Origin of the sequence: Pararhizobium qamdonense, assembly GCF_029277445.1 — a bacterium.
GTDB lineage: Bacteria > Pseudomonadota > Alphaproteobacteria > Rhizobiales > Rhizobiaceae > Pararhizobium > Pararhizobium qamdonense.
The window spans coordinates 115,343-172,207 of sequence record NZ_CP119569.1 but is presented as its reverse complement, the minus strand read 5'-3'; the positions used below and the strand labels follow the sequence as shown (position 1 = coordinate 172,207).

56 protein-coding genes and 3 pseudogenes (2 of these 59 only partly in view) are annotated in these 56,865 nt (G+C 57.6%); 17 read left to right on the top strand and 42 right to left on the bottom strand.

The window, feature by feature from the left end; all coding sequences use genetic code 11:
* Together PYR65_RS29320 and PYR65_RS29315 are read right to left on the bottom strand one after the other, a co-directional pair.
* Positions 1–165, bottom strand: partial view of a pyridoxal phosphate-dependent aminotransferase gene (locus PYR65_RS29320; protein WP_276122406.1) — the start only. The gene continues 1,044 nt to the left of window position 1, outside the view; 165 of the gene's 1,209 nt are visible here — the first part of the coding sequence; the start codon lies at positions 163–165; its stop codon lies beyond the left edge, outside the window.
* Between the two features lie 21 nt (positions 166–186).
* Positions 187–1,716, bottom strand: coding sequence for an aldehyde dehydrogenase family protein (locus tag PYR65_RS29315; RefSeq protein WP_276122405.1), 1,530 nt, complete (start codon positions 1,714–1,716; stop codon positions 187–189).
* 698 nt (positions 1,717–2,414) lie between these two features.
* On the opposite strand from PYR65_RS29315, the gene PYR65_RS29310 reads away from it, so the two are divergent.
* Positions 2,415–3,341 carry a LysR family transcriptional regulator gene (locus tag PYR65_RS29310; RefSeq protein WP_276122404.1) on the top strand — a complete coding sequence of 309 codons (927 nt, stop codon included), beginning with the start codon at positions 2,415–2,417 and terminating at the stop codon, positions 3,339–3,341.
* Here PYR65_RS29310 and argE read toward each other — a convergent pair.
* From argE to PYR65_RS29235, 15 genes are all read right to left on the bottom strand, one after another.
* Positions 3,338–4,495 carry an acetylornithine deacetylase gene (argE, locus tag PYR65_RS29305; RefSeq protein WP_276122403.1) on the bottom strand — a complete coding sequence of 386 codons (1,158 nt, stop codon included), beginning with the start codon at positions 4,493–4,495 and terminating at the stop codon, positions 3,338–3,340. The two genes, PYR65_RS29310 and argE, sit on opposite strands and share 4 nt — an antisense overlap.
* Before the next feature lie 75 nt (positions 4,496–4,570).
* Complete coding sequence (locus PYR65_RS29300; protein WP_276122402.1) at positions 4,571–5,344, bottom strand: ABC transporter substrate-binding protein; 774 nt, start codon at positions 5,342–5,344, stop codon at positions 4,571–4,573.
* A 125-nt stretch (positions 5,345–5,469) separates the two neighbouring features.
* On the bottom strand, positions 5,470–6,210 hold the full coding sequence (locus PYR65_RS29295) for an ABC transporter permease (protein WP_081364408.1): 741 nt from the start codon (positions 6,208–6,210) through the stop codon (positions 5,470–5,472).
* Between the two features lie 4 nt (positions 6,211–6,214).
* Complete coding sequence (locus PYR65_RS29290) at positions 6,215–6,907, bottom strand: ABC transporter permease (RefSeq protein WP_276122401.1); 693 nt, start codon at positions 6,905–6,907, stop codon at positions 6,215–6,217.
* A gap of 2 nt (positions 6,908–6,909) precedes the next feature.
* Positions 6,910–7,701, bottom strand: coding sequence for an ABC transporter ATP-binding protein (locus PYR65_RS29285; protein WP_276122400.1), 792 nt, complete (start codon positions 7,699–7,701; stop codon positions 6,910–6,912).
* Positions 7,702–7,869: 168 nt separating this feature from the next.
* Positions 7,870–9,225: an FAD-binding oxidoreductase gene (locus tag PYR65_RS29280; protein WP_276122399.1), complete on the bottom strand. Its 1,356-nt coding sequence runs from the start codon at positions 9,223–9,225 to the stop codon at positions 7,870–7,872.
* A complete protein-coding gene (locus tag PYR65_RS29275) occupies positions 9,222–10,868 on the bottom strand; it encodes a 5-guanidino-2-oxopentanoate decarboxylase (protein ID WP_276122398.1) in 1,647 nt (548 codons plus the stop codon). Before PYR65_RS29275 ends, PYR65_RS29280 begins: the two co-directional genes overlap by 4 nt.
* Positions 10,868–12,067, bottom strand: coding sequence for a M20 family metallopeptidase (locus PYR65_RS29270; RefSeq protein ID WP_276122397.1), 1,200 nt, complete (start codon positions 12,065–12,067; stop codon positions 10,868–10,870). The genes PYR65_RS29275 and PYR65_RS29270 overlap by 1 nt, the downstream gene beginning before the upstream one ends.
* A gap of 146 nt (positions 12,068–12,213) precedes the next feature.
* A complete protein-coding gene (locus PYR65_RS29265) occupies positions 12,214–12,885 on the bottom strand; it encodes a GntR family transcriptional regulator (protein WP_276122396.1) in 672 nt (223 codons plus the stop codon).
* 150 nt (positions 12,886–13,035) lie between these two features.
* Positions 13,036–14,334: a class-III pyridoxal-phosphate-dependent aminotransferase gene (locus tag PYR65_RS29260; protein ID WP_071207794.1), complete on the bottom strand. Its 1,299-nt coding sequence runs from the start codon at positions 14,332–14,334 to the stop codon at positions 13,036–13,038.
* An 11-nt stretch (positions 14,335–14,345) separates the two neighbouring features.
* Positions 14,346–14,726, bottom strand: a complete 381-nt coding sequence (locus PYR65_RS29255; RefSeq protein WP_276122395.1) for a nuclear transport factor 2 family protein — start codon at positions 14,724–14,726, stop codon at positions 14,346–14,348.
* Positions 14,727–14,775: 49 nt separating this feature from the next.
* Entirely contained in the window at positions 14,776–15,729 is a 954-nt protein-coding gene (gene speB / locus PYR65_RS29250) for an agmatinase (RefSeq protein ID WP_276122394.1), read from the bottom strand.
* 60 nt (positions 15,730–15,789) lie between these two features.
* A complete protein-coding gene (locus PYR65_RS29245) occupies positions 15,790–16,545 on the bottom strand; it encodes an ABC transporter ATP-binding protein (protein WP_276122393.1) in 756 nt (251 codons plus the stop codon).
* A 9-nt stretch (positions 16,546–16,554) separates the two neighbouring features.
* Positions 16,555–17,400, bottom strand: a complete 846-nt coding sequence (locus PYR65_RS29240) for an ABC transporter permease (RefSeq protein WP_276122392.1) — start codon at positions 17,398–17,400, stop codon at positions 16,555–16,557.
* A 41-nt stretch (positions 17,401–17,441) separates the two neighbouring features.
* Entirely contained in the window at positions 17,442–18,416 is a 975-nt protein-coding gene (locus tag PYR65_RS29235) for an ABC transporter substrate-binding protein (protein ID WP_276122391.1), read from the bottom strand.
* Positions 18,417–18,739: 323 nt separating this feature from the next.
* Between PYR65_RS29235 and PYR65_RS29230 the strand changes: the two are divergent.
* Positions 18,740–19,632 (top strand): annotated as a pseudogene (locus PYR65_RS29230) (AraC family transcriptional regulator N-terminal domain-containing protein).
* A 46-nt stretch (positions 19,633–19,678) separates the two neighbouring features.
* Here PYR65_RS29230 and PYR65_RS29225 read toward each other — a convergent pair.
* The 3 genes from PYR65_RS29225 to PYR65_RS29215 form a co-directional block, all read right to left on the bottom strand.
* A complete protein-coding gene (locus tag PYR65_RS29225; RefSeq protein ID WP_276122390.1) occupies positions 19,679–20,302 on the bottom strand; it encodes a LysE family translocator in 624 nt (207 codons plus the stop codon).
* Between the two features lie 70 nt (positions 20,303–20,372).
* Positions 20,373–21,260, bottom strand: a complete 888-nt coding sequence (locus PYR65_RS29220) for a LysR family transcriptional regulator (protein ID WP_276122553.1) — start codon at positions 21,258–21,260, stop codon at positions 20,373–20,375.
* 117 nt (positions 21,261–21,377) lie between these two features.
* Entirely contained in the window at positions 21,378–22,232 is an 855-nt protein-coding gene (locus PYR65_RS29215) for an alpha/beta fold hydrolase (protein ID WP_276122389.1), read from the bottom strand.
* Positions 22,233–22,491: 259 nt separating this feature from the next.
* Here PYR65_RS29215 and PYR65_RS29210 point away from each other — a divergent pair.
* Positions 22,492–22,977, top strand: a pseudogene (locus tag PYR65_RS29210) (DDE-type integrase/transposase/recombinase); the annotation flags it as partial.
* 111 nt (positions 22,978–23,088) lie between these two features.
* Here PYR65_RS29210 and PYR65_RS29205 read toward each other — a convergent pair.
* From PYR65_RS29205 to PYR65_RS29185, 5 genes are all read right to left on the bottom strand, one after another.
* On the bottom strand, positions 23,089–24,102 hold the full coding sequence (locus PYR65_RS29205; protein WP_276122388.1) for a hypothetical protein: 1,014 nt from the start codon (positions 24,100–24,102) through the stop codon (positions 23,089–23,091).
* A 245-nt stretch (positions 24,103–24,347) separates the two neighbouring features.
* Entirely contained in the window at positions 24,348–25,103 is a 756-nt protein-coding gene (locus tag PYR65_RS29200; RefSeq protein ID WP_276122387.1) for an SDR family NAD(P)-dependent oxidoreductase, read from the bottom strand.
* A gap of 95 nt (positions 25,104–25,198) precedes the next feature.
* Positions 25,199–26,563 (bottom strand): 3-carboxy-cis,cis-muconate cycloisomerase, encoded by a 1,365-nt coding sequence (gene pcaB, locus PYR65_RS29195; RefSeq protein WP_276122386.1) that lies wholly within the window; start codon positions 26,561–26,563, stop codon positions 25,199–25,201.
* A 77-nt stretch (positions 26,564–26,640) separates the two neighbouring features.
* Complete coding sequence (locus tag PYR65_RS29190) at positions 26,641–28,068, bottom strand: NAD-dependent succinate-semialdehyde dehydrogenase (RefSeq protein WP_276122384.1); 1,428 nt, start codon at positions 28,066–28,068, stop codon at positions 26,641–26,643.
* Between the two features lie 45 nt (positions 28,069–28,113).
* A complete protein-coding gene (locus PYR65_RS29185; protein WP_276122383.1) occupies positions 28,114–28,671 on the bottom strand; it encodes a type 1 glutamine amidotransferase domain-containing protein in 558 nt (185 codons plus the stop codon).
* Between the two features lie 188 nt (positions 28,672–28,859).
* On the opposite strand from PYR65_RS29185, the gene PYR65_RS29180 reads away from it, so the two are divergent.
* Positions 28,860–29,753 carry an AraC family transcriptional regulator gene (locus tag PYR65_RS29180; protein ID WP_276122382.1) on the top strand — a complete coding sequence of 298 codons (894 nt, stop codon included), beginning with the start codon at positions 28,860–28,862 and terminating at the stop codon, positions 29,751–29,753.
* A gap of 51 nt (positions 29,754–29,804) precedes the next feature.
* On the opposite strand, the gene PYR65_RS30690 is transcribed toward PYR65_RS29180, so the two are convergent.
* Both PYR65_RS30690 and PYR65_RS29175 read right to left on the bottom strand, forming a co-directional pair.
* Positions 29,805–30,137, bottom strand: coding sequence for a LysE family transporter (locus PYR65_RS30690; protein ID WP_407951383.1), 333 nt, complete (start codon positions 30,135–30,137; stop codon positions 29,805–29,807).
* 174 nt (positions 30,138–30,311) lie between these two features.
* Positions 30,312–30,776, bottom strand: coding sequence for an Lrp/AsnC family transcriptional regulator (locus PYR65_RS29175; protein WP_276122381.1), 465 nt, complete (start codon positions 30,774–30,776; stop codon positions 30,312–30,314).
* 127 nt (positions 30,777–30,903) lie between these two features.
* On the opposite strand from PYR65_RS29175, the gene alr reads away from it, so the two are divergent.
* From alr to PYR65_RS29160, 3 genes are read left to right on the top strand one after another with little or no spacing between them, the layout of a single operon-like run.
* Complete coding sequence (alr, locus tag PYR65_RS29170) at positions 30,904–32,037, top strand: alanine racemase (RefSeq protein ID WP_276122552.1); 1,134 nt, start codon at positions 30,904–30,906, stop codon at positions 32,035–32,037.
* A 25-nt stretch (positions 32,038–32,062) separates the two neighbouring features.
* On the top strand, positions 32,063–33,313 hold the full coding sequence (locus tag PYR65_RS29165; protein ID WP_276122380.1) for a D-amino acid dehydrogenase: 1,251 nt from the start codon (positions 32,063–32,065) through the stop codon (positions 33,311–33,313).
* 33 nt (positions 33,314–33,346) lie between these two features.
* Positions 33,347–33,601, top strand: coding sequence for a hypothetical protein (locus tag PYR65_RS29160; protein ID WP_276122379.1), 255 nt, complete (start codon positions 33,347–33,349; stop codon positions 33,599–33,601).
* A gap of 52 nt (positions 33,602–33,653) precedes the next feature.
* Here PYR65_RS29160 and trbI read toward each other — a convergent pair whose 3' ends face one another.
* The 12 genes from trbI to traI are packed head-to-tail and all read right to left on the bottom strand — an operon-like array spanning position 33,654 to position 43,979.
* Positions 33,654–34,976 carry an IncP-type conjugal transfer protein TrbI gene (gene trbI, locus PYR65_RS29155; RefSeq protein WP_276122378.1) on the bottom strand — a complete coding sequence of 441 codons (1,323 nt, stop codon included), beginning with the start codon at positions 34,974–34,976 and terminating at the stop codon, positions 33,654–33,656.
* A gap of 12 nt (positions 34,977–34,988) precedes the next feature.
* Positions 34,989–35,465, bottom strand: a complete 477-nt coding sequence (gene trbH, locus PYR65_RS29150; RefSeq protein WP_276122377.1) for a conjugal transfer protein TrbH — start codon at positions 35,463–35,465, stop codon at positions 34,989–34,991.
* A complete protein-coding gene (gene trbG / locus PYR65_RS29145) occupies positions 35,465–36,316 on the bottom strand; it encodes a P-type conjugative transfer protein TrbG (RefSeq protein ID WP_276122551.1) in 852 nt (283 codons plus the stop codon). Before trbG ends, trbH begins: the two co-directional genes overlap by 1 nt.
* 17 nt (positions 36,317–36,333) lie before the next feature.
* Entirely contained in the window at positions 36,334–37,011 is a 678-nt protein-coding gene (locus tag PYR65_RS29140; protein ID WP_276122376.1) for a conjugal transfer protein TrbF, read from the bottom strand.
* Positions 37,012–37,028: 17 nt separating this feature from the next.
* The gene (trbL, locus tag PYR65_RS29135) at positions 37,029–38,219 is read right to left on the bottom strand and encodes a P-type conjugative transfer protein TrbL (protein ID WP_276122375.1); all 1,191 of its coding nucleotides are present in this window, start codon (positions 38,217–38,219) and stop codon (positions 37,029–37,031) included.
* The gene (gene trbK / locus PYR65_RS29130; protein WP_276122374.1) at positions 38,213–38,440 is read right to left on the bottom strand and encodes an entry exclusion protein TrbK; all 228 of its coding nucleotides are present in this window, start codon (positions 38,438–38,440) and stop codon (positions 38,213–38,215) included. The genes trbL and trbK overlap by 7 nt, the downstream gene beginning before the upstream one ends.
* Positions 38,437–39,207, bottom strand: a complete 771-nt coding sequence (gene trbJ, locus PYR65_RS29125) for a P-type conjugative transfer protein TrbJ (protein ID WP_276122550.1) — start codon at positions 39,205–39,207, stop codon at positions 38,437–38,439. The genes trbK and trbJ overlap by 4 nt, the downstream gene beginning before the upstream one ends.
* A 10-nt stretch (positions 39,208–39,217) precedes the next feature.
* Positions 39,218–41,686: a conjugal transfer protein TrbE gene (locus tag PYR65_RS29120; protein ID WP_276122373.1), complete on the bottom strand. Its 2,469-nt coding sequence runs from the start codon at positions 41,684–41,686 to the stop codon at positions 39,218–39,220.
* A gap of 3 nt (positions 41,687–41,689) precedes the next feature.
* On the bottom strand, positions 41,690–41,989 hold the full coding sequence (locus PYR65_RS29115; protein WP_276122372.1) for a conjugal transfer protein TrbD: 300 nt from the start codon (positions 41,987–41,989) through the stop codon (positions 41,690–41,692).
* Positions 41,982–42,386 (bottom strand): conjugal transfer pilin TrbC, encoded by a 405-nt coding sequence (trbC, locus tag PYR65_RS29110; protein ID WP_276122371.1) that lies wholly within the window; start codon positions 42,384–42,386, stop codon positions 41,982–41,984. Before trbC ends, PYR65_RS29115 begins: the two co-directional genes overlap by 8 nt.
* The gene (trbB, locus tag PYR65_RS29105; protein WP_276122370.1) at positions 42,376–43,347 is read right to left on the bottom strand and encodes a P-type conjugative transfer ATPase TrbB; all 972 of its coding nucleotides are present in this window, start codon (positions 43,345–43,347) and stop codon (positions 42,376–42,378) included. The genes trbC and trbB overlap by 11 nt, the downstream gene beginning before the upstream one ends.
* Positions 43,344–43,979 carry an acyl-homoserine-lactone synthase gene (traI, locus tag PYR65_RS29100; RefSeq protein ID WP_276122369.1) on the bottom strand — a complete coding sequence of 212 codons (636 nt, stop codon included), beginning with the start codon at positions 43,977–43,979 and terminating at the stop codon, positions 43,344–43,346. The genes trbB and traI overlap by 4 nt, the downstream gene beginning before the upstream one ends.
* Before the next feature lie 366 nt (positions 43,980–44,345).
* Between traI and repA the strand changes: the two genes are divergently transcribed.
* The 3 genes from repA (at position 44,346) to repC (ending at position 47,963) form a co-directional block, all read left to right on the top strand.
* Positions 44,346–45,533 (top strand): plasmid partitioning protein RepA, encoded by a 1,188-nt coding sequence (gene repA, locus PYR65_RS29095; RefSeq protein ID WP_276122368.1) that lies wholly within the window; start codon positions 44,346–44,348, stop codon positions 45,531–45,533.
* Positions 45,534–45,607: 74 nt separating this feature from the next.
* Complete coding sequence (gene repB / locus PYR65_RS29090; protein WP_276122367.1) at positions 45,608–46,594, top strand: plasmid partitioning protein RepB; 987 nt, start codon at positions 45,608–45,610, stop codon at positions 46,592–46,594.
* 154 nt (positions 46,595–46,748) lie between these two features.
* On the top strand, positions 46,749–47,963 hold the full coding sequence (gene repC / locus PYR65_RS29085; RefSeq protein WP_276122366.1) for a plasmid replication protein RepC: 1,215 nt from the start codon (positions 46,749–46,751) through the stop codon (positions 47,961–47,963).
* Between the two features lie 175 nt (positions 47,964–48,138).
* On the opposite strand, the pseudogene PYR65_RS29080 reads toward repC, so the two are convergent.
* Positions 48,139–49,095 (bottom strand): annotated as a pseudogene (locus PYR65_RS29080) (TIGR03885 family FMN-dependent LLM class oxidoreductase).
* Between the two features lie 56 nt (positions 49,096–49,151).
* Entirely contained in the window at positions 49,152–49,685 is a 534-nt protein-coding gene (locus PYR65_RS29075) for a DUF4142 domain-containing protein (protein ID WP_276122549.1), read from the bottom strand.
* Positions 49,686–49,797: 112 nt separating this feature from the next.
* Between PYR65_RS29075 and PYR65_RS29070 the strand changes: the two genes are divergently transcribed.
* The 4 genes from PYR65_RS29070 to PYR65_RS29055 all read left to right on the top strand — a co-directional run bounded on the left by PYR65_RS29070 (position 49,798) and on the right by PYR65_RS29055 (position 52,093).
* Positions 49,798–50,043: a hypothetical protein gene (locus PYR65_RS29070; RefSeq protein ID WP_276122539.1), complete on the top strand. Its 246-nt coding sequence runs from the start codon at positions 49,798–49,800 to the stop codon at positions 50,041–50,043.
* Between the two features lie 44 nt (positions 50,044–50,087).
* A complete protein-coding gene (nadE, locus tag PYR65_RS29065) occupies positions 50,088–50,909 on the top strand; it encodes an ammonia-dependent NAD(+) synthetase (protein ID WP_276122538.1) in 822 nt (273 codons plus the stop codon).
* Positions 50,910–50,985: 76 nt separating this feature from the next.
* Positions 50,986–51,564, top strand: coding sequence for a cysteine hydrolase family protein (locus PYR65_RS29060; protein WP_276122537.1), 579 nt, complete (start codon positions 50,986–50,988; stop codon positions 51,562–51,564).
* Positions 51,565–51,685: 121 nt separating this feature from the next.
* On the top strand, positions 51,686–52,093 hold the full coding sequence (locus PYR65_RS29055) for a VOC family protein (RefSeq protein ID WP_276122536.1): 408 nt from the start codon (positions 51,686–51,688) through the stop codon (positions 52,091–52,093).
* 166 nt (positions 52,094–52,259) lie between these two features.
* On the opposite strand, the gene PYR65_RS29050 is transcribed toward PYR65_RS29055, so the two are convergent.
* Positions 52,260–53,408, bottom strand: coding sequence for a site-specific integrase (locus PYR65_RS29050; protein ID WP_276122535.1), 1,149 nt, complete (start codon positions 53,406–53,408; stop codon positions 52,260–52,262).
* Positions 53,409–53,596: 188 nt separating this feature from the next.
* Between PYR65_RS29050 and PYR65_RS29045 the strand changes: the two genes are divergently transcribed.
* From PYR65_RS29045 to PYR65_RS29035, 3 genes are all read left to right on the top strand, one after another.
* The gene (locus tag PYR65_RS29045) at positions 53,597–54,730 is read left to right on the top strand and encodes an RHE_PE00001 family protein (protein WP_276122534.1); all 1,134 of its coding nucleotides are present in this window, start codon (positions 53,597–53,599) and stop codon (positions 54,728–54,730) included.
* A gap of 190 nt (positions 54,731–54,920) precedes the next feature.
* Complete coding sequence (locus PYR65_RS29040) at positions 54,921–55,226, top strand: SMC-Scp complex subunit ScpB (RefSeq protein ID WP_276122533.1); 306 nt, start codon at positions 54,921–54,923, stop codon at positions 55,224–55,226.
* 62 nt (positions 55,227–55,288) lie between these two features.
* A protein-coding gene (locus PYR65_RS29035; protein WP_276122532.1) for a hypothetical protein crosses the window boundary here: on the top strand, positions 55,289–56,865 show its 5' end (the start). It continues 4,570 nt past the right edge of the window; the window shows 1,577 of its 6,147 coding nt (coding positions 1–1,577); the start codon lies at positions 55,289–55,291; its stop codon lies beyond the right edge, outside the window.

Below are 56,865 nucleotides of genomic sequence, written 5' to 3'. Positions count from 1 at the left end.
AAAGGAGGTATCGCCCAGGCAAAGACTAACCACATCTTCTCCCCTCCCCGAGGCATCCGCAGCAGCATCAGCAATCGCCCAACCGGCGGATCCTTCACTTGCAATGGCGGCCGTATGGTCGGAAAATAGTGGCCGAGCATCACGTTGTTTCAAAAGAGATTCCATCAATTCACCTCCAGGAAATGCTCACTCAGTCGCCGAGGGGTTGGCAACTTGCACATAAATGCTTTTCGTCGACAGAAACCCATCGAGCTGCTCTGGCCCCATGTCCTTACCGAATCCAGACTCGCCCAGCCCGCCAAACGGCATCGCTGGATCTAGAAGACCGTGCGCGTTTATGTAAATATTTCCAGCCTTTAGGCGGCGAGACAATTGAATTGTTTCGTCGATATTCTGCGAATATATTGCCGCTGCCAGTCCGAAATCCCCGGTATTTGCTCGCTCGACCGCCTCATCGATAGTATCGAATTGTGAGACACCGAGGACAGGACCGAAGATTTCCTCGCGGAAAATGCGCATTTTATCTGAGCAATTGTCAAAGATTGTTGGCCGCAAAATACCATCGACACGTTGACTTGGGACGCTTACTTCGCCGGTCACAAGGGCAGCCCCTTCCGCTTGGGCCGAACTTATATGGTCGAGCACCTTGTTCCGGTGTGCCGACGAAACAAGGGGAGTAATTCTAGCGGTAGGGTCGAGGCCAGCGCCTATAGGTAAGCTTTCAGCGCCGGCCCTCAATTTGTGAATCAGTTCGGCGTGAACGCTTTTGTGAACATAGACCCGTGAGCCGGCGTCACATACCTGTCCCGAGTTGAGAAAGACGCCAGCCAAAATTGCATCGGCAGCTCTGTCCAAGTCTGCCTTGCTGGTGACGATGACCGGCGACTTCCCGCCGAGTTCCAGCGTGAGTCGTTTCATCGTGTCCAGCGACGTCTTGCCGACAGCTTTGCCTACGGGCGTCGAGCCTGTGAATGAGAGTTTGTCCACGCCCCTATGCGCTGCCAAGGCTTGACCAATAACATGTCCAAACCCGTTGACGATATTGATTACGCCGGCCGGAAAACCCACGAAACTCGCAAGTTGCGCGACGCGCATGGCGGAAAGCGGCGTCTGTTCAGAGGGTTTACAGACAATGGTGCATCCACATGCAAGTGCGGCTGCGAGCTTCCAGGAGAGGATCTGAAGAGGAAAGTTCCACGGCACAATCGCAGCCACCACTCCGACCGGTTCCTTGACAGTGTACATGAGTGTTTCACCCGCCAGCGCCACGGCGTTTGTAGTTCTACCGTCGAGCTTGCTCGTCCAGCCGGCAAAATATTCAAGGTTGGCAATGGCACCGGCAACATCGATTGACCGGGCCTCCGATATTGCCTTGCCAACATCGATGGCTTCAAGGTGGGAGAGAAAGTCTGCATCGGCCGACATCGCCTCGGCAAGCCGCAATATCAATCGCTGTCGTTCAAGTGGCGCCATTTTGCCCCATGGACCGGCAAGTGCGCTTCGGGCGGAGTTAACCGCCAGATCGACATCAGAGAGCGTCCCATTCACAACGCCGGTCAGTCTTTCTCCCGTGAACGGTTCGATAACGTCGATCTGGTCGCCGGTCGTATGCACCTCTACGCCACCGATGTAATGCCCAATTGGTCGATCCACGAAAGAAATGACCTCTTGCGGAACTGCGTACTGAGCGAAGTAGCCTGCGGTTCTATTTTCCATTAAAAATTTTCTTTCGATTGGCGGGCATCGATCGTTTTTGCGACATTGATCGGTTGCAGAGTTCGGCGAATAATGTCGCCTCCTCGAGGAGATCGTCGCCACCCCGCCCTCAAAATTCATGCTCGCGAGTAGCGAGCCGCTGCGTTCTAAAGTTGCCGAAGTCAAACAAGGTCGTCGGTCGGTTCGGATTAGCCAGTCGGGTCAATATAGGAAATACAGTTTAGCCAAACCAACGTTTGACGAACACACAACATCATGAAGCAAGTCAGCGAGTAGGGTACATGGATGGGTTGAGCTTTGCGCACACGGACGGACCATCGGCTTCCTTTTGCTGACGGATAATTGGCACAACAGAGATCTCAAGCAGTTTTGAAGCCGAGTGCAGTGCATCGGGTACCGAGTATCGCGCCGCGCCTATAATTAGCAGCCGGCGCTCTTAGCAGGATCAGAGTGAGTGTCCGAGGAAACGGAAATGGATAAAAGCAACACTACGGCACCAATCTGGTGGTTCGTGTTAATTGCCCTAATCCTCTGCTTATCGCTCACTTCCGTCCTGATCGTGCAGTTTAGGTTGCCCTCAAAGGGCCAAATGACCTACGCTAAGTACGGCTGTATCCCGAACGACCCATCGAAGCGTGAATGGGACCAGTATATGGGATTTTCGACCTGCCGATAGGTTCGTCGCGCTTGGAGCCACGATGCGATTTGATATTCCGCCGCTTGATAAGATCGACATTCGCCTGTTGAAGGTTTTCAAAGCGGTGACCGAATGCAATGGCTTCGCGGCGGCGGAAGAAACACTTAACCTCAGCCGATCGACAATATCTATTCACATTTCCGATCTGGAAACGCGGTTCGGGATAAAGCTGTGTACGCGCGGTCCAAGTGGGTTTTCCCTCACTTCGGAGGGTAAAGTCGTCTACGAGGCGACGCTCCGCCTTTTTGGCGAGTTGAACAACTTTCGGTCGACCGTAGCTGGCGCGAAAGGAAAGCTTATGGGGGAACTCTCGGTATGGCTCATGGATAACATGGCGACAGACCCGAGAAATCCCTTCGGTTCTGCACTTAAAAAGTTTCGCGCTCGGCCCAACGAGGTGGAACTGACCGTGAATGTCGTTCCGTCAAACGATGTGGAAAAAGCAGTTTACGATGGTCGATGCGACCTCGGCATCACGGGCAGCAAGACTGACCTTACCGACCTCGCCTATGAAGAACTTCACACGGAGAGCATCGCGCTCTATTGCGGCTCGGAACACACGCTTTTCGGGCGAGACTTGGAGAATACGACAGATGAGGACCTTACCGGCGTAGATTTTATCCGCCGGGGGTTTGTAACCCAGCAACAGGAGATGGTTGAAACGAACTGGAATTCGAGCGTGTCATCAATGCATACTGAAGCGACGTTGCAAATGATACTCACGGGCCTTCACGTCGGCTACCTACCCGAGCACTATGCGTGGCGGTGGGAAACTGAAGGGCTGCTTCGCAGGATCAACTCAGCACGGTTTCGGGTGGATTGGCCCGTGTATCTGGTGTCCAGGAAGCTGGACCGACAATCAGTCCTCATCGCAACAATGCGAACAGATTTGCTGGAAACTTCGAGATCAATGAGTGGTTGTAGCTAGTAAAGCGTTCGCAGAAGTTGCGCAAGAAAGCGCCCGCCCGCTTCAAACTGACTTTGGCTAATGAATTCGTCAGGCTGATGCGCCTGTGAAATGCTGCCCGGCCCGAAAACCACCGTTGGTAGTCCTGCCGCCTGGAAAAAACCGGCTTCGGTAGCGTACGACACTGCTTCCACGTTGCTTGATCCCATCAGATTCCCAACAAGGCGTTCAGCATCGCTTGACGCACAACGCACGAGGGGTGGAATCGAATCTATTTCGCTGATCGTGACCTTTGCTTCGGATGCCGTCCTCCTCAATCGAGGCAGAACGTCACCCTCAACAAGCTTATTGATACGCTCCAAAATGTAGGCGTGATCTCCTGCTAAAAGCGGGCGTGCTTCAATGTGGAGTTCGCAGTGCGACGCTATGACATTCGGTGCGGATCCACCCTTGATCAAACCGACCGACAGGGTCGCAAAGGGTACATCAAAAGATGCTGCGTCAGCATTAGGGGACCGCGAAAACTCTTCTGCCAATTGCTCTACGAGTTGCACTATCCGTGCGGCGGCATGGATTGCATTCGATCCCAAGTGGGGCAGGCTCGAGTGAGCCGCTTTTCCATGGAATTGGATGTTCCAGTCGATAGCGCCCTTGTGCGCCCCAACAATCCGCATCTCTGTCGGCTCCCCTACGATGACGCACGACGGCGCAGGAACATGAGCTTTCAAGAAGGCGACAATGGGCTTCACACCGTCGCAGGTAACCTCCTCATCGTAGGAGAAGGCGAGGTATAGAGGCCTCGAGAGGCGGGCAAGGTCCATCTCGTTGGCAGCCGACAGACACAAGGCGAGAAAGCCCTTCATGTCGACAGCCCCGCGGCCATAAAGACGGCCGTCGGCCAGACGTAGTCGGAAAGGGTCAGAGGTCCATGTCTGATTAGTCACCGGCACGACGTCCATGTGGCCTGACAGTACAACGCCACCGGGAACCGCCGGCCCGAAGGCGATCAGTAACGCCTCTTTTTGACCATCCGGCGAAAGGAAGCTATCAACCCGGCCACCGAAGCCCTTGCAGAGACCGGCGATATAATCAGCAATGTCCAGATTGGACCTGTGAGAAACGGATTCGTAGCTGATCAGTTTTTCGAGTATTTCGACTGCGGTGATGTTCTTCATAAAATCGTTTCATTTCTTAAATCGATAACGGCTCGCACTCAAGTCCGAGCCGTCGATCGACTCCCGGACCGCGGTTCAGTCGCCGTAGAGGTCAAATGGGAAGTATTTTGCGTTGATCTCTTTATAGGTGCCGTCAGCGCGGATATGCTTGATTGCGGTATTCAGCTTGTCCCGCAGTTCGTCGCTGTTTTTCCTGAGGGCGAGTCCAACGCCTTCCCCCAGGCAATCAGCATCCTTCTGGGGCGGCCCGACAACTTCATAGCTTGTCCCGTCTGGCCCCTTCAAAAGTTGCTCCTGCGCTCCAACGCGGTCAGAAAAGACGATGTCAACCCGTCCGGCAACGAGATCGTTGAACGCCTCCAGTTGGCTCGGGTAGACTTTAAGCTCGCTGTTGGCGTAGTGTTTCTCAAGATAGCACGACTGAATCGTTCCCCGTTGAACGCCAATGGTTTTGCCTTTCAGTCCATCGGGCGTAACGTCTAGACCAGAGCCCTTCTTCGAACTGAATTGCGACGGGGTCTGGTAGTACTTCTCTGTAAAGTCAACGCGCTTCTTCCGATCTTCAGTAATGGTCATCGAGGCAGCGATCACGTCGAACTTTTTCGCCAGCAGGCCAGGGACGAGCCCGTCCCAGTCCTGCTTCACGAACTCGCAAGTCACCTTCATGTCGGCACAGAGTGCTTTGGCGATGTCGACGTCAAACCCGCTCAACGAGCCGTCGGGTTCCAGCTGGTTAAAAGGCGGGTATGCTCCCTCGGTCGCGATACGAAGCGTATCTTCGGCAAACGAATGGTGCGCCGTGGCAAACGTTGTGGCAGAAAGCAGAATAACTGCGAGAAGTGTTTTCATTTTTCCCTCCGAAAGTTCGGTTGTCGTTGTCTTTGCACGTAGGTGCATAGAAACTTTACCGGCCATCGAAAGAGAGGCCATGCCGATTAATAAAACCAAGGTTTGACGGATGCGGCACTGGCGACTTACGCTGTCGCCACCATTGGCTGAAGATGGCGGTTGAGCCTGGCTTCGAGGACTACAAAAACTCTCACAATGCAAAAGGTGAGGACCACGTAGATTGCGGCGGCGGCAAGGAAACCTTCGTAGGCGAGGTAGAACATCCCATTCAACGTCCGACCGGCTCCAAGAACGTCCACAATCGTAATTGTAGAAGCAACAACGGTAGCTTGGAGTGCAAAGATCACCTCGTTTGAATATGTCGGCAGCATGATCCTGAATGCTCTTGGAACAACAATCCGCCTTAACCGCGTTATTGTCCGCATGCCACATGCTTTCGCAGCTTCTATCTCGCCAGAAGGTACGGACCGGATCCCCGCGCACACGATCTCGGTTACATAAGCGGCGGTATTGACCGTGAAGGCGACAAACGCACAACCCCAGGCCTCCTTGAAAATGGGCCACAAGAAGCTCTGCCGTACGACTTCGAACTCGCTCGCGCCATAATATAACAGATACGTCTGCACAAGCAGCGGCGTTCCCCGGAAGAGGTAGGTGTACGACAAGATGAGGGGACTGAGGAGCGGCACCCTGTAGGCCCGGGCGACCCCGAGCGGAAGAGCCAGGAGAGCACCAACTATTGTCGTCGACAGGAATAAGAGGAGGGTATTGAGCAATCCTTTGGCAAAGAGTTCCCAGTTTGCAAAAACAAGCATGAAGTCGATTGGCGATGTGTTGGTGCTGAAGTCGGTGATTGTCTGTAACATGGTCTCACCTGGACTTCGGTTGGGGGTTATAGCGATGCGTGAGGATGTGAAAAACAGCCCCGGAAATCATTGTGATAATGAGATATAGGATCATCGCCACTCCCATGAACACGAACATATGACGGGTAGTTCGTCCGGCTTGGAAACTATTGAAGACCATGTCCTGAAGACCGATCACCGAGACTAGAGCGGTGGTCTTCATGAGGATCTGCCAGTTGTTGCCGATGCCCGGCAGCGCATAGCCTAGAAGTTGCGGCCAGATGATGCGCGTGAACAGGCGCCACCGCGACAATCCGAACGCCAGTCCAGCCTCGATTTGCCCTTTTGGAATAGCAAGTGCGGCGCCACGGAAGGTTTCAATCATGTAGGCGCCAAAAATGATCGCGATCGTAATTGTGCCAGCCCCGAAGGCACTCACTTCGACGTAGTCCCAAAGGCCCGTCGTCGCGCCTAGTTGATTGAGCAGCATCTGGCCGCCGAAGTAGAACAGAAGCATCAGGACAAGATCTGGAACACCCCGGATGAGTGTCGTGTATGCCGTGACGATATTTCGTGAAAACCGGCTTCCCGTCAGGCTGAACAGCGCTCCCAACAATCCGATGGCAAGTGATCCTGAGAGGGACAGGACCGCAACTGCGATGGTCACGGCCGTGCCGCTCAGGATCAGCGGGAGGTATATCTTAACGAGGTCCAACATCGTCAGGCCCTCGAGCGCGCGAGGAACTTTTGAAGATGTTCCGATCTCGGGTTGAGGAGAACTTCTTCCGGCGGTCCGTGCTCCTCGAGCAGGCCGTCTCGAAGATACATGACCTCCGTGGAGACATCACGTGCGAATGCTATCTCGTGCGTAACGACAAGCATGGTCCGCCCTTCCTCGGCCAATGCGCGCATCACCTTTAGGACCTCACCCACCAGTTCCGGATCGAGAGCCGACGTAGGCTCATCGAACAATAGCACATCGGGATTCATTGCTAGCGCGCGAGCGATGGCCGCTCTCTGTTGCTGCCCCCCGGACAGATGCGCCGGATAATAAGAACGGCGGTCAAACAAGCCAACTTTGGCAAGTGTTTCGTCTGCACGCTGAACGGCTTCTTTCCGTGGCACGCCAAGCACCGAAATCGGCGCTTCAATGACGTTTTCCAGCACGGTCAGGTGGGGCCAAAGGTTGAAGCTCTGGAAAACCATGGCGAGCTTTGAGCGAAACCGCGCAAGTTGCTTGCTGTTCGCCGCCTGCATTCCGCCATGGGGATGTGACCGCAATTGGAGACGTTCACCCTTTACGTGGATAGAGCCAGACGAGGGGCGCTCGAGGAGATTGGTGCATCGGAGGAAAGTGCTCTTCCCGGAACCGGATGCTCCGATGATCGAAATAACATCGTGATCTCTTGCGGTGAGCGAGATCCCTTTCAAGACCTCAAGAGCGCCAAAGCTCTTGTGGATATTGTCTATTCTCAAGGCCTCGGCTGGAGCGCCAACGATTTGAATTGCCATTGTTCCCTCGTCTTGTTTCTTCTTCAATAGTTGGAACAATTGCGAGTGAAGAGCCCGATGCTTCAAACAAAGGTTTGAGAGTGTGCCACGCCCCACGTCCGGCGTATGCCAATCGTGCCCGGTCGCAGCTCGCAGCCCGCAGCCCGCAGCGGGCAAGCGCGCGGACGGTTATTTACGAGTGCGATACTGCACGTGCGGATTTAGGATGCCAACAGGATCGAGTACTGCGCGAATCGCATTCATAACACCGATCTCCTCAACAGAACGTGATCGCCATAAATGGTCGGCCTTTTCCCGTCCTATCCCGTGCTCTGCAGAGACCGAAGTTGGCCAATAGTCGGACAAAGTCTCGTACACACATGTTTCGATTATGTGATCAGCTTCAGGGACCATATTATCATGCCCGATCATGAAATGGACATTTCCATCTGCGAGATGTCCAAAATTATAGGGCACGGCATTCGGCAACGCCTCCCCGAGGCGCTTCTCTACCTTCTCCACGTAAGTGGCGTAATCCTGTGGCCTCATGCTGACATCGAAGGACAGCACGCGCGGGTGGCTCGTTTCAATAAATTCGGAGCCATCCCGAATAGACCAGAAGGCCTCCTGGCCGGATCGCGAGTCGGCCAGGGCGCTTTCCTGGATGAGGTCGACGTCGTCGAGTGAACGCACGAGAACGTCTTGTGCGGAGATATCAGCATCAACACCTTCGACTTGTGCAAGTATGTAGATTGGAAACGCGTCGGACAGGGGCGGCGGTGAACCTTTCAAGATTGCTTTGCTTACAGTCTTGAAATAGCGGTTCCACATTATTTCCATTGATAATAAAGACTGGCCGCACCGGTGCTCGAGTGTCGCCATAACTGCCAATGCATCGTCTAGACCGTTCAGAGCCAGGAGCACGCTCGCAGTGTCAGATGATGGCCGCGACAACCTCAGAACCGCTTTTGTGACAACACCAAGTGTTCCTTCCGATCCGACGAATAAATGCTTCAAATCGTAACCGGTATTGTTCTTAACGAGACCACCCATATCCGAAAGGATGCGCCCGTCGGAAAGAACAGCCTCAAGCCCCACAATATTAGCTCGCGTCATTCCGAAGCGGACGACCGAGTTGCCACCGGCATTCGTCGCAATGTTTCCGCCTATCGTGCAACTGCCCCTGGCGCCGAAATCGACCCCATATCGTAACCCGTGTTCAGAAACGAAACGATGAATCTCCTCCAGCTTGACGCCGGCATCGACGAACAACAGCTTTCGTATTGGATCAAGCGAGTGGATCTTGCTCAGTCGTTCGGTTGACAGGCCAATCACCGAACCAAACAAATCTGTCCCCCCCACAAGTCCGGTCATACCTCCAAGGGTCACGACGGGCACTGCCTGTGCGTTCATGGTTGCAAGGCAGCGAGACACCTCCTCGGTCGAACCCGGTCGAACCACAAGTCGCGGTCCGTCCGGGCTGGAAAACACATGATTCGGACCGACGATTCCTTCCAGAAGGTCTTTGATACCGTCTGTTGTCATGGACGGCCCAGCCCCGAAAACATGTCCGCTTCGCTGTCGATCTGGAGAACGGTGGGTTTATCGCGGCGGAACGCCGCGGCCAACTCGTCACCGAGTTGCTCAAGATCGTCGATCTGGACCGCGTGGCAACCAAAGCCACGGGCAATCATCAAAAAGTCCGGCGTGTAGAGATCGACGCCAACAGTAGGAATTCCCGACGCGATCATTGCGTCGCGAATTTCTCCGTACGCCCGATTATTCCAAACAATTATCGGTAGGGCGAGATTGTTTTCTACAGCGGTCGTCAATTCCTCGATCGAATAGAGGAAGCTCCCATCTCCAACGATAGCGAGGACTTCACGATCGGGCTTGCCAATCTTAGCACCGACGGCTGCGGGCATAGCGCTTCCCAGAGTGCCGTACCCATTGGGAAATAGCCACGTTCCGGGCGTGCTCGTGGGGTAGTAGTGATTTCCCGTATAGGCGAGTTGAGTGGAATCGGCGCAGATGATCGCATCCGGCTGCAGCGTCTTAGCGAGAACATCGAGGACGAGCTTGTGTTTGAGCGACTCGGCCGACCAGCCGGCATCATTGGCATTTTTGGAGTTGATTGCCGCCACCCTTGCCTCCACCGAACCATCATCTGGAGTTGTCCCGCCCTGGCATTTTTCGAGCAGTGCATCCAATGCCGTGCCTGCATCCGAAAAAATTGCAATTGTGGGACGATAATTCATGGTGAGTTGCCTGGGATCGATATCGATACGGATCAGCCTGCCATTTATTTTGTAACTCCGACCGGTATAGAGCAAATCGGTCTCGCCGAGCTCGGTACCGACTGCAAGCACGACGTCCGCTTCGGCTAGCGCATTAGCAGTTGCCTCGAAAGGCAAGCCGGAACCCAGAGATAATGGATCGCCTTCCTGCAATATTCCCTTGCCGGTATTGGTGGTTACGACCGGGATGCCGAGCCGGCGCGCCAAGAGGCGGACTTTCTCGGCCGCGAATCGTGCTCCGCCGCCAGCTATAATCAGAGGGCGCTTGGCGTCCAGCAGCATATTTGCTGCCTCCGCTATTGCCGCAGGTTGCGGCCCAGGACGATAGACAGTTGGTTTGGCTCCTGATGGTACCGGCGCAGCGGATGCCAATAAATCCCGTGGGATTTCGATTAGTGAAGGACGCGGCCGCCCGACTTCGATCAGGGACATCGCTCTGTGAAAAATCTCTTCGACGTTCGAAGCATCAAGGAGCGTATGCGAGAACGCGGAAATCTGCTCCTGCACTGCAGACTGCGACTTGGTTTCGTGCAATGCGCCGCGACCGACACCGATTTCCGCGATGAGGTTATTTGAGGCGATGACAAGCATCGGAATCGAATCCGAGTATGCTTCGGCGATGCCAGTCGATGCATTCAAAACGCCTGGGCCCGTGATGAGCATGCATGCAGCCGGACGGCCAGTTGCAAACGCATAGCCATAGGCCATGAAGGCAGCTCCCTGCTCGTGCCTTGGCGTGACGTGGCGGATGTTGCGGTCGGGCAGGGATTTGTAAAAGTCGACGGTATGTACGCCGGGAATTGAAAAGATGGTGTCAACTTCATAGGTCTCCATCAATCGCAAGATGGCGTCCGCTACAGTGGTTTTTTGCGTCTTTGTTTCCGTGCTCATCAGAGTTCACCGCCTTTCGTTATCGCCAGCACAGCACGAGCGATCTTGCGAGCCGCCTCTGTGATGTCCCGGGTCCCAATATGTTCTTCAGGCGTATGTGCCCAGTTTTCGTCACCCGGGCCGAGACCGATGGTTGGAATACCCGCTTCATTCATGAAGGTACCATTGACGCCAAAACGCCAGGCGGAGATCAGAGGCTTTGTACCATCGACATCCTCTGCAGCGACGATCGCTGCCCGGGCAACGGGACTATCCTCGGATGTATACATAAGCGGATAGTGATTGATCAGTTCGACGGTCCATTCGGTTCCTTCGCCATCGGGGTTGGTCGATCGAAGGATATTTGCGATTTCGGTCTTGCAACTATCTGGACTTTCCCCGCGGACATATCTGCGATCGACTCGCATCGTCACGAGATCGGGAACGACGGCCGTTCCATTGTCGGGCGAGGAGTGCATGCCCGTGATCGTGACCGTTGCAGGCCCCAGAAGGTTGTCTTGGTTGAGACCTTCAGCGTAGTGCTGGAGCTGATCGATGAAAGACGTGGAGAGGTAGATGGCATTGACGCCGTTCGACGGCTCGGAAGCATGGGAAGTCCGGCCGCTAAGCTTAACTTCAAATTCCAGTTTGCCACGGTGGCCGAGGTAAATTTGGCCCTTTGTCGACTCGACGGAAATTCCGAAGTCGGCTCGCAATCCGCCCTGAATGACGGATTTTACGCCATTTGGAGAATCCGTCTCCTCTTCGATGTCCGCGACGACGATCACATCCCCGCCGGGCCTCAGCCCTGCGCGCTTCAGCGCGCCAACGGCATGGACTGCCGCAATGACATTGCATTTCATATCGCAAGAGCCACGGCCGAATATCGCAGTACCCTCTTCGCCCCAGCGCGACGCATCAACGAGTTCGCCGGAAAAGGCGTTCTGCATCGCACCAACCGGCACGTGATCGATGTGACCGTTCACCATGACGGACGGTCCGCTGTCGTCGCCAAACACAATCCCGATCACATTGCCATTCTGGTCGATTTCGACCTTGTCGAATTGCTGGGCTCTCATCTGCTCAGCCACAAAACTGGCAACCATAGCTTCCTGGCCCGTCAGACTTTCAATCTGCACGACCTTCTGGCACGCTTGAATGAGGACGTCGTTGTCGATCGCCTGATCTATGGCCGCGCCGACGGTGTTTTTCTTTAACAACTTGCTATCTCCCATATTTGTCGACTGTCGACAATAAAATTACAACGTCCCACCCTATAGTTTTAGGACTTAACGCTTGTTCCGAAAGTCAATTGCGCCAAACTATGGTTTGAGCGCCGCTAATGTTGGCGACCCCAGACCCAGTTTCACGATTTGGAGAATGTCTCCAGCGACGTCATGATATGCCGCGTTAGTGCTTCGCTCGCCCGTGCCGGATCGCCTGTCTCTATCGCCTCGACAAGCGGTTCATGCTCTCGCGCGACGTCGACAAGATTTCCATAGGAGGCGTTGTCGATGGTCAACGCTAGCCGCATGTGATCGAAAAGCAGACCTGCAATTTTCTGAATGTAGGGGTTATCAGCCATCCTCCAGAGCGTCTCATGGAAGACCAGTTCCGCTTCGACGAGACCGGGAAGATCCTCTGCCTCAGCTCGATCGGACATGGCGGTTATGAGACGCCGCAACTCTGCGATATCTTCTTTCGAGTGCCTCTTCGCCACGGCTTGTATTGCCAGTGACTCGATTGAGTTCCGAACCGCATAAAGCTCACGGATTTTGTCTGAGCTCATTTGGATGACAGAGGGACCGAAGTGTGTCCTGTTCTCTAGAAGGCCTGCTTCCATGAGGCGGTTCACGGCTTCACGTACCGGGGCCCGGCTGATTCCGAGTGAGCGGGCAATCGTCGCCTCAACAAGCCGTTCACCCTGCGGCAGTTGGCCCGAAAGGATGCGAGCGCGCAGGTCGAAATACACCTGGTTCGCAACAGAATGCCGCTGGATTACCAACGGACCCGGCTCCTCTTTTTTTATCGTCCCCATATATCGCTGCTCCTCGGCGCCGGATGAGTTGTTTAGCATTCTCACCCGGCTTTATGTCAATCTGCACCAAAATTCGATCGATAAGCTTCTAATTGGTCAAAAGTTTCGATCAATTCGAGCGCAAAAAGATTGCTGTGCGCCTGCCTGTGATCAGGCAGACTTGCGAGCCGGCACCCGGCCTTGCCCAACTATGCCGGCGGCCTTGTCCAACGCTGAGACGACTTCATCGGCTTGTTCGTTGGTGAGAACCAGCGGAGGGAAGAGTTTCAGCCCAGGAGGATCGATCTCGGACACGCTGTGGCACAAGACACCCTCCGCGAAAATCTCGCGATAAAGAGCCCGCCCGGCATCACGGCTGGTGAGCCCGATCGAGATCGCCAAACCGAAAGACGAAACTTTGGTCAGGATGCCTGGATGGCGTTGGCAGACTTCACCGAGCTTCTGCGTAAGATAGGCGCTGACCGACTTAACGTTTTCAAGCAATTCCGCGCTGGATGCGACTTCGAGCACCTCCGCTGCCACGACGCAACTGATTTCATTGCCACCGAGGCTGGAAATATAAGCGAAGCGGTGTTGGTTCATGCACTGTTCGTAGATGTCTTCTCGCATAAGCACCGCGCTTGCCGGGTAGAGGCCTCCCGAGAGGCCTTTACCGGTAATCAGCATAGCTGGCTCGATGTCGTACTGCTCGGTTGCCCATAGCGTACCAGTACGCCCGAGACCTGCCCGTGTCTCGTCGATGATGAACAGGATCCCGCGCTCTTTGCACAAGCTCGAAGCCGCCTCGAGGAAGCCCTTGGGTGCTGGCGCAAACGTCTCATAGTCCATCGGCTCAATGATAAAGGCGGCGATGTCTTTCGTCAGAAGGCGATCCAACTCTTCCGTATCGCCAAAGTTCTCCAAGAAGCTGGCATGTGTGGGGAGATTGTAGTGATCGATAATGCCTTCTTCGGGCGAGCCAGTGACGATGGCAGCAAAGCCAGTGTGACCATGGTAACCGTGCCGGTAGGCTAGCATGCGTTGACGCTTGGTCACCCGGAAAGCAAACATGGTCGCCAGATCGACGGAGAGCGTCGAGCAAAGTGTGACGACGCTTCTGTTGAGAGATGGCTTAGGCGCCAATTCCGCCAGCCGATCCTGAAGTTTGAGGTATTCGGCATTGGGAACGGACCACAACCCAGTATCGCGCCCATCATCGAGCGCCTTCTGAAGTGCCTGCAGAACTCTCGGATGCCGATGGCCTAATGCATGGACTCCGCCGCCTGCTCCGCAATCGATCAGCCGGCGCTGGCCTTCGACATCCCACATATACACACCTTCCCGCCGGCCGATGACAAACTCTGCTCCCTTGGCAAGCTGCCGCTCGGCGTTGGAGCGCCACGAACGCTCGATGAATGCACCAAAGATCTCGGCGCTTGTGTTGAGGGATTCTTGCTTCACTTGGGTCATGCTTTTCCGCCCTATTTTTTGTTATCAATGAGTGTGTAGTGCCAGACCTTCGCAACGATCTCCCAACCGTCTGGCGTCTTCACGAGCGTCAGTTCGTCAGTGAACAGCTTGGGCAGGAAGATTTCGCGCACCCGAAGGTGTGCCGTGGTTGGCGTGGGCACCTCGAGTAGGATGATTTCATCCTGCCGCGGGTCGTTTCGCGAAGCCGGAGATGCGCGGCCGCGCACGATCGTAAGATAGTCCTCGACATTCATGATTACGGGCGCAGCGTCTGCGAAGCTGTAAAGCGTAGCAGCGGGATGGAAAATCGTCGCAAACAGATCGGCGTCGCCATTGTAAAGCGCGTCGAAATATTTGTTCGCGATGTCACGGATTGCATTTTCGTCGGACATGGAGCCCCCTTTGGATCCTGGTTTCTGAAGGACGGAGTGCCAACCAGTTCTACTTGCGGTCGGAATGAGCGACAGCCGCAAGGCAGGTGAGTTCGAACATGAGGTTGGCTGCGTTGATGCAGGTAATCCCGGTGGGATCAAGCGATGGCACCACCTCGCAGATATCACCTCCAATGAGGTTCATGCCGTTAAGGCCCCGCAGGATCATTTGTGCGTCGCGCATCGCGATGCCGCCAGGCTCGGGAACGCCCGTTCCTGGCGCGTCTTTCGGGTCGAGCCCATCGATGTCGATTGAAAAATAGGTCGGGCTGGTTCCGATAACCCTTTTAATTTCGTCGATGACTTTTGCGCGACCCAGGTCCTCAAACTCGTCCATCGTCACCATACGGATCCCGACCTTCGAGCCATACACAATGTCATCGTCGCCATAGCGCGTGCCACGCAGACCAATCTGGATAATCCGTTTTGGATCGAGCAAGCCTTCCTCGACTGCACGGCGAACGAAAGTCGCGTGGTTGTACTTGGTACCCATGAATTCGTCGAAGGTGTCAGAGTGAGAGTCGATCTGCACCAGGCCAACCGGCCCATCCTTTGCTATGGCGCGAAGGATGGGCAGTGGGATCGTGTGGTCGCCGCCAATGGAGATTGGAATGGCGCCGGCCGCGTGCACTTTTGTGTAGAACTCTTGGATGAGATCGACACTTTTTTCGACACTCAGCGGATGGGTCGGTGCATCGCCGACATCAGCGATGTTTGCAAGCCGGTAGGGCGCAACGCCTGTTGTCGGATTGACCTGCCGGATAAGTCTGGATGCTTCACGCACCCCAGCAGGACCTTGGCGCGCACCGGAACGATAAGTCGCGCCAAGATCCAGCGGCACACCCACGAGAGCGATGTCCACTGAGGAACTCAGGTCGGCGCGCGCTGCACGCATGAAGGTCGCGATCTCCGCGTATCTTGGAGTGACGGAAGAATCGACGGGCTGAAAATTTTGGTCAGTCATGTTTACCTCTTTATGAGCAGACGACGTTGTTGAAAGATGGAAACCCAGTAGGCGAAAGCCTTAATGCCGCAATAGATGGAGCATCCTCTTGCGATACTGCGTGAACTCGTCACTCGCCACGACATCTGCACTGCGCGGCCGCGGCAGTTCGATCTTGAAATCTTCGATGATGCGGCCAGGACGGGCGCTCATGACAAGGACACGATCGGCAAGAAAGATTGCTTCCTCGATGTCGTGAGTGACGAAAATAACTGTACTTTTTTTGCGAGCCCAAATTTCCAGCAGGAGTTCCTGCATACGGGAGCGGGTTTGGGCGTCGAGTGCGGCGAACGGCTCGTCCATAAGCAGGACATGGGGTTCCATCGCCAAGGCACGGGCAATCGCCACACGCTGGCGCATGCCGCCAGACAGAACTTTCGGATATTGCTGGGCATAGTCCGTCAGGCCAACGATCTCGATAAGTTCATCGGCGATCTTGCTGACTTTCGATGCGGACCAACCATTTAACCGCGGACCGAACTCCACGTTTCCACGCACTGTAAGCCACGGATAGAGGGAGTAGTTTTGAAAGACCATGCCCCGATCCGGGCCTGGATGAGCCACGGATTTTCCTTCGACGACGACCTGTCCTGTCGTGGCCTCGATAAGGCCACCGACGACATTCAGGAGCGTCGATTTCCCACAGCCTGACGGACCAAGTAGACAAATAAACTCACCTTGCTCGATTGTGAGATTGGTATTGGCCAAGGCAATCTGCGCTGCCTCACGGTGCCGGCCAAATTCTACGCTTACGTTGTCAACCAAAACTTGAGACATGACACACCTTCAATAAAGATAGGGGAAGAGCTTGCGGTGCGCGAAGCGAAATGCCAGGTCGGTCAGGATCCCGAGAAAACCCACAGCCACAATGCCCGCGATAACCTGGTCTGTGAGAAGGAACCGCTGGGCCTGCAAGATTGCGATGCCCATGCCGGAGTCGGCTCCGACCAGTTCGGCAACGATCACGTATGTCCAAGCGATGCCGGCTGTAATCCGCAGTGAATCCATGATGCTTGGTACGCATGCCGGCAACAAGACTTTAAAAAAGACCTGCCGCGAATTGGCTCCCAGCGAATACGCGCTGTTCATCAGGTCGCTCGAAACGCCTTCCGCAATCGTCACGATGAAAAGTGCAAGCGGAAAGAACGTTCCGATGAAGATGACCGCTATCTTCTGCGACTCATTGATTCCCAACCAGATGATCATCAACGGAACGAACGCTGTCGCTGGCAGGTAGCGGGCCGTACTCAAAAGGGGCTCGAGCAGCGACCGGAAGAAGGGAAAGTTGCCGATGAGGATGCCAACTGGGATTGCCACCGCCGCCGCGATCAGAAATCCACCGAAGACGCGATAGGCGCTCGACCAGACGTCGACCAGATAACCTTCGAAAGCAACCATCTCGAACAGGCGCTTTGCAACGGCGATCGGGCTTGGGAGGAAGAATGGCTGGATGAGGCCAGCCTCCGTAACGATCAGCCATATAGCAAAAAAGAGAAAAATGCCGAAAGCTGAGATTGTGGTGCGTTCGCGCGATGAGAGCGAAGCGCGCGGGCGCATGTAAGTCTGAATTCGGCGGAAAACCGGATTGCTGGGGCGTCTCTTAGAGATGCCCTTGATATTTTCTGATGCCATAATGGCTGCGGTTACAGATTGTCGCACTAGGCCCTCCCAGGTCAGTTTGCAAGTTCGGATGCCAGCCCCACGAGCTTCCCGACGTCCGGTGTTCCCCGCAATACGCCGATCCGGTGATAAAATTTACCCGCGTTTGTGACGAGCTTGCTCGCGGGGCTATCAGTTCCCGCAAAGAAGTCAGCATTGTCCTTTGCAGTGAAAAACCGTACGTCACTGAGGTTTCCCTCGAGCGTTTCTTTGGACATTTTCAGGTTCCGGGCAATGATCTCATTGGCGGCTTCGGGGTCTTCTTTCATGAAGTCGACGCCTTCGAAGTAGGCTTTCGCGAACGCCTTGAAATCGCCGGTGTGTTCCTTGGCGAAGTCGGTTCTGGTTGCGAGAGCGTCGACGATTAGGCCCGGCATTGACTTTGTATCGATAAGGACTTTTCCAGAATTGCTAGCCGCCGCCTTGCCAAGCCAAGGCTGCCACGTAACTGCCGCATCGATGCTACCCGCCACGAACGCGGCGCCGGCGTCGCCAGATTTCATATCGATCGCCTTGATGTCGTCGATTGTCAGCCCGGCTTTGTCGAGCGCCTGAGAAAGTAGAAATTGCGAGACGGATCCCTTTTGGACGCCAACTGTGCGACCTTTTAGGTCTGCGACTGTCGCAATGTCCTTCTGTGCGACAATTCCGTCGCCACCGGAGGACTCATCGAGCGTCAGCAGAAGTGACAGGTCGGCGCCGTTCCCTGCGAAAAGGCTGAAATTGTCGACTGTCGATGCGACTACGTCGATCTGTCCGCCCTGCATTGCAGCCAATGCATCTGATGACGCTTCGATAATTTTCAGATCGACGTCCAGGCCGGCTTTTTCGAAGAAGCCTTTTTCCTTCGCAATGTAGAGGGCGCCGTATCCGATCCACGTGGAATGCGCGATTGTGAGTTTTTGCGCGGCATTAGCATAGCTTCCGGCAGCGGGCGACAAGGTGATGGCGACAGCGCTCGCGATTGCGAGCCGCGTGATGGCGTTCATTTCTATTCCCCTTTGTTTTTAGGTCGACTGTCCTCTGTCGACAATCTTTTCGTCTCACATTCTAAAGTCTCGGTCAACACCATTTCTTGCCAGTTGATCGAGGTTTTGGCGTTACAGCCAACATGCCGACTAGTTTGTGAGTGCTCGGGTTCGATTACCTCTGACCGAAACCGGATACCCTGGTCCGGAAGCTTGGTCGTCGAAAGCAAGCAAATTTTGTTAATAGAGAGAGGATGAGACTATCAAGCAGCCGAAATCGACTGCCGTCCAAGCCGGCTCGCGCTTTACTACGCTCATCGACCCTAAGCATCGGATGACACACTATGAGCAGCACCCTGCTTGAATGCGTCCGCCGCTATGCTGATGCCAATGCCGACAGGTTCGGCGTCGCGCAGACACCGATTCCGGGCTTGTTTGCCATGCGCGCGACGGCTCCGAGCGAAATGCAGTATGCGATCTCGAAGCCGCTGGTGGCGCTTGTTCTACAGGGCAGCAAGCGCGTCACCATGGGCAGCACGACGTTCGATTTCGGCGCCGGCGACTCTCTTCTCATTGCGGCCGATGTTCCGAACGTCAGTCAGATCACCCGCGCGAATGCTGGTGTGCCCTATTATTCGCTGGTCCTCGACATCGATCCGGCGGTCACGCAATCGCTTGTTCTGGAAATTGGCGTTGCGCAGACGGAGACCGCTGTTCACATTCGCGTCGACCCGACCGAAGCGGAAGTGGCTGACGCAGCTCTTCGTCTCATGCGTCTCCTTGATCGCCCGAACTCGATCCCGATCCTCCAAGACCAGTTGGTGCGGGAGATGCACTATTGGCTGCTGAGCGGCCGACACGGAGAGGGCATCCGTGCGCTCGGTTTCGCCGACAGCCATGCCAACCGTATCGCAAAGGCCGTGGCTGTTTTCAGGGCCGAATACGCTGAGGCGCTCCCGGTGGAACGTCTGGCTGAAGCTGCCGGATGAGCATTTCATCATTCCACCAGCACTTTCGCGCGGTGACCTCGCTCCCGCCCCTGCAGTTTCAGAAACAACTTCGTCTCATCGAGGCCCGGCGAATGATGATCTCCGAGGGCGCAGCGATCAGCAATGCGGCCTATGCGGTCGGCTATGAGAGCATTCCCCAGTTCACACGCGAATACGGCCGGTTGTTCGGTTCGTCTCCGGCCAAGGATGTTCGAGAGAGCGCTGGCAAATCCCAGATCGCTGCTTAACTTGTTCCTACCCGGCGCAGGTGTTCTCCGGGGTAATCTCGCGGGATCACAGCTTTTCAGCTATTAGTCGAAGACCAAAGCCCGCGAGAATCGTACCCACGGCGCGTTCGATCCAGATTCCAAAACGCTCGAAAATCCGGCGGGCTGGAGAGGTTGAAAACAGGACTATGACAAGGCCGTACCACGTGATCTCAAACAGAAAGCCACCCGCGAGGACAAGAAGCTTGGTGGAGGCTGTGGCACTCGTCGGAATTACGACCGCGTACAGGCTGACAAAAAATGCAATACACTTTGGGTTCGCGAGATTAACGATAGCGCCGCTACGAAGACCGGACCAAAGGCTTCCAACGCTGCCCGAGGTGTTTTGGTAGGTGCTGGGGTTTGCGTTTAACCACGCTTTCAGCCCCAGATAGACCAGGTAGCAACCCCCGGCTATCTGGAGGCCCGCCGAGAGCCATCCGATCCGCGTCAAGAGCAAAGCGAGCCCCGTCATCGTGAGAATGGCGTAGAGTGTCGAAGCAAAAGCCAAACCCAATGTAGCGCCGATAGCACTTTGTTTCGCGCCGGATACAGCCATTCTTGACACTAGAGCGAAGTTCGGGCCGGGACTGACCACTCCCGCCACATAGAGGCCTAGAGCAGTGGCTATGATGGGCAGGTCAAAATCCATGTACTTGCTCCTTGCGTAATCCATTGCTTACGCTCTTGGATCGGCATCATACCCGTCGACAACGGCCGTTTCAGATGACACGTAATTTCCTACGACGGCTGATCTCATTCTTAATTTCACTGACAAGCGCCTCTGTGGCAGGGTCGCGAGATTTTCGAGAGACGCGGATGACGGACGCCACACTGGGCGGAGCGATAAACGCCGCGTCGATGACTTCCATGTCTGCGCTCACGTGCCGCCCACTCAGCAGAGCAACACCCAAGCCGGCATTAACTCCGGCGACAATACCAGCAGCACTTGCGCACTCAAGAACAGTTCTGAAAATGCTATCCTGCTCTTGCGCGATATCCATAGCCCAGCGGCGATAGAAGCAGTTTTCATCGAAGGACAGAAATGGGACCTTGTCACTCAGGTCCAGATCAAGGTCCGGAGATTTTACCCAATGGAGTCGGTCCTCAAAAAGGACAATGTCTGTCGGTCGAACATCGTGTTGGAAGACCTGCACAATTGCTATTTCAATAGCTCCGGCGGTGAACATCTGCAGCAGATCCAAGCTTTGGCGAACCTGGGCCCGCACCGTTATTCCCGGATATAGCCGCGTGAACCGAGTCAGAATCTGAGAGAGATCGCTACACGTTGTATCCTCTGTCATACCAAGGTTGATGCTTCCCCGAAGCGGCGACTTGGACAGACTGCGCAGTGCCTCATCGTGGATCCCCAATATGCGCTTTGCATAGACCAGCAGGTCTTTTCCGGCATCCGTAAAAAGGGGCGCGTTGGATCGACGGCACAACAGGGCGCAGTCAAGGCTGATTTCCAACCGCTTGACCTTGTGGCTCACTGCAGATTGCGACAGGCCGAGATAGTCGGCGGCCCTGGTAATTCCTCCGTGGTCCTCGATAGCACACAACGTTCGCAGTGACTCGATGTCCAATCGTTGAGAAACTTTGGGAGACATGACTAATCTCGATGGTATTTCTGCATCCATCTATTTTCCCTCAGAAGAATTGCACTCATCTCGTTGTACCCCGCAATTCAGCCTCCAAGGGCCGTTCACAACGGCATCGCAAATCCTTTAGAGTGAAGGGAGGCGAGCAAAAAAGCTTGTTAGAAGTTCGGCGACTTCCGCAGGTCGTTCTTCCGGAGCAAAATGTCCGCACTTTTCAATTATGTGCAAAGCGCTTCCGGGAATCGCACCTTGAAGCTTATGAGCCCAATCAACGACCTGCCAGGCATCCTCGGCGCCCCACACGATTTGAACGGGCACTCGACCAAGGACATCCAGGCGATCTGCTATTTCCATCGTGTGTTTCGGATCATAATGCGTCACTTGATGCTGAAACAGGCTTCCCTGTCCGATCGGGCCGCTTATGAAATCCAAATAGGTTTTGAGCGCATCCGGGTCAAAGTTGGCCGCATCGCTCAGCGTGGAAAGTAGCCATTCTCTGAAGTGCGATCGATGCTCGGCGTCCGGCTTTTTGATGAGGGTCTCTAGACCCTCCTCCATCTGCTGCCGTGTGCGCTTTGATGGGTAGCTGTCGTAGCTCACCGTGTCGATCATGGTGAGTGATAGAAGGCTGCCGACAGAGCCAACACCAAAGCGTTGCGCAATTCCGCCCCCGATGTCGTGCGCGACGAGGTGGAACTTGTCCAGTCCCCAATCGGAGAGAAGGTCTTCCAAGACGCTGACCTGCCCCGTCATGGACGTATCGATGGATGGGTCCCAGGGCCGCTCCGACAGTCCATAGCCCAGCAAATCGAAGACATAGGCCTTATAGCCCGTGCTGACCAGGTGCGGAACCACGTTTCGCCAAATGTAGGATGACGACGGCGTCCCATGCACAAGCACAACGGGCGGACCTTCGCCATGAACGCCGTAGGCGATACGATTCCCGCGGATAAGTGCGTGCTGATCGACGACGTGTCCCAAGTGGCCTGCTCCGGTGAGGTTGGACCACAATATGGCACTCGATTAAGAATACAGGAAATGAATACTCTCACAGGTTCAATCGATATTTGTCATGCCGTGTTTTAACAAGGATAGGAATGCAGTTGCGCACTGGTCAGCCACGCGACGTCACCCATACGCCCAGCAAGGTTACCGCCAGCCCGGCAAACATCGCGATGGTCAGAGGCTCCGAGAACAACATCCACGCCCATAGCATTGTCACGGGTGGGCTGAGGTAGGTGCACCGAGGCCGGACATGCTGTGGCTTTCCGATTTCACGTATGTCGCCACTTGGCAGGGCTTCGTTTACGTCGCTTTCGTGATCGATGCCTTCGCCCGCCGCATCGTCGGTTGGCGAGTGAGCCGGACCGCTCATGCGAGTTTCGTCCTTGATGCTCTGGACTAGGCGCTCCATGACCGGCGGCCCGTCCGCGGCGTGCTAAAATACTCAGAGCGGCTGGCGGAAGCCGGAATAGAACCGTCCGTTGGCAGCGTCGGCGATTCTTACGACAACGCTCTCGCGGAAACGATCAATGGTCTTTACAAGGCCGAGGTCATTCATCGCCGAGGGCCGTGGCGAAACCTCAAAGCCGTCGAATTCGCCACACTTGAATGGGTTGACTGGTTCAACCACCGAAGGCTGCTGGAGCCCATCGGGAACATCCCGCCAGCCGGAGCCGAAGTGCAATACTACGCCATGCTGGACGAACCAGCATTCGCCGCATAATGTAAACCAAACGGTCTCCGGCAAAGCCGGGGCGGTTCACTTTCAAAAGGATGAGATGGCTCAAAGACGAGTTCATGCATCTACCATCTGCGGGAAGGGTAGCGTGTCCCGTTAGCCTCTTATAGGATGAGCGAGCGTCCGTGTCTCCCGATCCCATCGCCAGCATATAGAGGCTTCCAGTCGTGTTCCGCCCCACCAGCGGTCGATGCCGTGTGCCTCAATGAAATCCAACTCTCCTGCGAGGATTCTGCTGCCGACATGCGTCAGCCGTAGGTGACTGCCGCGAAACGCATCCCACGCGTCGGCGTCTTCATGATAGTCTTCAGCGCGCAGGCGGCCTTGCAACCCTTCGATGAGCGGTGTTGCGCCATCTGCGAGCGAACCGAGCAGGGGTACTATTTGGGATAGGTCGATCAGCCGCCTTACCGGGTCTTGATAGAATGCACCCACAACCTCGCCTACTGTGGATCCACTGGCGCCGATGGTCGTCAGTGCAAGATGCTCGCATGCCCCAAGACCGCTCTCGGGCCGCGGCAGATCGTCCAGCAGCGCGTCCATCGCGGCTTGCAGGAACGGGAAGAGGTCGACATTCTGTCGGAGCAGGGTAAACCACGATTCGGGAGTCGGCGCGCAATAGGCTGTCCAAACTGACGCCGCCAACTCCAAATGCGACTCTTCCACCTGCCGCGGTGATGCCATCTCTGTGGGTGGCTTCAACGCATCGACCTGACCCCATGGAACAGGTCCGTGCATTAGAAAGATCTTTCGATGATCGACCCCAGCGGAGAGCGCCTGCGTTAACAGCAGCGTCATCAAGAGTTGGCTGTTGGGGTCGGGATCGACGTAGAATTCCACCCGTTCGGCATCCCCCCACCGAAGGAGGAGGTCGGCGATGCCTAAATCCACATCTGGATGGAGCAGGTGTCGGTCGCCTTGCGATTTTCCATTTTCATCGCGGCTGAGGCCATTAATGGGTCCAAACCTCACACCCAACCCGGTTATCGGCGCGCGGATCAGTCGCGCAAGCAAGGGAACAATCTCGGGCCGCGGAGCGTGTGTCCGGTAGCGTGCCTTGAGATATCCGGCGGCGGAATCATCACAGGTTAAGAACAATACCGATCGCAAGTCAGACCCTCATTCATTTCTCTGGAGTGGATGGTCCAGGTGGCGCTATTATCGCCAATATGCTATCGCCGCCAAGGACATCAGCGTGATATTAAGGCACCGATAATTCCTCGTCAGTGCGCCGGCGATCTAGTCGCTGGTTGCAGAATCTCAATACGATTTTGAACCGGGAAAAACCAGAGAACATCTCGATGAACGTGCGAAGAGGTCGCTGTGTCGTGAAACAGCGACCTCGCCCATCGGGATCAGATAACCTGGCCGCCGGAGACTTCGATACGCTGTGCGGTGATCCAGCGATTGTCAGGACCGAGCAGGCTGGCGACCATCGGTCCGATGTCATCTGGAACACCGACCCGACCCAGAGCCGTCATGCCGGCGAAATGCATATTAAGGTCCGGCATGTCGCGCACAGCACCGCCAAGAAAGTCGGTTTCGATAGCGCCCGGCGCGACCGTATTGGCAGTGATGCCGCGGGCCGCGAGCTCCTTCGCCATGTAGAGTGTCAGGATCTCGACTGCGCCCTTGGCAGCGGAATAAGCCGAGAAGCCGGGCGCAGAGACGCGTGTGAGGCCCGATGAGAAGTTAACAATGCGCCCGCCGTCGGCAAGCAGTGGCAGAAGCGTCTGCGTCAGGAAGAAAACACCCTTCACATGGGTGTTGAAGAGAGCGTCGAACTGCGTTTCGGTTGTCTCCGTGAAGCTCGCCATCTCGCCCTGGCCCGCATTGTTGACCAGGTGGTCGAAGGTATCGCGGTTCCAGGTTGCCGAAAGGGCCTGACTGACGGCATCGGCAAATGCTTTGAACGAAGACACGTCCGTCACGTCGAGCTGCAGGGCTACCGCCTTGCGGCCCAAAGCTTCGATCTCGGCCACGACGGCCTTTGCCTGTTCGGCACCATTTCGGTAGGTCAGAATGACATCGCCGCCGTGACGGGCAATGCTGATGGCGGTGTTGCGGCCGAGCCCGCGGCTGCCGCCGGTGACGATGGAAACTGTGTTCATATCCGATCTCCTGTGATCTGGTGGATGGGTTGGTGACAAGGTTGTTATGGCAGAGGTCGCGAACGTGCTGTTGCCGGATTCTCGGCAAGACTTGCCTAATTCTCCAAAGCGCTCCGGGACCGAGCCTGGAGGATCCGATCGACCATCCGCGCTGCAGAGCCCAGGTAATTGGCGGGATCGGTGAGCGACCGGAGACACTCGCGTCCAAGCGGAACCACCACGTCCTGTACCTCAACCAGCACATCAAAGAGCGACCTGTCCGTTTCCACCGCGTGGCGGCAGGCGGCGTAAACGAGATCATGGGCCGTCTGGCGGCCGGTGAAGGGCGCGAGCGCCATCATGACCGCTTCGGCGACGATGAGACCTCTGGTTATCCGAAGGTTTGCCAGCATCCTGTCCGGATGGACGACGAGCCCCGAGAGCATGAAGCTTGCTTGTGAAAGAGCACCAGAGGTCAGCGCAAAGCTCTCCGGGATCGCTGCCCATTCAACGTGCCATGCGCCCGTGGCGCGCTCAAAGTCATGCACCATCGCGTCGAGCATCAGCCCGGCATGCTGTCTGACCATCTTGGCAGCAGCAATGATCAACTCGCAGGAGATCGGATTTCGCTTCTGCGGCATGGTGCTGGAGGCGCCGCGATGACGCGCGTAGGGCTCCGCCACCTCACCCAGTTCCGTGGTCATCATAACAGAGACATCGAAGGCGATCTTGGCAAGGCTGCCGCAGACAAGCGCCAAGACTTGCACAACCTCCGCCATGCCGTCACGCGCCGAATGCCAGGTGATGGTTGGCGTTGCGAGACCCAGGATTTTCGCCAGCTCTGCCTGGACCGCAAGGCCTTCTTCGCCAAGCGAGGCCAGCGTTCCAGACGCACCGGAGAACTGAACGACGAGAACGCGCGAGCGTAACTGCGCCAGACGTTCGTGATGGCGCTCAAGCGCGCTTAACCAGACGGCTGCCTTATAGCCGAATGTGATCGGCAGTGCATGCTGCAAATGCGTGCGTCCGGCCATCGGCGTGTCCCGATGCTCCGCTGCAAGACTGCGTAACGCATCCATGGTATCCACCAGCCGCTTCTCGATCAGGACCAGCGCCGCGCGGATCTGGAGAACTGTTGCCGTGTCCATGATATCCTGGGTCGTCGCGCCCCAATGGAGATAGCGCCCCGCCTCGCCGCAGGCGTCGGCGAGTTGCTCGACGATTGGCAAAATCGGATAGCCGACGAGCTCCGTCTCGCGCGTAAGGCGGCGCTGGTCGAAATGGATCGTCCGAGCGGCAACGGCGATGGCCTCCGCCGCAGCTTCCGGGACTATCCCGAGACGAGCCTGCGCCTTTGCAAGGGCAACTTCGGTTTCGACGCAGCGACTGACGATGGCGTCGCTGTCGAACAGCGCACGCATGTCGGCATCGACGAAGCTGCCGCCGAACAGGAATGAGTCGGTGAGGGAAAGACTGCTCATGGCCGGTCTCCTTTCGGTGCCATATGGAAAAAGTAGGCGGCGGCGCGCAACCATCCCCTCGTTCCCGATGGGCCTCGCTAGATGAGGTTGACGTGCTTGGAGATTGTGTAGGGCTCAAGAATTTCGATGCCGCCTTCCGTGCCGATACCGCTCTCCTTCCAGCCTCCAAGCGGGGCCTCAGGCAGGTGTGTGAGACTGCTGTTGACCGAGACCGCGCCATATTGAAGCGCATCAACCAGACGGCGCTGGCGCTTGCCGTTATGGGTGAACACGTAGGCAGACAAGCCAAACTCCAAGCCGTTCGCAGCGTGGAGCATTGCCACCTCGTCCCTGAACGGCAGGATCGGGGCCACCGGGCCGAATGGCTCCTCATGAAGGATGGCTGCCTCGTCACAAATGTTCGTCAAAACCGTGGGTGCATAGAAATAGCCCCGATTTCCGACACGATCGCCGCCGGCAAGGATCCGCGCACCCCGGTCTCGCGCGTCGTCAACCAGGCGGGCGATTGCCGCAACGCGACGCTCGTTCGCCAATGGACCGACCTCGGTGGCGGGATCCATCCCATCTCCCAACCTGAGCTTCGCAGCGACCTCCGCAAAGCGGGTGCTAAATCTTTCGGAAATGCTCTCCTCCACAAAAAAGCGCGACGGGCAGAGGCAGATCTGGCCGGCATTGGTGAACTTGGCGCGGGCCAGCAGTTCCGCCGTTGCCTCCGGATCTACATCGCTGCAGACAACAACAGGCGCATGACCACCGAGCTCCATCGTCACGGGCTTCATATGCAGGCCTGCTGCTGCGGCTAGGCGTTTGCCGATCGGGATCGAGCCTGTGAAGGTGATCTTGGAGATCACGGGTGACTCGATCAGCTGTGTTGATACCTGATTGGCGTCGCCGAAGACAACGGCGAGTGCTGCGGGATGCACGCCCGCTTCCAGCAAAGCCTCGCCCAAGGCCAGCACGCAGCCCGGCGTTTCCTGAGAGGGTTTGCAGATGATGGCGCATCCGGCGGCGAGCGCGCCGGCAAACTTCTTCGCAGCAAGTGCTATCGGAAAATTCCAGGGCGTGAGCGCTGCGACAACCCCGATCGGATGCGGCTGCACCTCGATGCGCTGGCCCGCCTGTCGGCCCGGCACGATCCTACCAGCGATCCGACGGGCCTGTTCTCCACCCCATTCTATAAAGTCGGCGGCGCGATTAACCTCATCTCGTGCCTGAGCAAGGATCTTACCTTGTTCCAGCGTCAGCATGTCGGCGATGCGGTCGGCATCGCGCCGGATGATCCCGGCAGCATCTTTCAGGATACGCCCGCGCTCCCAAGCCGGCACTGCCTGCCAAGATTGCAGCCCTCGGCGGGCGGTTTCGATGGCCTCTTCGATATCGGCTGGCGACCCGTAGGCCACTTTGCCGATGCTTTCGCCCGTCGCCGGATTGATGACGTCAACTGCGAAACGCTTCGAGCCTTCGTGGCTCTTGCCGTTGATCAGAAGCTGAAATTTGCTGGTCATGGCGATCTCCTTGTAAACAGCGACCGAGATGGCGTGTCCTTGCGCTCAGTTCTGAAGCGCGGTGACGATCGCCTGGTTGAAGGCCGGGATATCGGACGGCATGCGGCTGGTAATGATGTTGCCATCCACCACGACCTCTTCGTCGACAACGGTGGCGCCCGCATTTTTCAGGTCGGTGCGGATCGAGTACCAGGCCGTGGTTCGGCGGCCGCGCAGGACGTCGGCTTCCACCAGCAGCCAGGGGCCATGGCAGATCGATGCGACAGGCTTGCCTGCGGCGACGAACTCCCTGACCAAGGCAATGGCCTTCGGATCGAGCCGCAGCTTGTCGGGATTGACCACACCGCCCGGCAGGACGAGGGCATCGAACTGATCCGCCTCGACATCGGCGATCAGCCGGTCAGGCGTGATCGTCTCCTCAGAGAGATCGGAATTGCCTGTTTCCGCATTGTAGATGCAGCCGCGGATCGGTTCATGCTGTGGCGATGCGAGCGTGACCTGGGCGCCAGCGTCAAGCAGTGCAAGACGTGGACTGTAGAGTTCGGCATCCTCGAAGCCATCGGTGGCGAGGATCAGGATACGGCAGTTTGCAAGATTGGTCATGACGGTCTCCCCGGTTGACCAGTGGAAGCCACATCGGCTCCATCTGACTGACCAATTTATCCATCGTCCTGCCGGCCGTGTGTTGCCGGAAACTCCTGTTGTCTTGCCTAATCATCCAAGCCCGCTTGCGTGGGAACCTGGTTCGCGCTTTACTATGCTCACGGTTCTTGAGCATTGGATAAGACACTATGAGCACCACCCTTCTTGAATGCGTCCGCCGCTATGCGGATGCCAATGTCGACAGGTTTGGCGTCGCACGCACACCGATACCTGGCCTGTTTGCGATGCGCTCGACGGCTCCGAGCGAAATGCACTATGCGATTTCGAAGCCGCTCGTGGCGCTGGTCCTGCAGGGAGCCAAGCGCGTGACCATGGGCAGCACGACCTTCGATTTCGGCGCCGGCGACTCCCTTCTCGTTGCGGCCGATGTTCCGAACGTCAGCCAGATCACCCGCGCCAATGCCGCGGTGCCCTATTATTCCCTGGTCCTCGACATCGATCCGGCGGTTACGCAATCGCTGGTTCTGGAGATCGGTGTTGCGCAGACCGAGACTGGCCTTCCCGTCCGCGTCGATCCGACCGAAGCGGAAGTGGCTGACGCGGCACTTCGGCTTATGCGCCTCCTTGATCGACCGAGTTCGATCGCGATCCTCCAAGACCAGTTGGTTCGGGAAATGCACTACTGGCTGTTGAGCGGCCATCACGGAGCGGGCATTCGTGCACTCGGCTTTGCCGACAGCCAAGCCAACCGTATCGCAAAGGTCGTAGCGGTCATCAGGGCCGAATACGCTGAGACGCTCCCGGTGGAACGTTTGGCTGAAGTCGCCGGTATGAGCGTCTCGTCATTCCACCAGCACTTCCGCGCGGTGACCTCTCTCGCGCCTTTGCAATTCCAGAAGCAGCTTCGCCTCATCGAGGCTCGACGGATGATGGTCTCCGAGGGCTCAGCCATCAGCAATGCGGCCTATTCGGTCGGCTATGAGAGCATCCCCCAGTTCACACGCGAATATGGTCGGTTGTTCGGTTCGCCCCCAGCCAGGGATGTTCGAGAGAGCGCTGGGAAAACCCAGATCGCTGCTTAACTTGTGCCCTACCGGAGGAGAAGGTGCATTCTCCGGGGTAATCTCGCCGGATCACAAGTTTTCAACTATTAGTCGGAGACCAAAGCCCGCGAAAATCGTACCCACGGCGTTCGATCCAGGTTCCAAAACGGTCGAATTTTGGCTGGCTGGAGACATTGAAAACAGGACAATGACAAGACCGTACCCCGTGATCTCCAACAGAAAACCACCCGCGAGGACAAGCAACTTGGTGGAAACGGTGGCACTCGTCGGAACAACAACCGCGTACAGGCTGACAAAAAACACGATGCTTTTTGGTTCGCAAGATTGACAACATATACCGAGTTCGCACTGCCGATACGCCGAATGGACGCCGGAGCGCTTCCGACGATGGGGCGCATCCATCGGGCCGCAGACCGAAGGACCTTTCATCACCATTCTCGCCAGCCGCCCGCTACGGAACAGGCCTTTACAACATGCCTGGGAATTCTGCGCCTTTATCGCGATATCGGCCGTGATCGCGCCGCCAAGCTTCCTTCCCGTCATTTCCACCGCGGCGATTTATTACCATCGCATACGCTACTTCTTCTGCTTTAAGCGCGCCGCCAGGACATCGCGGATAGAGAAACTCGAATGGATCCGCAGTACACCAGGCAGGGGGGACAGGACCTCTTTGTGTATGCGCTCGAAAGCTCCGGCATTCTCGACATCAACCCTTAGCATGTAATCCGACCCACCGGTCATCAGATAGCATTCCCTGATTTCGGGATGCTTACGAACCGCTGCCTCGAACTTGTCGAGGTACTCCTCCGTTTGCCGCTCGAGCGTAATGTTGATGATGACGGCAATGATCGATTCCGACTGCGTCGCGTCAATGAGCGCCATATAGCCACGAATAACGCCCGCATGCTCCATCAGTTTGATGCGTCTGAGACAAGCCGATGGAGACAGGCCGACTTCCGTAGCAAGCTTTGCGTTGCTGGTCCGGGCATCGACCCGAAGCAACCGGAGAATGTTGCGGTCAATGTTGTCCAAGGCCAGCATGAAATAAACCCCCAATCCGTCGTAGGATATACGGTAAAGCCGTGAACTTTGAAACAATCCACTACACAAACGCGGACAATTTCGCACGTTGTTGCATATCTTCGTGCCGATGAAAAGTGAGGCGAAGATGGGCAGTGTCACTATTTATTCGGAGCCAGAAGTAAGGCGACCGAACGCAGGTGCGAACGGCTATCTGACTGTCAATCTTTCAGCATTGTCACGCAATTACGCCAAGCTCTCGACGCTTGTGGCGCCAGCGCAGGCTGCTGCCGTTGTGAAAGCCGAGGCGTACGGTCTTGGCGCCAAAAACGTGTGCTCAGCACTCTACGCATCGGGTTGCCGGAACTTTTTTGTCGCGCAGTTTGAAGAGGCCGTGAAACTGCGGCCCTGCTTGTCTGCCGATGCCAAGGTGTTCGTACTCAACGGATTGCAGCCTGGCAATGAGGAAGCCTGTGCACGAAGCGACATCATCCCGGTTGTGAATTCGCTGGAGCAGTGGCGACGTTGGTCGATCACAGCAAAATGCCGGAAATTCAGTCTTAAGGCCGTACTACAATTCGATACAGGTATGTCGCGACTTGGCGTTCCACCCGAAGAGCGCAGCACTTTGGCAGTAGAGCTTGCGGGACAGGCGGGCGTCGATATCATTTTCATCATGAGCCACTTGGCTTCGGCCGACGAGCACGACAGCGATCAGAACAATGATCAGCTTGTAGAGATGAAACGAATTTCAAAAGAGTTTCCGCATCTTAAAATTTGTTTTTCAAACTCCGGCGGCATCTTCCTCGGGAAAGACTATCACGCTCAAGTGGCACGTACGGGGATTGCCCTTTACGGAGGCTTACCGATCATCGGCAAGCCAAACCCAATGGAGCCGGTAGTTGCGCTTGATGTTGCAGTCATTCAGACGCGTACGGTGCCCGTCGGGGCGAAGATCGGATACAACGGCACTCACATCGCAGCGAGGGAAACGCGCCTTGCCACGATCGCCGCAGGCTATGCCGACGGCTTGCCGCGGAGTCTGAGCGGTCGCGGCGCGGTGTACTACGAGGGACGGCGCCTGCCGATCGTAGGGCGGGTGTCCATGGACAGCATCACGATCGACATTACCGCACTATCGGAGGGAACCCTGTCTTTAGGCAGCGTCGTCGAGGTGCTGGGCCCGCATCAGGCGCTTGAGGACCTGGCCCGCGACGCCGGTACGATCTCCTATGAAATCCTTACCGGTCTCGGCAACCGCTACCATAGACAATATCGTTGAGAGCCGCAGGCTCATTGGGGACATTATGAAAGTTATCGTTCTGGGCGCCGGCATTGTCGGCGTCACCTCCGCATACCAGCTGGCAAAAGCCGGTCACACAGTCACCGTTGTCGACCGGCAGAATGGTCCGGCGCTTGAGACAAGCTTCGCCAATGCGGGCGAAGTTTCCTTTGGATACTGTTCACCTTGGGCAGCGCCAGGTATCCCGATGAAGGCTTTGAAATGGCTGTTCATGGAACACGCGCCGCTGATACTTCGGCCCAAGATCGATGGCGCTATGCTGTCATGGCTCGTAAAGATGCTCTCGAACTGCACTTCCGAACGCTATGCGGTCAACAAGAGCCGGATGCTGAGGTTGGCTGACTACAGTCGTATCTCCCTCGCTACCCTGCGCAAAGAGACTGCCATCGAGTACGACCAACGTATGCAGGGCACGCTCCAACTTTTCCGTACACAGGCACAGCTTGATGCTTCGGGCAAAGACGTCAAGGCGCTTGCAGCCGACGGCATTCCTTACGAGGTTCTCGATCGCGATGGCTGCGTTCGCACTGAGCCCGCGCTCGCGCATGTCCGCGACAAGATTGTTGGCGGCCTGCTAACGCCGAAAGATGAGACCGGCGACTGCTATAAGTTCACCAACGCGCTTGCTACAAAGGCAGAGCAGCTTGGCGTCCGGTTTTCATGGAGTACCGAGATTAAGGGCTTGGATGTCGAGGCCGGCCGTGTGCGAGGCGCTGTGACGGAATGGGGAAGCCTGCCAGCAGATGCCGTTGTCGTGGCACTTGGTAGCTACTCTCCGCTGCTTCTCAGACGCCACGGCATCAAGCTACCTGTCTATCCGGTCAAGGGCTACTCCCTGACGATCCCTATCACTGACCCCACGCGGGCGCCGGAATCGACGATCATGGACGAGACCTACAAGATCGCCATTACGCGTCTGGGCGACCGTATCCGCGTCGGGGGCATGGCGGAAATCTCCGGCTATACGAACGACCTGGGTCTCGCCCGCCGGAGCACCCTCGAGCATTCCGTCATGGATCTGTTTCCCGGTGGCGATGCAAAAGAGGCGACATTCTGGTCGGGTCTTCGTCCGATGACGCCGGATGGAACGCCTGTGATTGGTCCCACCAAGATCGCGGGTCTCTTCCTCAACACCGGACACGGCACGCTCGGATGGACGATGAGCTCTGGCTCGGCCCGCGTCATCGCTGATCTCGTATCAGGACGAATGCCCGAGATCGATGCAACGGATCTAGCGGTTAGCCGCTACGCCTAAACACCTGTCAGAAACGTCACGGAGGACGAGACCTTGATCGAACAAATCCTCACGAACGACGCTCCCTCATCTTTAATCGGGGGAAATGTTACGTTGAACTTACCTCAAGATTGCGACGCGTCTATGGTTCGACCAAGTGTGGCCTCGCCGCAGTTGCGCCGGCAGATACTCGCCAAGGCGCCACCGAGCAACTGGAAGGCCACCGATGCGCAGCCGCGCTGCGCCTTAGCCAACAACAGTTCGCTGCAGAATAATCTGACCTACCAAGCCTCTGGGATTAGCAGTTGAAAGAGCTGTCATTTGTTCCCATGGGCCAATCCAACACTGCGGCTTGCTGCTATCATGGTCGGGAGTTGCCTGGAAAGACGATATCTTGATCAACGAGCACGTTAAATTTGTACCCGGGTCGGATTTCCAGCGTCGGCTGAACATCCATGTTGCGCTGAATGGTTCGATCAGCAACCCGGCCGAACGTCTCGGCAAAATTCCGCCGCGCCGCATCCGAGGCCGTGTCCTGGGTCGCGAGTGTCGAGCTTTCTGGAACGGCCATGTCTATACCCGTCCCGATCACGGCAATCAGAACCGCCGAACCGAACGTCTTGAGGTAATGATTGTTCACCTTGTCGTTGAACCCGCCATACCCCTGCGCATCCGTCCCCGACATGCCGCCGATTTGCAAAGTCGAACCGTTCGGGAAAATGATGTCGGTCCACACGATGAGAACGCGTTTCTGACCAAAAGACACCTTGCTGTCATAGCGGCCGAACAGTTTCGTTCCTTGCGGAATGAGCAGACGATGCCCTGTCGCGCTGTCGTAGACGCTCTGGCTTACCTGGGCGGTGATCCGGCCCGGTAGATCGGAATTGATGCCCGTGATCAGCGTCGCCGGGATGACCGAGCCTCGCTTCAGCTCGAATGGCGATTGTTGAGGCACGACACGATTCGATAGGTAGCCAAGCTCTTTCAGGTCGGCGTTGAAGAAGTCCTCCTTGGCGCCTTGGGCATTAGGATCAACGTTTTGACCACCGAGCCCGGCGCGGAGCGCTGCTCCATAGAGATCGGGGGAGCTTCCGTTGTTTGTCGGAACTGTCGCGGCTCTTGCTGTCGTGTCTGTGGTCGCATCATGCGATTCAGCACGCCCGTCCAGTTTGCCGCGATCGATGGCAAGCGGCGCATCATAAGCGGCGTTGTTCGCCTGCAGGCGGGCCATGCGCTGGCGCTGCTGCTCCCGCAAAACCTGTTCCTGTTGCTCTCGCTGGAGACGAGCCCGCCAGACCGCTTCCGCTTCGAGCTCCTGGCCGCGCTGCTGCACCTCGCGTTGGCCTGGCTGTGGTGTGAAGGGATTGCTGGCTTTTTCTTCGACTTGTTTCGTCTCGACGGGCGTCGGCTGGAAGATGGTCTGCTGCTGTGGTTCGCCGATAATGCCATCGGTGACGCCGCGTTTGATCTGGTCGGCAAAGGTTGAGGCGGGGTTGCCCGAACTGGTCTCCGGGCCGGTGTCTTTGCCGAAGTACAGTCCGCGCGAGGAGAGCCCGTAAAAGATGACACCAAGGAACGCGAGCGCAAGGACGATGATGATGGCAATCGGAAGACGGTTGATCCGCCGTATAGTGGACGGGGCCTGGCTGTTTGGGGCGCCGCCGAGATTGAGAGATTGCACCATAGGATCCTCCCCTCAGCCGCGCCGCATCAGCGACAAGGCGCTCGCGGGCGTCGCGCCATTTGCCGTGACGGAATAAGCGCGGCCGAGCTCGATGCTATTTGTCGAAAGCCGGGCCAGCACCTGACCATCGACAGTCAAGATCACATAGGCGAGCGGGATGACCGTCGTGCTGCTATCTGTCTTCTGGTCGGTGACGACGGCATAACCCCATCCCTTGAGCGCCGCTTCCATTGCCTGTCCGAACGGCGAAGTATCAGTCTTGAGCGCAACGGTCGCTTTTCCCGGCCCGATCTGTTCGGCAAGGCGACTCACCATATCGCCGGCGATTGCACTGGCGGCGGGACCGGAGATTTCCGGCGGTGCGGTGCTGGAAACGAGCCCTTCTGTTCCGGTCGACTGGCATCCGGAAAGAAGGGCGGCTAGGGCGCAGGCTGCGGCAAAGTTGCGGAGGGGTTTTAAGGCGCGCGAATGGGAGAGAGGGATGTTCATTACCGCCCTCCCCGCTTGATGGTGATCTTTTCCTGTTTCCAACCGACCCCCGACACGAGCACCGCGCGATCGACATGGTAATCGACGACCATTATGTCGCCCTTCATCCGATAGTTGACGATCCGGTTCTGCCCGCCTGACGTGACGAACAAAACCGGCGCATCCTGGCCGGAGATCGAGCGTGGAAACTGGATGTAGGTTTTGAGCCCATCGGAGTAGACCCGCGTCGGTCGCCAACCGGCGCTGCCCGAGACCGAATAAGAAAAGTTCAACTGTTCGGCGGGGACGCCTGCGCCCGGGATGGTGCTCGCCTCGATCCGGGCGTTGATGTCGGCCAGCTTCGCCGAAACATCCTCCGGATATTCGAACCCGACACGCGCCATATACTGGGTCGGATGCGACTTGAGCTGAATGTGATAGGTCCGTCTGGACGTCGTCACCACCATTGAGGTCAAAAGACCAGGCTCCGATGGTTTGACGATCAGGTGGATCGCCTGCCCGCCAGCGGCACCCGAAGTCGCGGGCTCCACCTTCCAGCGCACCGTGTCGCCGACCAGTACGTCGCGCACCACCTCACCACCTTGCAATTCAAGGTCGCAAACCTGTAGCGGCGAGCAGACGACGGATGGCTGGACCTCGCCGTAGAGGAAGATCACCTTGCCGTCGGCACCCTTGGTCACCAAGCCGCGAGACCCTCGCCACTGGGTGGAGATACCCATGCCTTTTGCTTCGTTGGCTGTGACGCCATCGGCAGCATATGCATGCAGAGGAGCGACCACTGAAGACGCCAACAGTGCCGAGGCGAGCGCGCCCGTCAGCGAGGCCCGTGTTCTTGTTCGCGGGATGATCATGTTCGGGGCCATGCCTTTCAAAGCTGTGCTGTCCAGTCGAAGTCGCGGAGATAAAGACCGATGGGGTTCACGCGGATGACGCCCTCGTCCTGTGGCGGCGTCAGGGTCACGGTTGCAATGCCGCGGAAGCGGCGGACGGTGGTTTCCTTGCCGCGCCGGTCACGCTCGAATTCGGTCCAGTCCAACTGGTAGCTCTGGTTCGAGAGCGCGACGATGTTGTTCACCTCGATGGCCACCGTCGAGTTCTTCGCTTTCTCAAACGGTGAGTTGGAGCGAAACCAGGCATTGACCTTCTCGGTCGCCGGATCCGACGTCCTCAGCAGCCCATAGGTCCGGTCGATATACTGCTTCTGCACGACCGCATCCGGCGTCACACTTCGAAAATTCGAGACGAAGCTGCCAAGCGTGGCGCGCACCACCCGCGGATCGGCATATTCAATCTGCTGCGGAAAGCCGGCATTGACGGCCGTGCCGAGCTTATCGACTTCGACGATATAGGGAACGAGCTTGACCTGCGTGCTTTGGTAGAGCGCGTAGCCAAAGCCGATAACGGCCATGGTCATGCCGGCTATGCCGACGATGCGCCAGGCGGCGGCGGATCTGACATAGGAACCATAGCGCTCGTTCCATTCGTTGCGCGCGGCGATATAGGGATTTCCAGTATCGGGATTATCAAGCGGATTGTGTCCGGCCATGGCTGATCGGCCTCCAGTTATTTGGTCTCGTTGATCGGCGGCGGTGGAGCTGCCGACAGGCTCCGACCCGACTGCTGGTCGAGTTTGGCATTGGCAAGCCCGAGTAGAGATCCGGCGTAGGCCCCGGGCGACCCAACCGCCTTGTCTTTCGCGGCAGAGCCGACCGCGCCTGCCGCACCGCCGATGCCTGCCTCCATGCCACGCATGGCGGCACTACCGAGGGACGCTCCCCCTGCCCTCGCCGCGCCTGCTGCCTGAAAACCTCTGCTGGCTGCTGCCGTCGCCAAAAAGCCGGCACCCGCCGCAAAGGATGCGGCCTGTCCACCGTGGCGGATCGATTCCATACCGCCGGAAACGGAGGCACCCTGGACCACGCCTTGAAGGATTGGCGGCACATACATGGCGATGACGAAGACCACGACCGAGATGCCTGCGATCGCCAGTGTGGTGATGAACTGCTCGGAAGTGGCTGTCGGTGCCTCGGCCAGGCCCAGCAGGATGTCGGAGCCGATCTTGGCGATCATCACCAGTGCCATCAGCTTCATGCCGACCGAAAAGGCATAGACCAAGTATTTGATGGCGAAATCCTTGGTATAGGACGTACCGCCCAACCCGAGCATGATCATGCCGGCAAGCAGGCCGACATACATCTCCACCATGACCGAGACGAAGATCGCAGCAACGAGCGAGAAGCAGACGACGACCACGACCATGGCGAAAACTGCAGCGATCGCCAGCGCATTGTCTTCCCAAAGCCCGAACTTCGCCTGTTCCGACATCTTGGTCGCAATCTGAATGCCGGCGTCAAAGATATTGGCTGGAGAGGCCGACCCGCCGCCGGCGCCAATCTGGTAAAGGCTGTCGACAACCGCCTTGGCAAAGGCAGGCCCCTGGTCGAGGATGAAGGCGAAGAGCCCGATGAACATGATGCGCTTCACCAGTTCCGCAAACCAACTGTCGAGCGAGGCAGCACTGATCGCCAGCCACACGGCTGCAATGCCGATCTCGATGCCTGCCAGGATCCAGAACAGCGAACGCGCCGCATCCATGACCGTCGTCTCCCAGCCTTTGGCGGCTGCAACGACGGAATTCTCCAGGGTCGTCAGCACTTGACCTTGTTGTGCCAAGGCCGGCGCGCTCGCGATGAGGACGAGGCCGACCGCGACGAAGGCGAGTTCGATGCGCCGGGAGGGAGGAACGATCACCATCTCGGCTTCATTTCCTGGCCGCCGCGTATGTCGCGAGTGGTGTCGCCGCCAAAGAACTTTTCCCGGTGAACTCGTCGGTCTGCGTCGGATGCAGCTTGGGGCGACGCCTCGCCCGCTCCGGATTGGGGTGCCGAAGGCGGCCGGACGATCCACCTGCTGACGCCGATACCGGATGCGATGATCCCCACGACAGCAAGGATGATGACAAGACGCGGGCTCACCAGCGGGGCTCCATCGTCTGCCCGCCGCGGATGTCATGCTCGCTTCCGCTGAAGAACTGTTCACGGCGAGCCTGGGCGAGATCCTTTTGTGCCTGCTCCGACTGAAACCACGTGCCCATCATCGTCATCTGCTGGGAAACGAGACCACGCAGTTTTTGCATTTGCGCGACCTGCTGGGCAGCGATCTGGTGTCCGACCTGCAGCGCTTTCATCTGTCCGTCGGCCGTTTCCGACATCGAGCGCAGCGATGACATCGTACCTTCCTCGCTTGAGAACTGGTCGGCCGTCAGGTTTGCGGCCTTCAAGGATCCGGCGATCGTGTCACGGTTGGTGTCGGACCAGTTCTGATAGGTGGACGAAAAGCTTGCCCCGTCAGGCAGGTTGCTCTTCATTTCGGAAAAACTCTGAAACCGCTGCTTGAGCACGTCGTCGATATTGCCCATCGAGAAGGCGACCCCCTGCCCTTGCGCCACGACGCTCTGCAGGTTTTTCAGGTCGCTTTCGACCTGACCCCAGATGTGGTTTGGCAATTGCGCGGTGTTCTGCAGCATGTTGTTGTAGATGTTGATCTGGTTCTGGATCTGCTCGGCAAGCTGCGAGATCTGGGTGATCTGGTTGTTGACCTGTTCGGCCGACTTGCCGACCAGTGAGATCAGCTCGGTATTGTTGGCGAGCTGTGTCCATTCGGTTGCTTCGCCCGTCACGCCGCCGGCCAAGGCCGAAGCTGGCAATGCAATCGAAATGGCGCTCGCAACGACGACGACCATAGGTACGGTTTCAAGATGTCGGGAAAAATGTCTCGGCATGGGCGATCCCCCTTTGCTGGAGCCAATGGAGAGGCCATGCGGCCCCGTGTTCGGAATGCAGGCTGCGAATGCGCTTGAGGTCTTCCTTGCCGGTCGCCCCGACAAACGAGAGTGCGACAGGGCCGAGCGCCATGTTGAAGAGCCTTCGGCCCTCCGGCGAAGCGACGTAGTATTCTCGTTTCGGCGAGGCCGTCGCGACGATCTCGATCTGCCGTTCGTTAAAGCCGATGCGCTCATAGAATTCACGAGTTCCAGGCTCGCGCGCGGCGCCGTTCGGCAGGCAAATCTTGGTTGGGCAGGATTCCTTCAGGACGTCGATGATCCCGGATCGCTCGGCGTCCGAGATGGATTGGGTGGCGAGGACCACAGCGCAATTGGCCTTGCGCAACACCTTCAACCATTCGCGGATCTTGTCGCGAAACACTGGATGGCCGAGCATCAGCCAAGCCTCGTCGAGAATGATGAGGCTGGGCGCGCCCGTCAGGCGTTTCTCGATGCGGCGAAACAGGTAGGTGAGAACGGGGACAAGATTGCGCTCGCCCATATTCATCAGTTCCTCGATCTCGAAGCACTGGAACTCGCCGAGCGCCAGGCCGTCCTGCTCGGCGTCGAGCAGCTGTCCCATCGGACCGTCGACGGTATAGTGATGCAGCGCGTCCTTGATCACGCGCATCTGCACGCCCGAGACGAAGTCCGACAGCGAGCGGCCGCGAGATCCCGCCATCAGTGCCAACTGCCTGGAGATCGCGTTGCGATAATCCGGGGTGATGATCACCCCCTGCAGTGCCACCAGCATCTCGATCCACTCGGAGGCCCAGGCGCGGTCGCCGTCGGTCGACAGTTCTGCCAGCGGGCAGAAAGAGAGCGCCTTCACCTCACCATTTGCCGAAGGGCCGATATCGCCGCCGATCTGGTAGTGATCGCCGCCGAGGCCGAGCGTCAGCGGCAGCATCGAGCCCCCCTTGTCGAAGGCGAACACCTGGGCGTCTGCGTAACGCCGGAACTGCGCTGCAATCAGCGCCAACAGCGTCGACTTGCCAGAGCCGGTTGGCCCGAAGATCAGCGTGTGTCCGACATCGTCGACATGCAGGTTGAGCCGGAACGGCGTCGACCCGGATGCCACTTGCATCAGGGGCGGCGAGCCCGGCGGATAGAATGGGCAAGGCGCTACCGGACTGCCCGACCAGACGGAATTGAGCGGGATGAGGTCGGCAAGATTGCGGGTATTGATCAACGGCTCGCGGATATTGGCGTAGGAGACGCCTGGAAGACTGCCGAGAAAGGCGTCCGTCGCGTTCAACGTCTCGATGCGTGCGCCAAATCCTTCGGCCTGGATCAGCCGGCGGATGGCCTCGCACTTTTCCTGGAGGCGACCTGAGTCTTCTTCGAAGATGACGATGACCGGTGTGTAATAGCCATAGGCGACGAGCTGCGAGGAAGCTTCGGCAATGGCGTCTTCAGTCTCTGCCACCATCAGCATGGCGTCCTGATCAACTGAGCGCGACTGCGTCTGAAACAGCTGATCGAAGAACGGCCTCACCTTCTGCTGCCACTTCTTGCGTGTCCGCTCGAGCCTTGCCCGTGCTTCTTCGGCGTCGAGGAAGACGAAGCGGGACGACCAGCGATACGTGAGCGGCATCCGGTCGAGCGTGTTGAGAATGCCCGGCCAGCTTTCGGCCGGCAGACCGTCGATCGCCACCACGCCGAGAAACCGGCTTTCGACCATTGGAGTCAGGCCATGTTGCAGCTCGGCCGTCACCAGCCAGTCGAGATACATGGGGATATCAGGCAGGCGAACCGGATGGTTCTCGCCGGTGACGCAGAAACGGATGAACTGGAAGAGCTCGTCGTACCGTGCGATGCGGTATCCGCCACGTTCCGGCGTTTCCCGTGTCATCATCCGACGGATCGACACGACATTGGCGAGATACTGCTCGACCTCCCGGATCGAGGTCAGAAAGCTCTCAAGCGCCCTGTCGGCGTACGTGGCGGAGCGGCTGGCCGCTTCCGAATAGATATACCGCGTCAGGCCGGAGCGTCGCGGCTCCGGTGGCCGCCAGGTCAAAATCAGAGCGTGCCGGCTCTCGAAATGCCCCTTCTCCCTCTGAAAGTGCACTCGTCGCTCATCGTCGATGGCGCGTGTGACCGCATCGGGAAAGTGAGATTCAGTCTCGGTCGGGTAATCGCCGGTCGGAACCCTGATGGCCTCGACCTGGATCATCCATCCGGAGCCGAGCCGAGCCAGGATCGCATTGATCTGGCGCGACACCTCGTTGCGCTCGGCGTCGGTCGAGCTCTCGCTATCCGGCCCCGCGAAATACCAGCCGGCCATCAGCGAGCCGTCCTTCAGCAAGATGACGCCATTATCGACGAGGCCGGCATAAGGCACGAGATCGGCAAACGATGGTCCGGAATGGCGGAATGATTTGAGCGCTACCATCTCTTAGAACTTGCGCCACGGCGACGAGGTCGCGCGATAAGACGTCCTGTAAGAGATGTGGCGGAGATAAACCCGGCGCATCAGCGGGTCGGATTTGGCCATCATGCGCAGCGCCGCGACTGCGACCAGCCAGATCACGATGCCGAACAGTGCCGCGTACCAGGTCAGGACAACGAAGATCAGGATGATGGCGGCCAGCGCCGTCAGCAGCACGAGCTCCCGGTCGGCGCCCATCAACAAGTTGGGACGGGATAGCGCCCGATGCACGCGCGAGCGCGCCAGGGAAGAGCCGGCCTCAGCCATGGGCCCCCTCCCCCGCTGTGGCCGGCGTCGCCTTCGGTTTGGGAGTTCCTTGCTCGGCCTGTGCGTGGCCCTCGCCGATCGAGGCGCCGGTGGCACCGAAGAGAGCAACGATCTGGGTGGCTCCGAGGAGAACACCGCCCACCAGCGCGACATAGCAAAGCCGTCTCGCGAAATCATTCAGCTCGCCGCCGAAGATCAGCATGGCGCCTGCAATGGCGACAGCGGCCAGCGCGATAAACCCGGCGACAGGTCCGGTGATCGATTGCTGGATCTGTTGCAGCGGCGACTCCCAGGGTAGACCGCCGCCACCAGAGGAAGCCAATGCGGAATCGCTAAAGCCGACAGAAATGGCGACAAGTGTCGCGCCGGTGAGAAGAATGGAGATTTTACGCGACATGGCTATCCTCATCGATCTGGGCATAATGTTCGGTCTGGTAGCGGCCGTTGCGGTATCCTTCGACGTGGATCACCTCACGGACCCGCCTCCCTTTTCCCGTTCGCTCAATAGAGACGACGAGGTCGACGGCCTCGCCGATCACTTCCTGCATTGGCTGCTGACTGGCTTCCGCCGTCAGCTGCTCCAGCCGGCGCAAGGCTGACGTCGCCGTGTTGGAATGGATCGTGGTGACGCCGCCGGGGTGGCCGGTGTTCCACGCCTTGAGCAGCGTCAGGGCCGCGCCGTCGCGGACCTCGCCAACGATGATGCGGTCGGGGCGCAGGCGCATCGTGCTCTTGAGCAGGCGGGCCATGTCGATGGTATCGCTGGTGTGCAGCGATACGGCATTCTCGGCCGCGCATTGAATCTCGGCGGTGTCCTCGAGGATCACCATCCGATCGTCGGGGGAAGCAGTTACGATCTCGGCGATGATGGCGTTGGCCAGTGTGGTCTTTCCGGATCCCGTGCCACCTGAGATCACGATGTTCATTCGGGAATCAATAGCGCTTCGAATCGCCGATGCCTGGGCTTCGGTCATCACCTTCGATTTCACATATTCTGTCAGTGGAATGAGACGCGAAGCACGACGGCGGATAGTGAATGCCGGTCCGGAAACCACCGGCGGCAACAGCCCCTCGAAGCGGTGTCCGCCAATCGGCAGTTCGCCAGAAATGATCGGCCGCTCGTCGTCGGCCTCCGACTGCAGGGCATGGGCAACACTGCCGATGACAACTTCGGCTGCACCGGAGCTCATCGCGCCGGCAGGTGCAACGCCATGCCCCAGCCGCTCGATGAACAACCTGCCGTCCGGATTGAGCATGATCTCGACGACGGTGGCGTCATCGAGGGCGATGCACAGTTGGTCGCCAAGCGCGTCCTGTAGTTTGCGGACCAGGCGGGGATGAGAGCGGAGCTGGGTCACGCAGCGCTCCTGAGCAATGACCCATCAATCTGCGGGGTCGAATGGTAACCTTGCGGGCACACCTGCTCAAAGCTGCCACGGTCGGCCGGCAGGCTTCCGGCGATGGCGATGGTGTTGCCGATCGGAGCCGGTTCGCCGAGACGCTGCATCGGCCATCCCGCTCGCTTCAGGATGCGCTCGAATCGGAGATCGGTGGCCGTGACGATCTCGCTGTAGCCGCTCGCCATCGACCATGCGATGATCCCGGCGAACAAGGTGAGCGTCGCAAGATGCAGTTGGCTTGCCTCCCTCTGCGAGATAAGTGAGGTATCGACGCAGAAGCGTGAACTCTCGACCATCCCAGAATGAGGGTGAAGCGAACCCGTATCGAGAAGCTGGGGGAAGGTCTGCTCCAGCATGGTCGGGCCAGAAGCTGGAAGAAGACGAACGCAACCCGCGACGAGTCCACCGTCGGCAATTGCCAGAAGATAAGTCGGCTTGAAATCATCGTACTGGTCGCGCTCTTCTCCCGCCGTGACGGAAACGTCCCAGGCTAGTCGTCCGCCGAACACCGTCGCGCGAAGACGGTGCATCTGTCTCAGCGCGTTTTGATGGCGCTCGTATTGGTCGGGTGCGACGGTCAATATCCGCATGATGATCTCCGCTTGAACAAGGTCATGCGGACAGAAATCATCTCCTTCAGCGTGTGCCTATGTGCAGATCTGCACCTCAGGTGATTCTAGCGAGTCGCTGGCCCGCCTCTCAGAATTTGAGCGCGTGGTGAGCTAGGCGGTGGAGTTTCATGTGCAAATCTGCATTTTGCGATGACTAGGCGAAAGGGAGTAAATCTGACTAACTCACGGTAAATGATTGCAGATTCGCCTTGGGCGATGGAATCGGGAAATATCAGTTAACTCCTTGTTAACCTTAAATCCCTTGCCCAGAGTTGGGAATCGGGCGATTGTCACGATAACTGGACCAGTTCCTTAAAATTATCGTGACTATAGGCGAATAGCTGAATGAACGTGAAAATGGCCGCTTCAGAGAAAGTGTCGAGTTTCGCAGATATTATCCTCGCGCAGGGCGGAGATATATCCTCGAAACTCGACATGCTGCGACGCGAGAAATTCCCGCCCAACGCACAGAAGTCGCTTCGCCAATTCTCATTAGCGGAAGTCGCGGACTTTGTCGGCGTTTCGCAGAGCTATCTCAAGAAACTGCACCTCCAGGGCAAGGGTGTCGAGCCAAGCACCACCTCGACCGGCCGACGCTACTACACCGCAGATCAGGTGAACGAACTTCGCCAACTTCTTGATCGCGTTCCGCACCGGCAGGCTGATGAGAAACTGCAGGTGATTGCAGTCGTCAATTTCAAAGGCGGTTCGGGTAAGACCACGACCTCGGCTCACCTCGCACAGTTCCTGGCGCTGAAGGGCTACCGGGTTCTAGCTGTCGATCTCGACCCTCAGGCATCGTTGACTGCGCTTTATGGCATTCAGCCAGAGTTGGACGAAAAGAAGTCCTTCTACGAAGCGTTGCGCTACGACGACGGACGCAAGTCCATCAAGGACGTCATCCAGCCTACCAATTTTCCAAACCTCGATGTAGTGCCAGCCAATCTCGAACTGCAAGAGTATGAGTACGACACACCAATTGCTATGCAGCGAAAAGATTCGACTGCCGGCAAGATGTTCTACACCCGTATCGGCGACGCGTTGGCAGAAGTCGACGATCGCTACGATGTCGTTGTTGTCGACTGCCCTCCCCAGCTTGGTTATCTGACGCTCACGGCGCTGACGGCAGCAACATCGGTCCTCATCACGGTGCACCCGCAGATGCTCGACATTATGTCGATGTCTCAGTTCCTCCTCATGCTGGGCGAGATCCTAAAAAGTGTCGAGGGCGTCGGCGTCGACGTATCCCTAGACTGGTTCCGCTATCTGGTCACGCGGTACGAGCCAACCGATATACCGCAGCAACAAATGGTCGGTTTCATGCAGTCGATGTTTGCCGAGCACATGATGAAAAATCATATGGTCAAGTCCACTGCCGTGTCCGACGCAGGCCTGACGAAGCAGAGCCTGTATGAGGTCGAGCGCGCTCAGTTCACGGCCGCGACATATGACCGAGCCCGTGAGTCCATGGACGCCGTCAACAACGAAGTTATCGAGCAACTTCAGAAGGCATGGAGGCGTCGTAATGCATAACCCGTTGTCAGCCGTACAAACTGCGACTTTCCGCAGAGAAATCAGGAAGATGACTAAACCCGGAGTGTGGGTCCATGGCTCGTAAAGACATTTTCGCGAACATAACGTCTCCCGCAAACGCGAGTGTAGAGCGTAAGGCAACGCCTGGATACGCCACCCATGGTGCTTCAAGGTCGATGATCAGCTCCTTGAGCGAGCTTCGAGACAAGGTTGAACAGGCTGCGCAACAAGTTCCAGGCGAGACTATCATCGAGCTCGATCCCGAGGCGTTGGATTCCTCTTTCGTCTCAGACCGGATGGGAATCGATGATGTCGCTTACGCCGAACTCCTCGAAGCGATCCGTGAGCGGGGACAAGACACGCCAATACAGGTCCGCCCTCACCCGACGGCTGAAGGTCGCTACCAAATCGTCTTCGGGCATCGTCGCGCGCGCGCGGCCAAGGATCTCGGACGCCCGGTCCGCGCTGTCGTAAAAGCAATCTCAGACGCAGACCACGTCATCGCCCAGGGTCAGGAAAATTCGGCGCGAGAGAACCTGTCTTTCATAGAACGCGCAATGTTCGCGCAGCGATTGGTCGAATTGGCATACGAACGGGCGACGATCCAGGCCGCCCTCTCTGTAGATGCGCCTATGTTGACCCGGATGCTGTCGGTATCAGGTCGCGTACCAGCCGAAATCGCGAATGCGATTGGTGCGGCGAAGTCCGTCGGCCGAGATCGCTGGACTGAGTTGGCGCAGCAGATCGAAAGGCCGACAACGCTTGAACTGGCGCGTATCCTAGTCGCCGATCAAGCATTCCTTTCTCTCGAATCAGACGCTCGTTTCGAGTTTCTAGCTAGAGGCATCAAGAAGGCAACGAAGCCTTCGAAGCGGCCAAGCAATGCGAGCGAATGGCGCGCAGATGATTCAAGTGTACGGGCAGAGTTCAAGGGAAGCGGGAAAAGCTACTCTATCGCACTGAAGGCGAACGACGCAGCAAGGTTTGGTCGGTTCATCGCCGAAAACCTCGGTCGTTTTCATCAGGAGTTTCTGAAATCAACTGAAACAGAAGGAAAATAGCGGCAAAAGAAAAAGGCCCCCAAACGTCGCCGTCGTGGAAGCCTTCCTCATGTCTAAGCAGCCTGAGAATCGCATTTCCATGAATCGCAGTCAAGAGTCTTTGGCGCCAGTTTGGTGAGCGGATTTCCTTTGCCTTCAGAAAGGTGAGAGGAAAATGCAAATAGGAAATGTGACGACGCCATTCGGGCGGCGGCGGATGACGCTTGCCTTGGTGAAGGCTCAGCTTTCGACGGCAAACATCAAGGCGGGTAAGTCCGTCGACAAGTGGAAAGTTTATCGCAGCGCATGCGAGGCAAGAACGATACTCGGTCTGCGTGACCGTGCTCTTGCCGTCTTGAATGCCCTGCTGACATTCTACCCAGAACAGGAGCTGAGCGAAGAGAGCAATCTAGTCGTCTTTCCATCAAACGCGCAGCTGGCGATCCGAGCGAACGGGATCGCAGGAACGACGCTACGCGAAAACCTTGGTATTCTTGTCGAGGCTGGGCTTATCCAGCGGAATGACAGTCCGAACGGCAAACGTTACGCTCGCAAAGGAAACGACGGTGCGATCGAAACCGCGTACGGTTTCAGCCTCGCGCCGCTCCTTGCCCGGGCAGAAGAACTCGCAATCATGGCTAACCAGGCCGCCGAGGAGAGCAGACGGCTGCGCGTCATGAAAGAGCGCATCACAATAACACGCCGAGATATTCGTAAGCTTATTAGCGCTGCGGTGGAGGAAGGCGCGGCAGGAAACTGGCAAGCTGTCGAAGACGCTCTCGTGTCCGCGATCGTTCGTCTCAAGACGGCAAAGACAGCAGCGTCCCTCCAAGCTTGCCTCGACGAACTGACGTTGTTGAGCGAGGAAGCTATCAACATGCTGGAAATCCAGCTTATTTCCACAGAATCCGACACCAATGATAGCGGAAACCGCCATCACATACAGAATTCAAATACCGAATCCTTAAATGAATTTGAACCTAGCTCTAGAAACGAGCAGGGCGAGAGGATGGTGCCACAAAGGAGATCGGCTGCTGAGCCGATAAAGGCTTTCCCGTTGGGTATGGTGCTTCGGGCTTGCCCACAAATATCGGATTACGGCGCAGGCGGCGTAATCTCGCATTGGCGGGAGCTGATGACCGCCGCAGTGGTGGTGCGAACGACACTCGGGGTGAGCCCGTCGGCCTATCAGGAGGCCTGCGAGGTGATGGGGCCTGAGAACGCCGCGGTCGCAATGGCCTGCGTTCTTGAGCGGGCAGGGCACATCAGTTCACCCGGCGGATATCTGCGCGATCTAACACGGCGAGCGGAAAGAGGCGAGTTCTCGCTAGGGCCGATGCTGATGGCGTTGCTTCGGACGCAGGAGCCCGATGGGCGCAAATCGGCATGACCATTCGCGCCCAGCAGGACGCCTCTTTGCGGACCGGGTTTTTCGCGCAGTTTCAGGTCATCCTTGCTTCAAGACCTCTGCTCGGTGGTATTCAGTTGTCAGCCGTACATATGAATAGTTTTATCATTAGATTCATAGGGTTGCCCGGGGGGAGCAATAAAGACTGGGTTTTGCGTCACTTCAACTTTCTAATTACCTGCTCGGTCATGAAATCCAAAAACCTGCGTTGATTCCGGGATACGTTATGGATGTAGATCTCATCAAAACCGCAGGATGCGCCTTCGTCGATGAGATCGAGAAGCGCGTAACCAACGGGATCAACTCGTCCATTTCTTCGGGAGTCACATCGCGTGTCTCGGCATCAAATTCCGCTGGGGTTTTCAGCTCGGCCAACAGATCCGGTTTGACGGCTGCATTGCGCCACTCATGCCAGGCGGCCATTCGCGCCTCATCGACTGTAGGCGCCCAGGAGACTTGAAGCTGGAGAGCAAGAGGCTTGCCCGCGCCGCCGCTCGACTTGAACGCCTCTACCACCGGCTTCAGTTCGTTTGTCGGTTTCCGAACTGTAACCAGTCCGTCCGCCCATTTTCCCCAGCCAGGTTGCGGTCTGCTTGGTCAGCGCCGCACCTAACAGCAATGGTGGATTCTTTGGAAGTGACCACAGCTTTGCTTGCTCCGTTTTGTGGTGCGGATGATCAGAGGTCACCATCTCGCCTGCGAGCAGCGCTCGGATGATTTCTGAACCCGCTTCCAATCTGTCGTTGCGCTCCTTCTTATTCGGCCAACCGCGTCCCACGGTCTTTTCGTTGAGGGCTTCGCCGCTTCCCATTGCGATCCAGCGCAGCCGATCCGGAAACATTTCCGACAGGGTCGCTATGAGATGCGCGAGTACGACGGGATGATAACGCCACCCTCCTGGTATCGCGAGGCTACCGAAGGGCAATGTCGTCTTCGCCATCGCTGCCCCGAGCCAAGCCCAGTTGTTGCCTGAGTTACCTTGTCTAGAGCTCCACGGCGCCAAATGATCGGACGTCATGATGGCTTGGAAACCAGCACGCTCAGCAGCCTGGACGTAGTCCAGGAGTTGGCTAGGCGAAAACTGTTCGTGAGAGGCGTGGTAGCCGATCAGCATGGCGTCCTCAAAGAAATGCCCCCGCGAGACGAACTCGGCGGGGGCTGGAGGAATGATTACTTGTTCATCTCTGTTGCCATCTGGAGGTGATGCTCGAGCGCCGGCCGGGTCTTTGCAGCCCAAGCCTTCAGCTCGGCGTTCTCGCCCTCGTCGCCGTAGCGCTTGAACAGATCGACCGCATCTTCATGCACGTCTTCCTGGTCGGAGTGATACTGCTTGGTGAACTCTTCGCCCTGAAGCTTCTTGAGATCGTCCAGCATGCCCTGATGAGCGGACGACATGGCCGTCGGGATTGTAGCCTTGACCTTGCCCGCCGTCACCATGGCTTTCAGCTCATCAGAAGTCTTCTGGTGGTCGGTCAGCATCTGCTGTGCAAATGCCTTGGTCTTTTCGTCCGATCGTTCCACGGCAAGCTTGCTGGATTCAATCTCGAACATGTCGCTACTGGCCGCCTCAAGGACGAAGTCTTCGGTCTTTGGCGCGACACCCATGACAGAATTCACGCCGGTCTTTTCGGCGGTGGACTGTGCCAGGGCTGCAGATCCGGCCGTTGCGAGAAGTATGGATGCGAGAATGAGGGTTCTTTTCATGACGATACTCCTGTTGTGGATGGCCGGATAAACCACCGCGACGCCGTCGAGTTCCGAGACAAGGAACAATTTCATATTGTTATGGTTTTCAGCGCATGCAGGGAGGCATGTGATGACAGCCAATGACATTTTGAATGAGGGCGTTTCGGATTTCGCGACCCGACTTGAGGTGATGACGAGTGACGAGATTTTTGCCACGATGAGCGCGCTGGAAAAGCATAGCGAGGACGACGCCAGTGATCGGGAGGAGACGCTTTCCCGCATTGCGCTCGTGGAAGAAGAGATCGAACGGCGCTTCCCCGGACAGATGATGACACCTTACCGCGATTGGAAAAAAGAGCAGCCTCTGATGTCGTGACCCCTCGCGCAGACAACGACAAACGAACAGCCTACGGATTAGAAATGGACAACGAGCAGCACTCAATTTCACAAGCTCTTGGGGTCACTGCCGATTTTGATGCGGCGCTTGAGGCTCGGCGTCGCATCGACTTTCTGAGCCACTATTTGCGCCAGGCGTCATGCCGAACCTTTGTTCTCGGAATTAGCGGCGGTGTCGACTCTCTTGCCGCCGGCTTACTCGCGCAATCCGCGGTTTCGGAACTTCGAGCCGATGAATACGATGCCCGATTCATTGCCGTCCGATTGCCCTATGGCGTCCAGGCCGACGAGACAGACGCACAAAAGTCCCTCAGCGTCATCAGGCCGGACCGTATCGTCACAATTGATATCAAGCCAGCAGCGGACGCCATGCTGGACGCGGTGATTGCAGAGGGAGAGGATCTGGTGGAACCGGATCGCAAACACTTTCATCTTGGCAATATCAAAGCACGCCAGCGAATGATCGCGCAGTACGCGCTGGCTGGGTCAACCAGAGGATTGGTGATCGGGACTGATCAGGCGGCCGAAGCGCTCATGGGGTTCTTCACAAAATTCGGCGACGGTGCGGCCGACCTATTGCCGCTCGCCGGCCTGACAAAACGACGGGTGAGGGCCATGGCTGAGCAGATGGGCGCTCCGCCGGAACTGGTACTCAAGGTGCCGACAGCTGATCTTGAATCTGATGCGCCTCTTCGTCCCGATGAAGACGTCTATGGTGTCACCTACGACGACATTGATAATTTCCTGGAAGGGAAGGCGATCGCTGAACCGGCACGGCAACGTATTCTCAAGACGTATTGGGCGAGCGGACACAAACGCGCCCTGCCAATAGCGCCGTTCGATTAAATGGCTGAGCGAAAGAGGCTCGACCGCAATCGCAACCGTTCTTTGTTGTGTTGGTTCGTGTCAAGGAGAGGAGACGATGAACGACAGTCCCTGGATCCACTTGTGCATCGATATGCAGCGGATGTTCGCTGAAGATACGCCCTGGCATGTGCCATGGATGAAAGAGGTTTCGCCTCAGGTCCAGGAGATTGCGCGGCGACATCCTCAACAGACGGTGTTCACGCGCTTCGTGCCGCCCAAGCGAGCAGAGGATATGTTGGGTATGTGGCGGAGCTACTACGAGAAATGGGACACCATGACCCTGGATCGATTGGAACCGGACATGGTCGATCTCGTCCCGTCATTGAAGGCCTTGGTTCCGCCCGCCCGGATCTTCGACAAGATGACATATTCGCCATGGACCACCGGTGAGCTTCATCGCGTGTTGGCGGGGGAAAAGGTTGAGACCATCGCGATCTCGGGCGGGGAGACGGACGTGTGTGTATTGGCTGCAGCCCTCGGAGCTATCGACCTTGGCTATCGCGTTATCCTTTTGAAAGATGCCGTCTGTAGTGGCGCGGATGATACCCATGACGCCTCGCTCGAATTGTTAGGTGATCGGTTCTCGGTGCAGTTGGAAATCTCGTCGACGGAGGGGTTTCTCAGCCAGGTGTAACAAACATTGGCATCTTCTGAACGGCAGCTACCTTGCCTCGGCGGACAGGGGAGGGTGGTCGCGGATCTCCAGCAGGACCGTAGACCACGGCGTATCGCACACCTTTACCACGGGAATTCACATGTTCAGTCACATCATGATCGGCGCTCGCGAACTTGAACCGATGGTCGCGTTTTACGACGCTGTTTTGGCACCACTCGATCTGCGGCGGGTCGTCGAATTTGACGACATCGGTGAGGCGGGTGTTATCTGGCGTAAAGGCGACAGGCGTTGGCCGCAGTTCGTCCTCCGGCACCCCATCAACGGGCTACCAGCGACGTGGGGCAACGGAGTGCAGATCAGTTTTGCAGCGCCATCAAGAGAATGCATCGACCTTGCTTGGGCAACAGCAATGCAGAACGGCGCTCTTGATGAAGGAGCGCCCGGTATAAGGCCACAATATGCGGAGGATTTTTACGCTGCTTATTGTCGCGACCCTGAGGGAAACAAACTCTGTTTTGTCCATGCGCAGGGAGTTCCAGCTTTTTAGCATGCCGCTGACTACGATTGGTCTCACCCCGTGGCGGTCGCTGCAATGCAGATAGGCAAGAAGGTAGACGCGACGGTAAGATGTTGAGCGGAGATCACGGCCTGGCTTCGTAAGTTTCCCGCCGTTCCTTTCCAAAAGGGCTCGGCAAAAGAGGTGGCGCACGAACCTAAAGCATTCGCGCCGCCCTACCGCTGCGCCGTGTCGCGTTGTTATAATAACTGGACGCTTGCTGGACAGAGCGGTGGCGTGATTGCTCCATCGCTTCGGGGAGGGGGATGCCGCGATTGGCAGCCTCCGTCAGGTAACCCGACCGAAGCCCGTGCGCCGAAAACTCTCCGCTGTCCAACCCGGCCATCACCGCCCGCTGCTTGAGGATCGCATTGACCGACTGCGGATCGATCGCCCGCTTCGAAACGGTGGACCATCGCCCGATCCCCCGAAACACGCTCCCCTTGTCGATCTTCGCCGCGGCCATCCAGGCATTCAGCGCCTCCACCGGCCGGCCGGTCAGATAGACGATATCGTCCTGCTCTCCAGTCGTGGTTTTCGTCCGACCGAGATGGATGGCGAGAGAGGGGAGGGGAGGGCCGTCCGGCATCTCGACCGGCGGCTCGACGGTCAGCTGCTCCACACGAAGCGCGGCGATCTCGCTGCGCCGGCGACCACCGGAGGCAAAGGCGACCATCAGGATCGCCCGGTCACGTAGATCGCGCAGGCTGTCGGTCGCGCAGGTCGACAGCAGCTTTGCCAACACGTCACCGGTGACTGCCTTGGCGCTCTTGCGACCCCGCATTCGGGGTACGGCGCGGACGGCGAGACGAATGGCCGATTTGAGAGCAGGGGAGGCGAACGCGCCGTCGAGGCCCCGCCACTTGGTCAGCGTCGACCAGTTGGCCAGGCGCCGCCGCACCGTTGCTGGCGCGTGTGGGCCGACGGATTTGAGGAACCCTTGGCTCCTGAGGCTATCGTCGACGTCGGTCGGCATACCATGATCGGGTGCGGAAGCCCGTTTTTCCGGATCCCAGAGGTGATGCGCGACGAATTTTAGCAGCAGCGCCTCGGGCGCCGGCCAGGGCAGCGACTTTTTGGTGGCGGCCAAGCCCCAGGCTTCCAGATAGGCGAGGTCCGAGGTCAGGGCGCGCAGGGTATTGTCGCCCATGCCCTGGTTGACCAGATGGCGCAGCGTTTCGACGTCGTGGTCGGTCAGCAGCTCGGCGAGCTCGTCGCGGCGCTCCATCGGCAGGACCGCGGCGATGGTGTCGAGTTCTTCGGCGCGTCGTTCGACGGCGGTCAATGATTGTTTGGCTTTGGCCACGGACGCTCCAAAAGGACGGTTTCAGCGGCCTCCAGGGCCATGATTGGCCCCGATTCTTTCCGATTTGCGAGACCAGATCAACTACCATCGATAAGAGGTACTTATCGATGGTTAGAACCACAACTGGCAATCATACCATGTGGCGAACTGCAATATTGGTATAGAGTTCCTGTAAGACTTCGTTTACCATGATTTCAATGGCTTATGACTTTTCGAAAATCAGCATATCAGCCCTGATGCGGCCGGCTTTCGACGCCGGCGTCGCGCTTACGCGTCTGGACGAGCGCGTCGCCCGCTCACCGGTCGGTCAGGGATGGATCGAACGATCCCAGTTCACCGACGCCTGCGCTTCGCTCTGGATCGACGGCGAGCTCGTCCACCTCGAAGACCTCGTCCTCCACGACGCATTTCGCGACACCCGCACCCCAACCCATGAACTCACCATCGCTCGCGACGTGTTGCGCACCCGCCGGCGGATTGCCGTACAGTCGCCCGACTGGGCGCTGTCGCCGGAAGGCATTCGCGCGCTCCGGCAGACTTCGGAAATCGGGTCAGCCGGCACAGGTGAGGCGCAGACCGCCGGCACAGTGCGGAGCGCCGCCTCGATCGATGCGGAAGGGGAGGGGGATGATGTCGGCGAGGGCGCCACAGATCTGCACGGCGTCGATTTTGCCGCCATCGACGCGATCCTTGCGCGCTCCGACGCTGCGATCGAACGAGCCAGAAAGCCTGGCCGGGCTCCGGCCGATCCGATGATCTATGATCTCGACTGGGACGAGGATGCCCGGCTCGACGAATGGCGCGGCGTGCTGCGACAGGCCGAAAACCTGCCGGCGGTGCTGCAGGCGATTGTCGCCCTCGATGCCTGGAATTTTTTGTCCGTGCTGCAGCACGCGCCGTGGCTCGGCCGGCTGTTTTGCGCCTCCATATTGCGGCAGGCCGGCATCACGTCAGGTGCCCATCTGGCCGCCATCAATCTTGGCCTCAAAAGCATTCCCGTCGATCGGCGCCGGCATCGCGATCGCGAAACCCGGCTGCTCGCCATCGCCCACGGACTTTTGGCGGCCGCCGAGATCGGCATGAAAGAGCATGATCGGCTGACACTCGCTCGGCAGATGATGGAGCGCAAATTGTCGGGAAGACGAACGTCTTCAAAACTGCCGGAACTGGTAGAGCTGGTCATGGCAAAACCGCTTGTGTCGGCCGGGATGGTGGCGAAAACGCTCGAGGTCACGCCGCAGGCGGCGCGGCGGATCGTGGCGGAGCTCGGCCTGAGGGAGATGACGGGGAGGGGGAGGTTTCGGGCGTGGGGGGTGTTGTGAACTAAAGCTTGGTCATCAATTGAGAGACCAAAGCAGGGTCATGATCTCTCGCCATGCTGCCTCCCCCAGCCTTGCATCTGCCTCGTCGCTTCTCTGAGTTCTTGGCGGTGGTGCTAATAGCGGTGGGATATTCCAGCCGGTCACCCGCAGCGAATGGTCGAAGGTTTTTGGCAAGGAGGTTAGCCGTGACGTGATCGGCAATCTGCGCGGCGCTGGGTTCATCGGCTACAGGCCCCGCAACCCGACGCCAGGGGAACCATACACTTACGTGACGACGCCGCACTTTCCCTCGGTCTTCGGTATGAACACGCTGCGCGATCTTCCTAACGTTGGAGCGCTCGAGGATGCCGTTCTGCTGAGCCGACATGCCGTAAAGAATGAGGTCGAAGCGGCAAGCAACGAAGGCATGAGGACGAGTGTCGTCAGTGACATGTCCTTCAACATGGTCATCAACCTAGGTGGGCCGGCCCACGCGCCTGTGGATTTCAAGAAATAGGCGACGCCTAAGATGTTGCTTCTCTGTTCTCGTGGGATAATAGCGCGAATCAGAGCACAGCCATGACCAAGCAACATCAAAGGCGCGCCAAGGCGGAGCAATCTCCACGGCGCTACGATACCCCTCCGGCGGATACGATCACGTTACCTTCGGTTCATCGCCACCCGATCCTTCCCCTTGTCGACATCGGCAGCCGGAAGTTCGAAGAACTGTGCCGAGACATCATGCGTCAGGCTTATCCTGACTTCCGCATCGCCTTGAAACGACGGACGGGCCAAGACCAGTTCGGCGTCGATGTCGAGGGCTTCGACGATCTCCAGAATCCGGTGACCGTGGTATCTGCCAAGTGCTACAAGCACATTCCCGCATGGGAATTCCGTGCCTGGATCGAAGATTTCACCAAACATCTCGAAGGTCACTGGAAAGGCAAGGGCGTTAAGGAATTCATTATCGCTGTCAGCGTTGAGGCCAACGATGACGATATGAACGACGCTGCTCGCGAATTGGCAGCTCAGCTGCGCGCGCAAGGCATTCGCTTCCGCCTGTGGGACTCGGTCGAGCTCTCCGAGCTCTTGAGGAAAGACCCGCGTCTCATCGACCGATATTTCAACGAGGCGTGGGTCAAGGCTTTATCCGCCGATCGCGACCCGTTGACGCCGGTGGCGACGAGTGTGCCTTTCAGTGTAACTGGCCCAACGGCCTCTCAAACAGCCATTTTTGCTCAGATCGAAGCGACATACCAGGGACCTCTGAATGAGGCGCTGTCTCGCAATCTCGAAGAGGCGATTGCCAAGCTGCGACGGGGGAAGCGATCGGCCGTCAAAGACTGGTTGGCTGATGCACAATCGGACATCGTCAAATGGAATGGCGCTAGTGCCGAGACACGAGCCAAGGGCCTGCGTGCCGTTGCGATGGTTGTACTCGGGGAAGGCGACATCGAGACCGCGGAACACCTCCTCGATGAGGCTGACGCGTTTGCTTTTCCTCCCGACCGCGTGGCGCGCGCATTTCTTATTCGTTCACGTGACGACGGGCGCAAAGCACTGTCCTATTTGACGTCGCCGGAAAACAGACGTGAGCGGGAATTGGTTGGCGCGCTCCTCATCGAAGAGGGTCGGGCCCAAGACGCGCTTGACGTACTTGCGCCATTGACAGGCGATGATGCCAGCTCCGAGGTACTCCGCCTGCGAGCCGTTGCAACCCTGTTGAATGGCGGGAAACGCGCCGAGGCGCTTAATCTCGTCGGCTCGGCCACGGCCAAGGAGCCTGATTCCGCGATGGCGCTGTTTGCCCGCGGGGTGGTGCGCATGGCGTGCGCACTCGTCGATGGCGCATCGCCTCAGTTCGGCAGCGTGCCGAACCCGATCGGGCGCTCGCTCGTCCTATCGACGCCGGACGCCCGAAACCTGCTTCTCCAGGCGGCGGAAGATTTTGCCCGTCTGCATGAGACTGTCGAGGGCGATTTCAAGCGAGACGTTGAGGCTTGGCGCCTTGCAGTACTTCTGCTCAACGAGGACACCCGAGATCGGGGCCGACAATACGCGCGCTCCCTGCTTGCCAAGCCCGATGTCGACCCTTCGATCATCGCCTGGAGCCTTCTGCACGGCCTGCCGCTGAAGCATGGTCGGATCAGAAAGTC

Excerpts from the sequence above, each read along its gene's own strand:
- PYR65_RS29315 (WP_276122405.1), bottom strand. The coding sequence starts at position 1,716 with ATGGAAAATAGAACCGCAGGCTACTTCGCTCAGTACGCAGTTCCGCAA.
- PYR65_RS29310 (WP_276122404.1), top strand. The coding sequence starts at position 2,415 with ATGCGATTTGATATTCCGCCGCTTGATAAGATCGACATTCGCCTGTTG.
- argE (WP_276122403.1), bottom strand. The coding sequence starts at position 4,495 with ATGAAGAACATCACCGCAGTCGAAATACTCGAAAAACTGATCAGCTAC.
- PYR65_RS29300 (WP_276122402.1), bottom strand. The coding sequence starts at position 5,344 with ATGAAAACACTTCTCGCAGTTATTCTGCTTTCTGCCACAACGTTTGCC.
- PYR65_RS29295 (WP_081364408.1), bottom strand. The coding sequence starts at position 6,210 with ATGTTACAGACAATCACCGACTTCAGCACCAACACATCGCCAATCGAC.
- PYR65_RS29290 (WP_276122401.1), bottom strand. The coding sequence starts at position 6,907 with ATGTTGGACCTCGTTAAGATATACCTCCCGCTGATCCTGAGCGGCACG.
- PYR65_RS29285 (WP_276122400.1), bottom strand. The coding sequence starts at position 7,701 with ATGGCAATTCAAATCGTTGGCGCTCCAGCCGAGGCCTTGAGAATAGAC.
- PYR65_RS29280 (WP_276122399.1), bottom strand. The coding sequence starts at position 9,225 with ATGACAACAGACGGTATCAAAGACCTTCTGGAAGGAATCGTCGGTCCG.
- PYR65_RS29275 (WP_276122398.1), bottom strand. The coding sequence starts at position 10,868 with ATGAGCACGGAAACAAAGACGCAAAAAACCACTGTAGCGGACGCCATC.
- PYR65_RS29265 (WP_276122396.1), bottom strand. The coding sequence starts at position 12,885 with ATGGGGACGATAAAAAAAGAGGAGCCGGGTCCGTTGGTAATCCAGCGG.
- PYR65_RS29260 (WP_071207794.1), bottom strand. The coding sequence starts at position 14,334 with ATGACCCAAGTGAAGCAAGAATCCCTCAACACAAGCGCCGAGATCTTT.
- PYR65_RS29255 (WP_276122395.1), bottom strand. The coding sequence starts at position 14,726 with ATGTCCGACGAAAATGCAATCCGTGACATCGCGAACAAATATTTCGAC.
- speB (WP_276122394.1), bottom strand. The coding sequence starts at position 15,729 with ATGACTGACCAAAATTTTCAGCCCGTCGATTCTTCCGTCACTCCAAGA.
- PYR65_RS29245 (WP_276122393.1), bottom strand. The coding sequence starts at position 16,545 with ATGTCTCAAGTTTTGGTTGACAACGTAAGCGTAGAATTTGGCCGGCAC.
- PYR65_RS29240 (WP_276122392.1), bottom strand. The coding sequence starts at position 17,400 with ATGGCATCAGAAAATATCAAGGGCATCTCTAAGAGACGCCCCAGCAAT.
- PYR65_RS29235 (WP_276122391.1), bottom strand. The coding sequence starts at position 18,416 with ATGAACGCCATCACGCGGCTCGCAATCGCGAGCGCTGTCGCCATCACC.
- PYR65_RS29225 (WP_276122390.1), bottom strand. The coding sequence starts at position 20,302 with ATGGATTTTGACCTGCCCATCATAGCCACTGCTCTAGGCCTCTATGTG.
- PYR65_RS29220 (WP_276122553.1), bottom strand. The coding sequence starts at position 21,260 with ATGTCTCCCAAAGTTTCTCAACGATTGGACATCGAGTCACTGCGAACG.
- PYR65_RS29200 (WP_276122387.1), bottom strand. The coding sequence starts at position 25,103 with ATGAACACAGTTTCCATCGTCACCGGCGGCAGCCGCGGGCTCGGCCGC.
- pcaB (WP_276122386.1), bottom strand. The coding sequence starts at position 26,563 with ATGAGCAGTCTTTCCCTCACCGACTCATTCCTGTTCGGCGGCAGCTTC.
- PYR65_RS29190 (WP_276122384.1), bottom strand. The coding sequence starts at position 28,068 with ATGACCAGCAAATTTCAGCTTCTGATCAACGGCAAGAGCCACGAAGGC.
- PYR65_RS29185 (WP_276122383.1), bottom strand. The coding sequence starts at position 28,671 with ATGACCAATCTTGCAAACTGCCGTATCCTGATCCTCGCCACCGATGGC.
- PYR65_RS29180 (WP_276122382.1), top strand. The coding sequence starts at position 28,860 with ATGAGCACCACCCTTCTTGAATGCGTCCGCCGCTATGCGGATGCCAAT.
- PYR65_RS30690 (WP_407951383.1), bottom strand. The coding sequence starts at position 30,137 with ATGGATGCGCCCCATCGTCGGAAGCGCTCCGGCGTCCATTCGGCGTAT.
- PYR65_RS29175 (WP_276122381.1), bottom strand. The coding sequence starts at position 30,776 with ATGCTGGCCTTGGACAACATTGACCGCAACATTCTCCGGTTGCTTCGG.
- alr (WP_276122552.1), top strand. The coding sequence starts at position 30,904 with ATGGGCAGTGTCACTATTTATTCGGAGCCAGAAGTAAGGCGACCGAAC.
- PYR65_RS29165 (WP_276122380.1), top strand. The coding sequence starts at position 32,063 with ATGAAAGTTATCGTTCTGGGCGCCGGCATTGTCGGCGTCACCTCCGCA.
- trbI (WP_276122378.1), bottom strand. The coding sequence starts at position 34,976 with ATGGTGCAATCTCTCAATCTCGGCGGCGCCCCAAACAGCCAGGCCCCG.
- trbH (WP_276122377.1), bottom strand. The coding sequence starts at position 35,465 with ATGAACATCCCTCTCTCCCATTCGCGCGCCTTAAAACCCCTCCGCAAC.
- trbG (WP_276122551.1), bottom strand. The coding sequence starts at position 36,316 with ATGATCATCCCGCGAACAAGAACACGGGCCTCGCTGACGGGCGCGCTC.
- PYR65_RS29140 (WP_276122376.1), bottom strand. The coding sequence starts at position 37,011 with ATGGCCGGACACAATCCGCTTGATAATCCCGATACTGGAAATCCCTAT.
- trbL (WP_276122375.1), bottom strand. The coding sequence starts at position 38,219 with ATGGTGATCGTTCCTCCCTCCCGGCGCATCGAACTCGCCTTCGTCGCG.
- trbJ (WP_276122550.1), bottom strand. The coding sequence starts at position 39,207 with ATGGTCGTCGTCGTTGCGAGCGCCATTTCGATTGCATTGCCAGCTTCG.
- PYR65_RS29120 (WP_276122373.1), bottom strand. The coding sequence starts at position 41,686 with ATGGTAGCGCTCAAATCATTCCGCCATTCCGGACCATCGTTTGCCGAT.
- PYR65_RS29115 (WP_276122372.1), bottom strand. The coding sequence starts at position 41,989 with ATGGCTGAGGCCGGCTCTTCCCTGGCGCGCTCGCGCGTGCATCGGGCG.
- trbC (WP_276122371.1), bottom strand. The coding sequence starts at position 42,386 with ATGTCGCGTAAAATCTCCATTCTTCTCACCGGCGCGACACTTGTCGCC.
- traI (WP_276122369.1), bottom strand. The coding sequence starts at position 43,979 with ATGCGGATATTGACCGTCGCACCCGACCAATACGAGCGCCATCAAAAC.
- repA (WP_276122368.1), top strand. The coding sequence starts at position 44,346 with ATGAACGTGAAAATGGCCGCTTCAGAGAAAGTGTCGAGTTTCGCAGAT.
- repB (WP_276122367.1), top strand. The coding sequence starts at position 45,608 with ATGGCTCGTAAAGACATTTTCGCGAACATAACGTCTCCCGCAAACGCG.
- repC (WP_276122366.1), top strand. The coding sequence starts at position 46,749 with ATGCAAATAGGAAATGTGACGACGCCATTCGGGCGGCGGCGGATGACG.
- PYR65_RS29075 (WP_276122549.1), bottom strand. The coding sequence starts at position 49,685 with ATGAAAAGAACCCTCATTCTCGCATCCATACTTCTCGCAACGGCCGGA.
- PYR65_RS29070 (WP_276122539.1), top strand. The coding sequence starts at position 49,798 with ATGACAGCCAATGACATTTTGAATGAGGGCGTTTCGGATTTCGCGACC.
- nadE (WP_276122538.1), top strand. The coding sequence starts at position 50,088 with ATGGACAACGAGCAGCACTCAATTTCACAAGCTCTTGGGGTCACTGCC.
- PYR65_RS29060 (WP_276122537.1), top strand. The coding sequence starts at position 50,986 with ATGAACGACAGTCCCTGGATCCACTTGTGCATCGATATGCAGCGGATG.
- PYR65_RS29055 (WP_276122536.1), top strand. The coding sequence starts at position 51,686 with ATGTTCAGTCACATCATGATCGGCGCTCGCGAACTTGAACCGATGGTC.
- PYR65_RS29045 (WP_276122534.1), top strand. The coding sequence starts at position 53,597 with ATGATTTCAATGGCTTATGACTTTTCGAAAATCAGCATATCAGCCCTG.